This window comes from Phytobacter sp. MRY16-398, from assembly GCF_003925915.1.
Taxonomy (GTDB): domain Bacteria; phylum Pseudomonadota; class Gammaproteobacteria; order Enterobacterales; family Enterobacteriaceae; genus Phytobacter; species Phytobacter diazotrophicus.
The window spans coordinates 1-56,687 of record NZ_AP018756.1 but is presented as its reverse complement, the minus strand read 5'-3'; the positions used below and the strand labels follow the sequence as shown (position 1 = coordinate 56,687).

The 56,687-nt window shown below is 53.9% G+C and carries 54 protein-coding genes, 2 pseudogenes and 1 other annotated feature (1 of these 57 running past the window's edge); of the genes and pseudogenes, 20 read left to right on the top strand and 36 right to left on the bottom strand.

Annotated features, from left to right (window positions below):
* Positions 1 to 373, top strand: partial view of a LysR family transcriptional regulator gene (locus MRY16398_RS00290; RefSeq protein WP_039080073.1) — the end only. The gene continues 527 nt to the left of window position 1, outside the view; only the last 373 of its 900 coding nucleotides appear in the window; its start codon lies off the left edge, out of view; it ends in the stop codon at positions 371 to 373.
* Positions 374 to 447: 74 nt separating this feature from the next.
* Here MRY16398_RS00290 and MRY16398_RS00285 read toward each other — a convergent pair whose 3' ends face one another.
* Complete coding sequence (locus MRY16398_RS00285) at positions 448 to 1,134, bottom strand: B3/B4 domain-containing protein (RefSeq protein ID WP_125123694.1); 687 nt, start codon at positions 1,132 to 1,134, stop codon at positions 448 to 450.
* Positions 1,135 to 1,178: 44 nt separating this feature from the next.
* On the opposite strand from MRY16398_RS00285, the gene MRY16398_RS00280 reads away from it, so the two are divergent.
* The gene (locus MRY16398_RS00280; protein ID WP_125123693.1) at positions 1,179 to 1,781 is read left to right on the top strand and encodes a helix-turn-helix domain-containing protein; all 603 of its coding nucleotides are present in this window, start codon (positions 1,179 to 1,181) and stop codon (positions 1,779 to 1,781) included.
* A gap of 202 nt (positions 1,782 to 1,983) precedes the next feature.
* Positions 1,984 to 2,379 (top strand): (R)-mandelonitrile lyase, encoded by a 396-nt coding sequence (locus MRY16398_RS00275; RefSeq protein ID WP_071195109.1) that lies wholly within the window; start codon positions 1,984 to 1,986, stop codon positions 2,377 to 2,379.
* Here MRY16398_RS00275 and MRY16398_RS00270 read toward each other — a convergent pair.
* The 3 genes from MRY16398_RS00270 to MRY16398_RS00260 all read right to left on the bottom strand — a co-directional run bounded on the left by MRY16398_RS00270 (position 2,336) and on the right by MRY16398_RS00260 (position 5,637).
* Positions 2,336 to 3,256, bottom strand: a complete 921-nt coding sequence (locus MRY16398_RS00270) for a WYL domain-containing protein (RefSeq protein ID WP_071195110.1) — start codon at positions 3,254 to 3,256, stop codon at positions 2,336 to 2,338. The two genes, MRY16398_RS00275 and MRY16398_RS00270, sit on opposite strands and share 44 nt — an antisense overlap.
* Positions 3,257 to 3,474: 218 nt before the next feature.
* Positions 3,475 to 4,428 (bottom strand): aldo/keto reductase, encoded by a 954-nt coding sequence (locus MRY16398_RS00265; RefSeq protein ID WP_039080068.1) that lies wholly within the window; start codon positions 4,426 to 4,428, stop codon positions 3,475 to 3,477.
* A 273-nt stretch (positions 4,429 to 4,701) separates the two neighbouring features.
* Positions 4,702 to 5,637 carry a LysR family transcriptional regulator gene (locus MRY16398_RS00260; protein ID WP_039080067.1) on the bottom strand — a complete coding sequence of 312 codons (936 nt, stop codon included), beginning with the start codon at positions 5,635 to 5,637 and terminating at the stop codon, positions 4,702 to 4,704.
* A gap of 204 nt (positions 5,638 to 5,841) precedes the next feature.
* Between MRY16398_RS00260 and nfsB the strand changes: the two genes are divergently transcribed.
* Positions 5,842 to 6,495 carry an oxygen-insensitive NAD(P)H nitroreductase gene (gene nfsB / locus MRY16398_RS00255; protein WP_125123692.1) on the top strand — a complete coding sequence of 218 codons (654 nt, stop codon included), beginning with the start codon at positions 5,842 to 5,844 and terminating at the stop codon, positions 6,493 to 6,495.
* A gap of 350 nt (positions 6,496 to 6,845) precedes the next feature.
* Here the strand turns inward: nfsB and MRY16398_RS00250 are convergent.
* Positions 6,846 to 7,543 (bottom strand): IS1 family transposase gene (locus MRY16398_RS00250; protein ID WP_227157174.1). Its coding sequence is split into 2 segments (ribosomal slippage): positions 6,846 to 7,294 and positions 7,294 to 7,543, totalling 699 coding nucleotides; the frame shifts between segments, so codons are not numbered across the junction.
* 49 nt (positions 7,544 to 7,592) lie between these two features.
* On the opposite strand from MRY16398_RS00250, the gene MRY16398_RS00245 reads away from it, so the two are divergent.
* The gene (locus MRY16398_RS00245) at positions 7,593 to 8,084 is read left to right on the top strand and encodes an RNA 2'-phosphotransferase (RefSeq protein ID WP_125123691.1); all 492 of its coding nucleotides are present in this window, start codon (positions 7,593 to 7,595) and stop codon (positions 8,082 to 8,084) included.
* 119 nt (positions 8,085 to 8,203) lie between these two features.
* Here the strand turns inward: MRY16398_RS00245 and tnpA are convergent, their stop codons facing one another.
* Positions 8,204 to 8,662 carry an IS200/IS605 family transposase gene (tnpA, locus tag MRY16398_RS00235; protein ID WP_038918153.1) on the bottom strand — a complete coding sequence of 153 codons (459 nt, stop codon included), beginning with the start codon at positions 8,660 to 8,662 and terminating at the stop codon, positions 8,204 to 8,206.
* A 178-nt stretch (positions 8,663 to 8,840) separates the two neighbouring features.
* Positions 8,841 to 9,794, bottom strand: a complete 954-nt coding sequence (locus tag MRY16398_RS00225; protein ID WP_039080064.1) for a LacI family DNA-binding transcriptional regulator — start codon at positions 9,792 to 9,794, stop codon at positions 8,841 to 8,843.
* Between the two features lie 294 nt (positions 9,795 to 10,088).
* On the opposite strand from MRY16398_RS00225, the gene MRY16398_RS00220 reads away from it, so the two are divergent.
* The 6 genes from MRY16398_RS00220 (at position 10,089) to MRY16398_RS00195 (ending at position 16,113) form a co-directional block, all read left to right on the top strand.
* On the top strand, positions 10,089 to 10,403 hold the full coding sequence (locus MRY16398_RS00220) for a PTS sugar transporter subunit IIB (RefSeq protein WP_071195117.1): 315 nt from the start codon (positions 10,089 to 10,091) through the stop codon (positions 10,401 to 10,403).
* A gap of 11 nt (positions 10,404 to 10,414) precedes the next feature.
* Positions 10,415 to 11,743 (top strand): PTS sugar transporter subunit IIC, encoded by a 1,329-nt coding sequence (locus MRY16398_RS00215; RefSeq protein ID WP_039080062.1) that lies wholly within the window; start codon positions 10,415 to 10,417, stop codon positions 11,741 to 11,743.
* 14 nt (positions 11,744 to 11,757) lie between these two features.
* Positions 11,758 to 13,146 carry a glycoside hydrolase family 1 protein gene (locus MRY16398_RS00210; protein WP_125123689.1) on the top strand — a complete coding sequence of 463 codons (1,389 nt, stop codon included), beginning with the start codon at positions 11,758 to 11,760 and terminating at the stop codon, positions 13,144 to 13,146.
* 6 nt (positions 13,147 to 13,152) lie between these two features.
* Positions 13,153 to 13,455 carry a PTS lactose/cellobiose transporter subunit IIA gene (locus tag MRY16398_RS00205; protein WP_039080060.1) on the top strand — a complete coding sequence of 101 codons (303 nt, stop codon included), beginning with the start codon at positions 13,153 to 13,155 and terminating at the stop codon, positions 13,453 to 13,455.
* A gap of 266 nt (positions 13,456 to 13,721) precedes the next feature.
* Complete coding sequence (locus MRY16398_RS00200; RefSeq protein WP_039080059.1) at positions 13,722 to 15,101, top strand: carbohydrate porin; 1,380 nt, start codon at positions 13,722 to 13,724, stop codon at positions 15,099 to 15,101.
* 106 nt (positions 15,102 to 15,207) lie between these two features.
* Entirely contained in the window at positions 15,208 to 16,113 is a 906-nt protein-coding gene (locus tag MRY16398_RS00195; protein WP_039080058.1) for an EamA family transporter, read from the top strand.
* A gap of 76 nt (positions 16,114 to 16,189) precedes the next feature.
* Here the strand turns inward: MRY16398_RS00195 and nepI are convergent, their stop codons facing one another.
* From nepI to rbsK, 5 genes are all read right to left on the bottom strand, one after another.
* Positions 16,190 to 17,371 (bottom strand): purine ribonucleoside efflux pump NepI, encoded by a 1,182-nt coding sequence (gene nepI, locus MRY16398_RS00190; protein WP_107222670.1) that lies wholly within the window; start codon positions 17,369 to 17,371, stop codon positions 16,190 to 16,192.
* A 106-nt stretch (positions 17,372 to 17,477) separates the two neighbouring features.
* Positions 17,478 to 17,930, bottom strand: a complete 453-nt coding sequence (locus tag MRY16398_RS00185; RefSeq protein ID WP_039080057.1) for a DUF1198 domain-containing protein — start codon at positions 17,928 to 17,930, stop codon at positions 17,478 to 17,480.
* 170 nt (positions 17,931 to 18,100) lie between these two features.
* The gene (locus tag MRY16398_RS00180; RefSeq protein WP_125123688.1) at positions 18,101 to 19,114 is read right to left on the bottom strand and encodes an aldose 1-epimerase family protein; all 1,014 of its coding nucleotides are present in this window, start codon (positions 19,112 to 19,114) and stop codon (positions 18,101 to 18,103) included.
* An 11-nt stretch (positions 19,115 to 19,125) separates the two neighbouring features.
* Positions 19,126 to 20,442, bottom strand: a complete 1,317-nt coding sequence (gene fucP, locus MRY16398_RS00175) for an L-fucose:H+ symporter permease (protein WP_071195122.1) — start codon at positions 20,440 to 20,442, stop codon at positions 19,126 to 19,128.
* A 93-nt stretch (positions 20,443 to 20,535) separates the two neighbouring features.
* Positions 20,536 to 21,456: a ribokinase gene (gene rbsK / locus MRY16398_RS00170; RefSeq protein WP_039080054.1), complete on the bottom strand. Its 921-nt coding sequence runs from the start codon at positions 21,454 to 21,456 to the stop codon at positions 20,536 to 20,538.
* A gap of 262 nt (positions 21,457 to 21,718) precedes the next feature.
* Here rbsK and MRY16398_RS00165 point away from each other — a divergent pair, with 262 nt between their 5' ends.
* On the top strand, positions 21,719 to 22,513 hold the full coding sequence (locus tag MRY16398_RS00165) for a DeoR family transcriptional regulator (protein WP_039080053.1): 795 nt from the start codon (positions 21,719 to 21,721) through the stop codon (positions 22,511 to 22,513).
* Between the two features lie 17 nt (positions 22,514 to 22,530).
* On the opposite strand, the gene ilvN is transcribed toward MRY16398_RS00165, so the two are convergent.
* From ilvN to fic, 4 genes are all read right to left on the bottom strand, one after another.
* Positions 22,531 to 22,821 (bottom strand): acetolactate synthase small subunit, encoded by a 291-nt coding sequence (ilvN, locus tag MRY16398_RS00160; protein ID WP_039080052.1) that lies wholly within the window; start codon positions 22,819 to 22,821, stop codon positions 22,531 to 22,533.
* Between the two features lie 3 nt (positions 22,822 to 22,824).
* Complete coding sequence (gene ilvB / locus MRY16398_RS00155) at positions 22,825 to 24,510, bottom strand: acetolactate synthase large subunit (RefSeq protein ID WP_079496863.1); 1,686 nt, start codon at positions 24,508 to 24,510, stop codon at positions 22,825 to 22,827.
* 103 nt (positions 24,511 to 24,613) lie between these two features.
* A complete protein-coding gene (gene ivbL / locus MRY16398_RS00150) occupies positions 24,614 to 24,712 on the bottom strand; it encodes an ilvB operon leader peptide IvbL (protein WP_103281084.1) in 99 nt (32 codons plus the stop codon).
* 107 nt (positions 24,713 to 24,819) lie between these two features.
* Positions 24,820 to 25,899 carry a protein adenylyltransferase Fic gene (fic, locus tag MRY16398_RS00145; protein WP_125125613.1) on the bottom strand — a complete coding sequence of 360 codons (1,080 nt, stop codon included), beginning with the start codon at positions 25,897 to 25,899 and terminating at the stop codon, positions 24,820 to 24,822.
* A gap of 607 nt (positions 25,900 to 26,506) precedes the next feature.
* Here fic and tisB point away from each other — a divergent pair.
* From tisB to emrD, 3 genes are all read left to right on the top strand, one after another.
* Positions 26,507 to 26,596 carry a type I toxin-antitoxin system toxin TisB gene (gene tisB / locus MRY16398_RS00140; protein WP_064572414.1) on the top strand — a complete coding sequence of 30 codons (90 nt, stop codon included), beginning with the start codon at positions 26,507 to 26,509 and terminating at the stop codon, positions 26,594 to 26,596.
* Between the two features lie 143 nt (positions 26,597 to 26,739).
* Positions 26,740 to 27,573: a DMT family transporter gene (locus tag MRY16398_RS00135; protein ID WP_125123687.1), complete on the top strand. Its 834-nt coding sequence runs from the start codon at positions 26,740 to 26,742 to the stop codon at positions 27,571 to 27,573.
* Positions 27,574 to 27,748: 175 nt separating this feature from the next.
* On the top strand, positions 27,749 to 28,990 hold the full coding sequence (emrD, locus tag MRY16398_RS00130; protein ID WP_079496862.1) for a multidrug efflux MFS transporter EmrD: 1,242 nt from the start codon (positions 27,749 to 27,751) through the stop codon (positions 28,988 to 28,990).
* A 166-nt stretch (positions 28,991 to 29,156) separates the two neighbouring features.
* Here emrD and MRY16398_RS00125 read toward each other — a convergent pair.
* Positions 29,157 to 29,822 (bottom strand): annotated as a pseudogene (locus MRY16398_RS00125) (cellulase family glycosylhydrolase); the annotation flags it as partial.
* A gap of 321 nt (positions 29,823 to 30,143) precedes the next feature.
* On the opposite strand from MRY16398_RS00125, the gene dsdA reads away from it, so the two are divergent.
* Positions 30,144 to 31,478 carry a D-serine ammonia-lyase gene (gene dsdA, locus MRY16398_RS00120; protein WP_125123686.1) on the top strand — a complete coding sequence of 445 codons (1,335 nt, stop codon included), beginning with the start codon at positions 30,144 to 30,146 and terminating at the stop codon, positions 31,476 to 31,478.
* A gap of 3 nt (positions 31,479 to 31,481) precedes the next feature.
* On the opposite strand, the gene MRY16398_RS00115 is transcribed toward dsdA, so the two are convergent.
* The 4 genes from MRY16398_RS00115 to MRY16398_RS00100 form a co-directional block, all read right to left on the bottom strand.
* A complete protein-coding gene (locus MRY16398_RS00115; RefSeq protein WP_039080047.1) occupies positions 31,482 to 31,832 on the bottom strand; it encodes a DUF202 domain-containing protein in 351 nt (116 codons plus the stop codon).
* A complete protein-coding gene (locus MRY16398_RS00110; RefSeq protein WP_039080046.1) occupies positions 31,822 to 32,169 on the bottom strand; it encodes a YidH family protein in 348 nt (115 codons plus the stop codon). The genes MRY16398_RS00115 and MRY16398_RS00110 overlap by 11 nt, the downstream gene beginning before the upstream one ends.
* Positions 32,170 to 32,259: 90 nt before the next feature.
* Complete coding sequence (locus MRY16398_RS00105; protein WP_039080045.1) at positions 32,260 to 33,582, bottom strand: 6-phospho-alpha-glucosidase; 1,323 nt, start codon at positions 33,580 to 33,582, stop codon at positions 32,260 to 32,262.
* On the bottom strand, positions 33,579 to 35,201 hold the full coding sequence (locus tag MRY16398_RS00100; RefSeq protein ID WP_125123685.1) for an alpha-glucoside-specific PTS transporter subunit IIBC: 1,623 nt from the start codon (positions 35,199 to 35,201) through the stop codon (positions 33,579 to 33,581). The genes MRY16398_RS00105 and MRY16398_RS00100 overlap by 4 nt, the downstream gene beginning before the upstream one ends.
* Positions 35,202 to 35,423: 222 nt before the next feature.
* Here MRY16398_RS00100 and MRY16398_RS00095 point away from each other — a divergent pair.
* A pseudogene (locus tag MRY16398_RS00095) lies at positions 35,424 to 36,190 on the top strand (GntR family transcriptional regulator).
* Here the strand turns inward: MRY16398_RS00095 and MRY16398_RS00090 are convergent.
* The 3 genes from MRY16398_RS00090 to ibpA all read right to left on the bottom strand — a co-directional run bounded on the left by MRY16398_RS00090 (position 36,137) and on the right by ibpA (position 38,936).
* Positions 36,137 to 37,798, bottom strand: a complete 1,662-nt coding sequence (locus MRY16398_RS00090; RefSeq protein ID WP_039080042.1) for a putative transporter — start codon at positions 37,796 to 37,798, stop codon at positions 36,137 to 36,139. The pseudogene MRY16398_RS00095 and the gene MRY16398_RS00090 sit on opposite strands and share 54 nt — an antisense overlap.
* 208 nt (positions 37,799 to 38,006) lie before the next feature.
* Positions 38,007 to 38,435, bottom strand: a complete 429-nt coding sequence (gene ibpB, locus MRY16398_RS00085; protein ID WP_125123683.1) for a small heat shock chaperone IbpB — start codon at positions 38,433 to 38,435, stop codon at positions 38,007 to 38,009.
* Between the two features lie 87 nt (positions 38,436 to 38,522).
* On the bottom strand, positions 38,523 to 38,936 hold the full coding sequence (ibpA, locus tag MRY16398_RS00080; RefSeq protein WP_039080040.1) for a small heat shock chaperone IbpA: 414 nt from the start codon (positions 38,934 to 38,936) through the stop codon (positions 38,523 to 38,525).
* Positions 38,930 to 39,004: a sequence feature (ROSE (Repression Of Heat Shock gene Expression) occurs in the 5'-region of heat shock genes and acts as an RNA thermometer to modulate expression.), on the bottom strand. It overlaps the preceding gene by 7 nt.
* Before the next feature lie 239 nt (positions 39,005 to 39,243).
* Between ibpA and MRY16398_RS00075 the strand changes: the two genes are divergently transcribed.
* Positions 39,244 to 39,576 (top strand): YceK/YidQ family lipoprotein, encoded by a 333-nt coding sequence (locus MRY16398_RS00075; RefSeq protein ID WP_107222677.1) that lies wholly within the window; start codon positions 39,244 to 39,246, stop codon positions 39,574 to 39,576.
* Here the strand turns inward: MRY16398_RS00075 and MRY16398_RS00070 are convergent, their stop codons facing one another.
* The 6 genes from MRY16398_RS00070 to dgoR form a co-directional block, all read right to left on the bottom strand.
* Positions 39,577 to 40,803, bottom strand: coding sequence for a DUF3748 domain-containing protein (locus MRY16398_RS00070; RefSeq protein ID WP_125123682.1), 1,227 nt, complete (start codon positions 40,801 to 40,803; stop codon positions 39,577 to 39,579).
* A 51-nt stretch (positions 40,804 to 40,854) separates the two neighbouring features.
* Positions 40,855 to 42,192, bottom strand: a complete 1,338-nt coding sequence (locus tag MRY16398_RS00065) for an MFS transporter (protein WP_071845957.1) — start codon at positions 42,190 to 42,192, stop codon at positions 40,855 to 40,857.
* 251 nt (positions 42,193 to 42,443) lie between these two features.
* Positions 42,444 to 43,592 carry a galactonate dehydratase gene (dgoD, locus tag MRY16398_RS00060; RefSeq protein ID WP_107222679.1) on the bottom strand — a complete coding sequence of 383 codons (1,149 nt, stop codon included), beginning with the start codon at positions 43,590 to 43,592 and terminating at the stop codon, positions 42,444 to 42,446.
* Entirely contained in the window at positions 43,589 to 44,206 is a 618-nt protein-coding gene (locus MRY16398_RS00055) for a 2-dehydro-3-deoxy-6-phosphogalactonate aldolase (RefSeq protein ID WP_039080036.1), read from the bottom strand. The genes dgoD and MRY16398_RS00055 overlap by 4 nt, the downstream gene beginning before the upstream one ends.
* Entirely contained in the window at positions 44,190 to 45,065 is an 876-nt protein-coding gene (locus MRY16398_RS00050; protein ID WP_125123681.1) for a 2-dehydro-3-deoxygalactonokinase, read from the bottom strand. The genes MRY16398_RS00055 and MRY16398_RS00050 overlap by 17 nt, the downstream gene beginning before the upstream one ends.
* Positions 45,062 to 45,751 carry a D-galactonate utilization transcriptional regulator DgoR gene (gene dgoR, locus MRY16398_RS00045; RefSeq protein ID WP_039080034.1) on the bottom strand — a complete coding sequence of 230 codons (690 nt, stop codon included), beginning with the start codon at positions 45,749 to 45,751 and terminating at the stop codon, positions 45,062 to 45,064. The genes MRY16398_RS00050 and dgoR overlap by 4 nt, the downstream gene beginning before the upstream one ends.
* Before the next feature lie 241 nt (positions 45,752 to 45,992).
* On the opposite strand from dgoR, the gene MRY16398_RS00040 reads away from it, so the two are divergent.
* A complete protein-coding gene (locus tag MRY16398_RS00040; RefSeq protein ID WP_125123680.1) occupies positions 45,993 to 47,075 on the top strand; it encodes an FAD-binding protein in 1,083 nt (360 codons plus the stop codon).
* 21 nt (positions 47,076 to 47,096) lie between these two features.
* Here MRY16398_RS00040 and yidA read toward each other — a convergent pair whose 3' ends face one another.
* Together yidA and MRY16398_RS00030 are read right to left on the bottom strand one after the other, a co-directional pair.
* A complete protein-coding gene (gene yidA / locus MRY16398_RS00035) occupies positions 47,097 to 47,909 on the bottom strand; it encodes a sugar-phosphatase (protein WP_039080032.1) in 813 nt (270 codons plus the stop codon).
* A 115-nt stretch (positions 47,910 to 48,024) separates the two neighbouring features.
* Positions 48,025 to 49,050, bottom strand: a complete 1,026-nt coding sequence (locus MRY16398_RS00030; RefSeq protein ID WP_071195133.1) for a zinc-dependent alcohol dehydrogenase family protein — start codon at positions 49,048 to 49,050, stop codon at positions 48,025 to 48,027.
* Between the two features lie 110 nt (positions 49,051 to 49,160).
* On the opposite strand from MRY16398_RS00030, the gene MRY16398_RS00025 reads away from it, so the two are divergent.
* On the top strand, positions 49,161 to 50,096 hold the full coding sequence (locus MRY16398_RS00025) for a LysR family transcriptional regulator (RefSeq protein WP_071195134.1): 936 nt from the start codon (positions 49,161 to 49,163) through the stop codon (positions 50,094 to 50,096).
* Positions 50,097 to 50,129: 33 nt separating this feature from the next.
* On the opposite strand, the gene gyrB is transcribed toward MRY16398_RS00025, so the two are convergent.
* The 4 genes from gyrB to dnaA form a co-directional block, all read right to left on the bottom strand.
* Entirely contained in the window at positions 50,130 to 52,544 is a 2,415-nt protein-coding gene (gene gyrB, locus MRY16398_RS00020) for a DNA topoisomerase (ATP-hydrolyzing) subunit B (protein ID WP_039080029.1), read from the bottom strand.
* 28 nt (positions 52,545 to 52,572) lie between these two features.
* Complete coding sequence (recF, locus tag MRY16398_RS00015) at positions 52,573 to 53,646, bottom strand: DNA replication/repair protein RecF (RefSeq protein ID WP_039080028.1); 1,074 nt, start codon at positions 53,644 to 53,646, stop codon at positions 52,573 to 52,575.
* Between the two features lie 138 nt (positions 53,647 to 53,784).
* Positions 53,785 to 54,885: a DNA polymerase III subunit beta gene (gene dnaN, locus MRY16398_RS00010; RefSeq protein ID WP_039080027.1), complete on the bottom strand. Its 1,101-nt coding sequence runs from the start codon at positions 54,883 to 54,885 to the stop codon at positions 53,785 to 53,787.
* 4 nt (positions 54,886 to 54,889) lie between these two features.
* Positions 54,890 to 56,287: a chromosomal replication initiator protein DnaA gene (gene dnaA / locus MRY16398_RS00005; RefSeq protein ID WP_039080026.1), complete on the bottom strand. Its 1,398-nt coding sequence runs from the start codon at positions 56,285 to 56,287 to the stop codon at positions 54,890 to 54,892.
* Between the last annotated feature and the right edge of the window lie 400 nt (positions 56,288 to 56,687).

Here is a 56,687-nt window from a genome sequence, read left to right as displayed (position 1 = left end):
TGCGGGGGAGGATATCGCCACGCTGAATACCCTGCCCACGCTCAGCACTAACGATGGCGACGCCGAAGTGGAATGGCCGCTGGAAAACCGTGATAAACAAAGCATGATGTTTCGTCACGAGCCGATGATGAGTTGTAGTGATTTTGCGGCGGTGCGTACGGCGGCAAGTCAGGGGCTCGGCGTGGCGTTTTTGCCGGAGCACTTTTGCCATCGCGCACTAGAGAAGGGGGAGCTGGTGCAGGTATTCCCGCAGTGGCGCAGCGTGCCGGGGATAGTTCACCTGGTATTCACTACGCGCAAAGGGTTGCCGCCTGCGGTCAGGGCTCTGATTGACAGTCTCGCCGCCTATTTTGCGACGTTGACGAGGTTGTAGTGCTCATCCGGGGCATCCCCGGCGGCGCTGCGCTTGCCGGGGCTACGGGCGCACCGCATCCGGGATATTCCCTTTCACACCGTGAGCAGCGACGAACGGATAATGCTGCCAGGCATCATCTCCTGCAAACCGGCAGCCAGCTCATCGCCTGCGGCGTGCAAGGCATCAATCGGCATCTCCGGCAGGCTTTCCAGGATAAACCACATCTGGCTGTCGGTCGCACTCAGGCGGGTACGCACCCCCTGCCGCCAGTTCCAGCGGCGGCACGTCACTCCGAGATCGTCACGCCACACCACTTCACCGGGCTCCGGCGACTCTTCCGCCAGTTGCCCGTCTTTCATCATGTCAAAACGCTCTGTTCCTTCGGCGATAACCAGCCTCGGTGCGCCCACATACGCGGCAAGATTCTCGCCGCCCACCGGAATCGCATAGCGCAAACTGATGGCGTTATAGAGATCCACCACCGGATCAATCGCCGCCATCGAACCGTCACGCAACACCCGTTTTCGCAGCGCGTCGGCAGAACATGGCGTGCGTTTTGGCTTCGCACCGAAGCGTTTAAACACCTCGCTCCACGCATCCAGATGCGCCTGCGCCCAATCAGGGCCACCCGCCACCACCTCTGCACAAGCACGCGCCAGCGCCGCTTCTCCCACCTGAGGATGCCTTAACGGTGCGGCCTCCACCAGCATGCTAAGCGCACGAAACTGTGGTGCAATACGGGCGATACCGGTGTCGATTGACGGCTGAACAGAAAGCATCGGATAATCCTTTTAGTGACTAATTTATCCCATAGTAGTGACCGATGACCAAAAAAGTCAATATACCGACCGACTCAGGTGCCGACCTCCAGACCGTTAGCCAGGCCGTGGCGGTGCGAATTAAAGCGTTTCGCCAGCAACAAAAACTATCGCTGGACGAATTGTCCCGCCGGGCAGGTGTCAGCAAAGGCATGCTGGTCGAGATCGAAAAATGTCTGGCCAACCCCAGCATCGCGATGCTGTGTAAAATCGCCGCGGCGATGGGCGTTTCCGTGGCGGATATTGTCGATGTGGCCAGTAAACCCGCCGTCCACCTGATTGACGCCGGGGATATCCCGGTACTCTGGCACGGGGATAAAGGCGGTTCGGCCCGCTTACTGGCAGGCACCAGTGGGCCCGACATGCTGGAAATGTGGCGCTGGCATCTGTTTCCCGGCGAACGTTTTAGCTCACCGGGCCATCCGACTGGCACCTTTGAACTGCTGCATGTGGAGCAAGGCACATTGACAGTCACCGTCGATGAAACCGTCCTGGCCGTCACGCATGGCAGCTCCGCCGTGGCCCGGACCGATGCGCCCCATGCCTATGCCAACGACAGTGATGAAGAAGTGTGGTTTACCATGACGGTCAGTGAACGCCATTCATGAGTTAGTCTTTTAACCCCATTTTGCCGCCCGCAATCCGATTCCATCGCTCCGGCTCGCCGTTACTCTGTAGCCGCACAGCCGGGCTCCCCCCTGAGACACACATGAATGCCTCTCATAAGTCCTTTTCGATTTCCCCGACTAATCAATCCCGGCGGCACTGCGTAAACTTAATCCTGTGGTTTTTACCTTTCAGGAGAAGAAAATGAAAATTATCCGTAGTGGTTCTGTCCCTTCCGCACCCGGCCCGGAGGCCTATTTTACCGGCCGCGTGCGCCTTGACGCCCCGTTCCAGACCGATGCCCCGGCGCGCGTTGGCGGCGCGACTGTCACCTTTGAACCGGGTGCGCGCACGGCATGGCATACCCATCCGCTTGGTCAGACATTGATCGTCACCCACGGCAAAGGCTGGATCCAGTGTGAAGGGGAACCCATTGAGGAGATGAACCAGGGCGATATCGTCTGGATCCCGCAGGATGTGAAGCACTGGCATGGCGCAACGCCAGACAATGCGATGACCCATATCGCTATCGCCGAATCACAAAACGGCAGCCCGGTTACCTGGCTGGAACAGGTATCGGATGAACAATATCGTCGCTAGCTTCGGCGTAGCGCCGCTGTAAATCTTGCTTAAACGCGTCGCGCAGGGAAGCGGGCGAATGGATGCTGACATCCGGTAGCCAGTAGCGCAGCCAGCGAAACAGCGTGTGCGGGTCGCGAATGTCACATGAAATCGTCATGCCGCCATCGTCGTGCCGTTCCACCAGGCGTTGAGCAGGAAAAAGCGGGCGTCGGCTGACGAACTTCGCCGCATGAGCCGAAATCCGTAACTGCACCTCTGTCTTTTTACCAAAGCGAATGCCCGAGCCTGCTTCCAGCTCTTCCAGCACCAGTGGATCGGCCGTGAAGCGGTTTGCCCCTGGCGCAAACTGGGAAATCAGCGCCAGTTCGAAGGCCTTGAGCGTGCCCGCATCCACCGCCGCCAGATACCACAAACCATAATGGTTTATCAGGCGATACGGCTGAACGCAGCGGTTTTTCTCACGGTAGCGATACGTGACTTCCTGCCGGGCGGCAATAGCCTGATTGAGCTGGCCTATCAGGTCATCCATGGTGTAATTTTCCCGGCTACTGACGCCATGAAAAGCGATGTTATCCCGGTTTTTCATGCTGTTACGTAGCGACTGTCCGTCCCGACGAGGGAAAAGATGCGCAACGCCCGCGAAATCAGCAAATTCCGCCAGGTGCCCGGTATGGAGTGTCGGCAGCAGATGCGTGCTCAGGCGATAGCGGCCAGGCGAGACCTGATCCAGCAAGTGGGCAAGCCGCGCCAGGTCCCGGTACGCGGTGCGCGCCGTAATACCAAACTTTGTACATAACCATGCTTTATCGATGGTGTTTCCCTGATAAAGGACCGAGAAAATTTCGCACAGTCGCTCAATCAGCACATCGTGTTTCTTTGCGTGACTTTCCTTCATTGTTCCCTGTCCCGAACGACAAGTCAGAAGGTGCTTACGCGGCGGCAATCACCTGCCGGACTTGTACGGTAATACGTGGCGTTCATCAAAAGGGTTAACGGCAGGGGCGACAAAAACTCCAACCGAACGACGGGAAAAATTGTCTCAGGTCATGCAAAACTACAATTTTTAGGTGGGAAAAGCGTACCGGATGGCGCATAACCATCCGGTTTTGTGCCTTACTGACCGGCGTTATTCAGCGCCGCGATATCCTCACTGGAAAGGGCCAGCGACACCGCCGTCACGAAGCTCTCCACATGGGCGATTTTTGTGGCGCTGGCGATAGGCGCAGTCACACCAGGCTGAGCGATAAGCCAGGCTAGCGCTACCTCAGCGGGTTTCACATTATGTTTCGCCGCCACCTTGTCCACCGCATCCAGAATGGCAAAGCCACGTGCATTCAGGTACTTGTTGATGCCCTGCCCGCGCTGACTCTGGCTGAGATCGTTTTCGCTGCGGTATTTGCCCGACAGAAAACCCGACGCCAGGCTGTAGTAGGTCACCACACCGATATTTTCCCGAACCGTTAACTCCTGCAGTTTTCCTTCAAAACTGTCACGGTCATACAGGTTATATTCCGGTTGCAGTACCTGATAGCGCGGCAAGCCGTTGTCATCCGCCACCTTCAGAGAAGCCTGTAACTGTTCCGCATTGAGGTTTGACGCCCCGACCGCACGGATTTTCCCGGCTTTAAGCAGCTTTTGGTATGCTCCCAGGGTTTCGTCATACGGCGTTTCGCTGTCCGGCCAGTGGGAGAAATACAAGTCGATGTAGTCGGTTTGCAGACGGCGCAATGAGTCCTCGACCGCCTGTTCAATCCAGCGTGCGGAAAGGCCTTTTTTGCCAGGTGCGCCCAAATCAGCGCCGACTTTCGTAAAAAGAGTCACTTTTTCACGCACGCCAGGATGGGCGGCAAACCACTTACCAATGATGGTTTCCGATTCGCCGCCTTTGTTACCCGGCGCCCACGCAGAGTAAACGTCCGCGGTGTCGATTGCCGTGAAGCCTCGCTCCAGCAACGCGTCCAGCAAACTAAAACTCTGCTTCTCATCCACGGTCCAGCCAAATACGTTACCGCCAAAAACCAGCCGGGGGATCTGTAAACCCGTGGTACCTAATGAACGTAAAGCCATTCGTACATACCTTTTAGATGACGGACTGAACCCGGCACTCCTCGCGTCGCCAGCCCGGACAACATTAGGCGCTGATATACGCCTTTTCGCCGCATTCCTCACTGAACGCGATCCCTGATTTTTTGTATGGCTTCAACAATAGTCGCCTATCACCACATCAGGGGTTAGCAAAACGTGGCTTTTTGAAAGCTGAATATTGTCTGACGATAGACGCACAGGGCATACCCCACCACGCAGGGCCGACGGAGTGTGTGCAAATGCAGGATGAGCAAATCAGGGCTGTGGGTGAAACGCCGGGTGGGTATGCAGTAACGCAGTAATCGCGCGCAGAGGCTCGCGTAACACGCTGTGCAACTGGCGAATCGCCGGGGAGAATTGCTTGCGGTGCGGGCAAATCAGGTTGAGGGGCGCTGCTTCGCCAGGGTGCTGCGGTAAGAGTACTTCCAGCCTGCCCGCCTGAACATCCGCGCTGATATCAATCCACGATTTGTAGATGATGCCCATCCCTTCCAGCGCCCAGCGGCGGGCAACATCCGCATCGTCGCATAGCATGCGGCTTTTAACGATAAGCTGGCGGCGCATACCGTCTTCGGGAAAGCTCCATTTGTCATAGACGTGGCTGTTCATGGTAAACAGCAGGCAGTGATGATTGACGATGTCGTCCAGGATTTGCGGTCTGCCGTGTTGTTGCAGATAAGCCGGTGAGGCGGCCAGTACGCGGCGGTTATCTTCTGCCAGCGGTAGTGCGACATAGCTACTGTTATCCAGCACGCCATAGCGAATCGCAATGTCCACCGGGTCGCGAAAGACATCGCTTATTTCATCGGAGAGCGACAGACGCAGCGAGATTTTGGGGTACTGCTGGCAAAACCGGGTGATAAGCGGCAAGAGCACGTTGCGGCCAATATCAGACGGCACGGCCACACGCAGTTCGCCCTGAATGTCGTTGTCACTGCTGTGCAGACTTTCCGCCCCCGCATGCACCACGGCCAACATCTCCTGAGCGAAGGGCAGATATTTTTCGCCCTCTGTGGTCAACCGCAGACTGCGGGTCGAGCGCGCAAACAGGCGCTTGTCGAGGTCGCGCTCCAGACGGTGCACGGCGGCGCTGACCTGCCCCGGCAACAGCCCCGCCTCTCGCGCCGCACTGGAGAAACTGCCCAGCGCAGCAGAGCGAACAAATAAGGTGACATCTTCAAGGCGAATCATGCTTTCTCCTGCCGGGCTTACGGTCAGCCCTCTTTTTGCCAGAAAAAACCACAGGCGCAAAGCGCCATGACATTATTTTCACTCCCGGAGGGAAAGTGCTGCACAGCGGAGATGATTTATCTCGTCACTGTTTGTGTTTATTCTCGACCACCAGACGGGGCGGCAAGTCCCGTATTTATTTCATTTTCCTGCCGGAGAAAGACGATGACTTTAGATGATGCTGTGCTTGCCCGCCATACCGTTAAAGCCTTTGAAGGGGGTAAGACGCTGCCACAGGAGCAGATTGAGACGCTGCTTAATGTACTACAAAACAGCCCCTCTTCGGTGAACTCTCAGCCGTGGCATTTTGTGGTGGCATCGACGACCGAAGGCCGCGCCGCGATTGCAAAATCCACCACCGGCGCTTTCATTTACAACGAACCTAAAGTGCTGAATGCCTCGCACGTTATTGCACTTTGCATGCGTACAGATCTGGATGATCAGCATCTGCAAAATGTGCTGGCGCAGGAGAGCGCAGATGGCCGTTTCGTCGCCGAAGGCGCACAGGCAGGCCAGGATAAGGGCCGTCGCTCTTATGTGGATATGCACCGCTATGAATCCCGTGATATTCCGCAGTGGATGGAGAAACAGGTTTATCTGGCGCTGGGCGGCCTGCTGCTGGGCGCGGCGATGTTAGGTATCGACGCAACGCCGATGGAAGGTTTTGATCAACGTGCGCTGGACCTCTCGCTGGGTCTGCGTGAAAAAGGGTTGACCAGCGTGGTGCTGGTGTCGCTCGGTTACCGCAGCGAAAGTGATTTCAACGCCGCATTGCCGAAATCCCGCCTGCCGCGTGAAGAGATTTTTACCTTTATTTGATGGTGAATGCTGTACGCGTGCAGTTTGCGGCATTTCCCCCTCACTCTAACCCTCTCCCGCAAGGGAGAGGGGACCGTACTGCGTGCGCGATGCATACGGGACACTCCCCGGCGGCGCCTGGCATTTTACAGCCAAACATCATAACTGCAGATATTTGAGCCTTATCACATTCCCCACGATTTCTTTCATTCCGAATTTGTTCAAATTACGTTACCAATTCCGGTTTATTTTGTTAACAATTGACCTGTTTTTGCGATTTAATTGATCATAACCATGCTTTATGCATGGGTTTGTTATTCTCACCTCGATTATTCTAATTTTTTATACAATCTTCGGGTAATGACTCCAACTTACTGATAGTGTTTTATGTTCAGATAATGCCCGATAACCTTGTCATGCAGCTCCACCGATTTTGAGAACGACAGTGACTTCCGTCCCAGCCTTGCCAGATGTTGTCTCAGATTCAGGTTATGTCGCTCAATGCGCTGAGTGTAACGCTTGCTGATAACGTGCAGCTTTCCCTTCAGGCGGGGTTCATACAGCGGCCAGCCATCCGTCATCCATACCACGACCTCAAAGGCCGACAGCAGGCTCAGAAGACGCTCCAGTGTGGCCAGAGTGCGTTCACCGAAGACGTGCGCCACAACCGTCCTCCGTATCCTGTCATACGCGTAAAACAGCCAGCGCTGACGTGATTTAGCACCGACGTAGCCCCACTGTTCGTCCATTTCAGCGCAGACAATCACATCACTGCCCGGTTGTATGCGCGAGGTTACCGACTGCGGCCTGAGTTTTTTAAGTGTCGTAAAATCGTGTTGAGGCCAACGCCCATAATGCGTGCACTGGCGCGACATCCGACGCCATTCATGGCCATATCAATGATTTTCTGGTGCGTACCGGGCTGAGAGGCGGTGTAAGTGAACTGTAGTTGCCATGTTTTACGGCAATGAGAGCAGAGATAGCGCTGATGTCCGGCAGTGCTTTTGCCGTTACGCACCACGCCTTCAGTAGCTGAGCAGGAGGGACAACTGATGGAGATGGAAGCCACGGGAGCACCTCAAAAACACCATCATACACTAAATCAGTAAGTTGGCACCATTACCCCTGAAGCCATTGGTCTGGAACTGGATAGCGAAGGGTGGGCGAACATTGATGCACTGATCGCAGGCGCGGCAGGCCAGGGGCAATCACTGGACAAACAACTCATTGAGGCCGTCGTGGACGGCAGTGATAAAAAGCGCTTCGCCCTCTCCGAAGACGGGCTGCGTATTCGTGCCGTTCAGGGGCACTCGACGGCGAAAGTCGATATCGCCTTTACTGAAAAAAAACCACCGGACATCTTGTACCACGGCACCGCCAGCCGTTTTCTTTCCGCCATTCTTGCAGAAGGATTAACCGCACAGTCGCGACAATATGTTCATCTCTCCGCCGATCGGGAGGTGGCCATCCAGGTCGGACAGCGTTACGGTACGCCGGTGGTGCTGGAAATTAACGCATTAGCCATGTTTGAACAGGGTTATCCGTTCTATCAGGCGGAGAATGGCGTCTGGCTGACCCGGCAGGTTGCGGTGGAATTTATCAGCCCGTGATCCCGGCGTAAATAAATATCCTCCGGCATAGCCGGAGGTTTTTCAGATGCGCCTGTAAGGCTCTGTTACCAGCCGCGCCCTAACAGGCGCATACGATCTGACATTTGCATCAAACTTCCTTACTTACGGCCCGTAAACGGGCTGCCCGGATAAGGGATCGACAACTGCTCACCCATTTTATCCTCCTCAAGCTGGTGCTTTATGTATTCCTGTATCTTCGCTGTGTTCTTCCCTACCGTATCCACGTAGTATCCCCGACACCAGAACTCCCTGTTCCTGTATTTGAATTTCAGATCTCCGAACTGCTCATAAAGCATCAGACTGCTTTTCCCTTTCAGATATCCCATAAAGCCGGATACGCTCATTTTGGGCGGGATTTCCACAAGCATATGGATATGATCTGCACAGCATTCAGCTTCCAGGATCCGTACGTTTTTCCACTCACACAGCTTTCTTAAAATGCTGCCTATCGCCAGACGTTTCTCTCCGTAGAACGCCTGTCTTCGGTATTTCGGCGCAAAAACTATGTGATATTTACAGTTCCAGCGGGTGTGCGCTAAGCTCTTTTCGTCCCCCATCGGGACCCCCTTTTGATTTCTTGTTGAACTTTTGCAGTTGCCAGACCGCAAGCTGTTTTAACAAATCAAAAGGGGTTTTAATAACTGGCTTAAAGCTGAAAGCTTTCCGGAACCCCCAGCCTAGCTGGGGGTTTTCTATAGACAAAAAAAGCCTCCGGGCGGAGGCTCTCTTTAAACGTTAACGCTTGATCATCTCAGGAATAATTAAATCCCCGCGCACCACACAAGAGCCCAGCGCGCTTTGGGTTTTTTCGTTGAGCCACGCGACAATCCGCGCCGCCATCGAGTCTATGGAGTACTCAATCGCCGGGATTTTTGGAACCCCCGGCAGATGCAGTGACCCCGCCAGGCTAAAGACCATGATGTCGCCCGGTACGGATTTATTGAACGCCTGCAACTGCGGGATCACCCGCTGTGCTTCCTGCTCATCGGCAACCAAAAGGGCGTTGAAATTCAAGGTAGTAGCATTGTTGAGCAATACCTGCAGCGCCACAGATGACGAGGTGTCATCCATAAAGACCAGATTGCGATTAAACGGCAGGAAGTTGTTTTCCAGCGCATGCTTATAACCGAGCAGTACCTGGTCCGCCGGGCCGCTGGTATCGGGGTGGATGAGGGCAATCTGGCGTCTTCCCTGGCTTATCAGGAAATTACAGGCCGTTTCCGCCGCGAACGCGTGGTCGAACTGAATACTGTTTGGCGTTTCTGACTCCGCACAATCCACCAGAATGACATTCTCGTCGTTGATATTCAGCGGGAAACGGGCGCCGATAATCAACACATCGTCGCACAACCCACAGGTAAGTTCTTCCAGCGCGCTCAGCACCCCCGCTTTGCTGTTGGCAAAGCGCAGCAGCAAATGTTTCTGACTTTGGCTGAGGTGTTTTTCCAACGCGTAAAGATATGCGGTGGTCTGGTTGATATTGTCCTGGGCGCAAATCACACCGATGCAGCCTGTCGACTGGCTGAGTAAGGACTGTGCGATAACATTGGGCCGATAATTCAGCTCATCGACCGCTTTCAGTACTGCAAGGCGGCTGGCTTCCTTAACGCCGCGCGAACCACTCAACACCCGTGAGACTGTGGCTTTGGACACCCCAGCTAAACGTGATACATCGTTGATTGTAGACATCTTTCTCCCCTGACAGACGACTAATTTACGCCTGAAAATACCAAGTACAGCAATGGTTCATAATATAACCATTCGCAGTATATCCTTTTCTTTTTTTCATGGAAACCGATTTTCCATTTGGACTCTATTGCTATCAGAATCCATCCAAATTCCGTGACCTGAATCCAGAAAAAAGCGCTTATATCATTGAGACTTTGATACCCATCACACTTCTTTTGCGACGAGATGGAAACCGGTTTCCGTATGATATCCAATCATCCCCGCAATAACTTTTTACATTCGAGGAAGGTCAAGATGTTCAGGATTATGTTGTGTTGCTCCGCCGGTATGTCTACCAGCCTGTTAGTCAGGAAAATGGTTGAAGAGGCGCAGCAACGGAATTTGCCGGTCGAGATCGATGCGTACGGTGTGGCTGAATTTGATATGCAGTTTCCACGATACCAGGTCGTGCTTCTCGGACCGCAAGTGAAATATATGTTAAATACGCTGTCAGAAAAGGCCGCCGCCGCCGGTATCCCCGTGCAGCCCATCAATCCGATGGACTACGGGATGCAGCGTGGCGATAAAGTACTGGACTATGCACTGTCGCTGATTGAAGCGGCGCACTAAAAGGTGAACCCATGAGTTCGTTATATCAGTCTATGATTGGCGTCATTGAGCAGTCCATTACCCCGCTTGCGGGCAAACTCGGACAGCAGAAATACGTTATCGCTATCCGCGATGGCTTTACCGCCGCGCTGCCGTTCATGATCATCGGCTCGTTTATGCTGGTGTTTATTTTCCCGCCGTTCTCCCCGGAAACGACCAACGGTTTTGCCCGCGCCTGGCTGGATTTTTCTACCGAATATCGCGCACAGCTAATGTTGCCTTTCAACCTGAGCATGGGGGTCATGACCTTCTTCATTTCTGTCGGTATCGGCGCGAGCCTGGGCCGTCAGTTTAATCTTGACCCGGTGATGACCGGCCTGCTGGCGTTTATGGCGTTCCTGCTGGTAGCGGCCCCCTATCATGAAGGACAGATTTCCACTCAGTACCTCTCCGGCCAGGGGATCTTCACCGCACTGCTGACGTCGATTTACTCCGCTCGCGTTTATGCCTGGCTCAAGCAACACAACATCACTATTCGCCTGCCGAAAGAGGTGCCGACTGGTGTTGCCCGCTCGTTTGAAATCCTGATCCCGGTTCTGGTGATTATCGGTACGCTGCATCCGCTGAACCTGTTTATTGAAGCGCAAACCGGCATGATCCTGCCGCAGGCGATTATGCACCTGCTGGAACCGCTGGTCTCCGCATCAGACTCACTGCCGGCCATTCTGCTCTCTGTGCTGCTGTGCCAGATCTTCTGGTTTGCCGGTATCCACGGTTCGCTTATCGTCACCGGCATCATGAACCCCTTCTGGATGGCAAACCTCTCCGCCAACCAGGCTGCTCTGGCCGCAGGCGCTGCATTGCCGCACGTTTACCTGCAAGGTTTCTGGGACCACTACCTGCTGATCGGCGGCGTGGGTTCAACCTTACCGCTGGCCTTTTTGCTGCTGCGTAGCCGCGTTGCGCACCTGCGGACTATCGGCAAAATGGGTGTTGTGCCAAGCTTCTTCAACATCAATGAACCGATTCTGTTCGGCGCGCCGATCATCATGAACCCGATGCTGTTTATCCCGTTCGTCTGTGTCCCTCTGGTAAACGCCATTCTGGCGTATGCGGCAACCCGCATGGGCTTACTGGCGCAGGTCGTCTCACTGACGCCATGGACAACACCGGCACCGATTGGCGCATCCTGGGCTGCCAACTGGGCATTCAGTCCGGTGGTGATGTGCGTGATTTGTATGGTGATGTCCGCACTGATGTACCTGCCGTTCCTGCGCGCTTACGAACGTTCATTGATGAAGACCGAAGAGCAAAAAGCGCAGAACAGCGCACCGATGGCGGAAACCGTCGGCAGTAACTGAACAAGGAGAGAAAAATGAAATATGCATTTCCCGAAAACTTTTGGTGGGGCAGCGCCAGTTCCGCGCAACAAACCGAAGGGGAAAGCTTACAGGGCGGGAAGAGCGCCACAACATGGGATGCCTGGTACGCCAGCCAACCCTGGCGCTTTCATCAGCAGGTGGGCCCGCAGGATACGTCCACCTTTTACCAGCACTGGCGCGAAGACATCGCCCTGTTAAAACAACTGAACCACAACAGTTTTCGTACCTCAATAAGCTGGAGCCGACTGATTCCTGACGGTACCGGTGAGGTGAATACCCAGGCCGTTGCGTTTTACAGCACCATGCTTAACGAACTGGTGGAACAGGGCATCGAACCGTTTATCACTCTGTTCCACTTCGACATGCCAATGGTGATGCAGGAGAAAGGCGGCTGGGAAAATCGCGAAGTGGTTGAGGCATTCACCCGCTACGCGCAGATCTGTTTCGACCTGTTTGGTCATCAGGTGAAGCACTGGTTTACCTTCAACGAACCCATTGTGCCGGTTGAAGGGGGTTATCTGTATGACTTCCATTACCCGAACGTGGTGGATTTCAAACGGGCAGCCACAGTGGCATACAACACGGTACTGGCTCATGCCAGCGCGGTACGGGCGTTTCGCGCCGGGCGTCACCCTGGTGAGATCGGCATTGTGCTCAACCTGACGCCGTCGTATCCGCGTTCACAGCACCCGGCGGATGTAAAAGCTTCGCACCATGCGGATCTGCTGTTTAACCGCAGCTTCCTCGATCCGGTACTGCGGGGTGAATACCCGGCGGACCTGGTGGCTTTGCTGAAAGAGTATGATCAGCTACCTGAGTGCCATCTGGGCGATAAGGAGCTGATTGCCGACGGGAAAATAGACTTACTGGGCATTAACTATTACCAGCCGCGGCGGGTGAAATGCCGGGACAGCGCCGTTAACCCAGAGTCACCGTTTATGCCGGAATGGCTATTTGATTATTACGAGATGCCGGGGCGAAAAATGAACCCTTATCGCGGCTGGGAAATTTATGAGCCGGGTATTTACGATATTTTGGTTAATCTTCGTGATAATTATGGCAACCCACGCTGCTTTATTTCTGAAAATGGAATGGGTGTCGAGAATGAACAGCGCTTTATTGAAAACGGGCAAATAAACGATCAGTACCGGATTGCATTTATTGCCGATCACCTTAAATGGCTGCATAAAGGAATTAGCGAAGGCTGTAATTGCCTTGGTTATCATATGTGGACCTTTATTGATAACTGGTCATGGTGTAACGCGTATAAAAATCGCTACGGTTTTGTTCGGCTCGATTTAGAAACCCAGAAACGTACCGTTAAGAAAAGCGGAGAATGGTTTGCCGCCACCGCGAAGAATAATGGTTTTGATGAAGAGTAAATAAATATGGTCGCATTAGAAGAAGCGGTAATGGAAATTATCGTTAACGCGGGTCAGTCACGCAGTCTGTGCTTTGAAGCATTGCGTGCCGCAAGAGCGGGCAATTTTGAGGAAGCCCAAACACTGCTGCGTGAAGCCGATGGTTATTCACGTCAGGCCCATCAAATGCAAACCAAATTAATTGAACAGGATGCCGGCGAAGCCCGGCAACCCATGACATTAATTATGGTACATGCCCAGGATCATTTAATGACGTCGTTACTGGCGCGTGAATTATCAGAGGAGATTATTCAGCTTTATCAGCGTTAAAAGCTCATTGTTTATGGAAGATATAACTCTGTACCTGAATTATAAAATATAAATCAGCTTGTTTTGATACTGGCATGTTGTTCTGTCAAATCAGGACAGGATGGTTATTGTTTAAAAACAACCAACGAGACCCTAAATAATTCGAGTTTCAGGAATACGGCAGGCGAAAGAATCCCGATGAGCTTACTGATGTAAGTGATTCGGGTGAATGCGCGTAGCTAATGCCCATGCAACTTGAAATATAAAGGGTATAAATTGAGATAACTATGAAATTAAACAATAAACTTCCAGTGGCACTGGCGGTTGCGGCTGCGCTTTGCTCTGGTTCGGTGATAGCACAAGAATTTACGCAAGAACAAATCGACGCCATCGTGGCAAAAGCGGTGGATAAAGCATTAGCCGAGCGGCAGGCAAAAATGGATGCCGCCATTGATAAAAAAGCGGATGTCATTACCGAGCCGCAAAGCACTGCGCAAACGCCTGACTTAGCTATTCCTTATGGCGTGAAATTTAGCGGTTACGCCCGTTATGGCGCCCATTACCAGAGCGGCGATCAGAAATATGTTGGCGTAGACGGTTCATATAACGGCTCGTCTGCGATTGGCCGTCTGGGTAACGAAGGTAACGGTGGCGAGTTCCAGCTTTCCAAAGCGTTTAAGAGTTCGCATGGAGCAATCTGGGACGTCAACGTGATGTTCGATCACTGGGGCGACGAAGTTAACCTGAAAAAAGCCTACGCCGGTGTGACCAACCTGCTGGAATCCAACCCGAACGCCTATTTCTGGGCAGGTCGTGACTTCCACCAGCGTCCACAACAGGGCATCAACGACTACTTCTGGATGAACCACGATGGCCAGGGTGCCGGGGTGAAAAACTTCGATATCGGTGGCGTACAGTTTGACGTGGCCACTGTAGCTGCCGTGCAGTCCTGTAACCCGGAAGTGGAAGACAACGGGGATAACCCGTCACGCATTACCTGTACCGGCGGCTCCGGCACCGGCGACAAAGGCAATTACGCCGTCACCTCAAAAATCCACGGCATGAAAGTCGGCCCGCTGGATTTGGAAGTTTACGCAAACTATGGTTTTGACTCGAAGGCCGTTGAAAGCGACGCCCGCCTGAAAGCCTGGCAGGGTGGCGTGGTGTTAAGCCACACCAATGACAGCGGTGTGAACAAAGTTATCGCCCGTTATTCTGATAACGCAGATAACAGCGTTTATAACAAAACGGATGATTTAAAGACTATTTATGCCAGCTTCGAAGGGCTGCACAAGTTTAGTCGCCAGATGCAGGTGGAATATCTCCTCGCCTTCCACGATTACGACAACAGCGCAGACAAGTCTGACAACCGTAAGAACTACAACGCCATTGTGCGCCCGATGTACTGGTGGAACGACGTTCATTCCACCTGGCTTGAGCTGGGCTGGCAGAAAGTGGCTTACGACAAAGGCGGTGATAACAACGGCTGGAAAGCGACCCTGTCGCAGAATATCTCCATCGATATGGGCCCAGAGTTCCGTCCGATGCTGCGCTTCTACGTGACCGGTGGCGAAGTTGACAACAAGCGTACCGCGCGTGTTAACGGTACGGATGACACCACGCTGGACTCCTTCAACGTCGGTGCAATGTGGGAAGCCTGGTTCTAATGTAAATCCACGGGCGGCAGGGATGCTGCCTCCGGTTATCCATCACGCCTGTGTTATGATGCAAAATTCATCAATAAGAATGCAGCATGGCAGGACTGGGTAGAAAATGGGTTTCACAAAAAAAGGGATGCTTTATGTACTGATTGCCGCCATTTTATGGGGCAGTTCCGGGGTTTGCGCTCAGTACATCATGGAGAAAAGTCACATCGCAGCCCCCTGGTTGACGATGGTTCGCCTGCTGTCCGGCGGCGCGGTGTTATTAATTCTGTCGTTTTTCCATGGCGATAAAATTTTCGCGATCGTGAAAAACCGCAAAGACACGCTGAGCCTGCTGTTCTTTTCGCTGTTTGGCGCGCTTATCGTTCAGCTCACCTTCCTGGTGACCATCGAGAAATCGAATGCCGCCACCGCCACGGTACTGCAATTTCTCTCGCCAACAATCATCGTGACGTGGTTTGCCCTGGCACGAAAAGCGAAGCCGACGCTCGCTGTTACGGCGGCGATTGCAACCTCTCTGATTGGCACCCTCTTGCTGGTGACTCACGGAAATATGACATCGCTGTCGATTTCCACCGAAGCGCTGGTATGGGGCATCGCGTCGGCGTTTTCCGCCGCACTCTATTCCACCTATCCGTCGAAACTTATCGCCCGCTACGGCACGCTGCCGATTGTCGGCTGGAGTATGTTTCTCGCCGGATTAATGCTGACGCCGTTCTATGGCAATAAAGGTGGCGATTTCGTTATCGATGGCAATCTGGTGATGGCGTTTATGTATCTGGTGATGGTGGGTACCGCGCTGACCTTTAGCCTGTATCTGAAAGGGGCGCAGATGATTGGCGGCTCACGCGCCAGTATTCTGAGCTGTGCGGAACCGCTGAGTAGCGCGCTGCTCTCGGTTGCCCTGTTGGGTATCGCTTTTACGCTGCCGGACTGGCTGGGTACGCTGATGATTGTGTCGTCGGTGCTGCTGATTTCGCTGGATTCCCGCAAACGCATGCAGGCTGCAGCCTGACATTCCCCCGGTGGCGCTGACGCTTACCGGGGCTACGGTTAGCGCAGCGATAACCCGGATAAGGGTGAGAGGAAAATCACTTCACCTTCACTTTTCCTGCCACCAGCAGCGCGGTAAGCAGCATCAGCGCCCCGGACAGCACCAGCGGTGAAAGCAGGCCCAGGTTGTCCAGCGCATAGCCGCCAACCGCCGCGCCGCAGGTATTTGCCAGTTGAATAACCGCCACCTGAATCGACCCCGCCTTTTCCGCCTGATCGGCAAGCGAGCGGGTGATCCACGTCGACCAACCCACCGGCACCAGTGCGAACGATAATCCCCAGACGATGGCAATCCCCGCAGCAACCACTTTATTGCTGCCCCACAAAATCAGCACCAGCGCGCTCACCGCAAGGATCAGCGGCGCACAGGCCAACGCCAGTTTTACCGAGCGCTTTAAGATATGTGATGAAAGCGAAGTACCCACAAAGCTGGCAACACCAAAGCTCAATAACACCAGCGTCAGGCCATCAACATCAAAGCCGGCGAGGGTCATAAAGATCGGACGAATATAAGTGAAAAACGAGAACTGCCCGGCGAAGGCCATAAAAATCGCCAGCATCCCGGCCAGGACGCCAGGGCGCTTCAACAAACCAAACATATTCTGATGATGTTCCGTCTGTCCCGGCATCGACGGCAGCGCCATCCACACCCAGCCAATACAGACGAACCCCATCAGCGCTGCACCGTTAAACACATGCCGCCAGCCAATGATCCCGCCGAGAAAACTGCCCAACGGCGCCGCAATCACCAACGCAATGGAGACCGCACCGAAGATGACCGACAGCGCCTTCGGAATGGTGCGGGCAGGCACCAGTCGCATAGTCAGGGAGGCGGACATCGCCCAAAAACCGCCCAGCGCTAACCCAAGGCACGCACGCCCGAGCAACAGCAAGGTAAAATTATTGGCAAACGAGACCAGCAGACACGAGAGCGTCAGCAGCACGGAAAAGGCAATAACCACCAGGCGGCGATCCGTTTTGCCGATGATATGGGTGATAAACAGGCTGGCGAACATGGCGACAAATGCCGTTACCGTCACCGATTGACCGGCAACACCTTCCGACACGCCCAAATCCTGCGCCATGGGCGTCAACAGACTCACCGGCAGAAACTCCACGGTGATCAGGCACGCCACACAGAAGGCGACGGCAAATACCGCCGACCAGTTTGGGCGACTTACGCCGCCTGTTGCAGGCTGCGTCCGCTGCATTTCCATCATTTTTACACCCGGCTTCATGTTTTATTGAGAAAGCCGTGTAGTGTAACAAACAATAGTGTGATTCATTTAACATTTACGCAACTATTTACACCGTCGGACAGTAAGATCAGTGTAACCAGTGCACCCCTTCCTCAGGGACAAACAAAGTGTTGTAGCGCATCTGGAAGGCATTAAGCTCAGCAACATCCGGCTCGAGTTCGCGTAAAAAGCCCAGCGCGAGACGGACTTGCGCATCGGTAATGGGCGCGGCCAGCCGGGCCTTTTGCAGAATGCGATGCCAGGATTGCAGATGCTGTTCACTGCCATCGACAATAAAAACCTGCCAGATAAAGAGCATCTGGGCGGCATTTTGCAGATGTGCTTCATCCGGGCGAGCCAGATACTGAATAAACTCCGCCCCTGCGCTTTTCCCCATCTGATCAATCATGGTTTCCACCGGCACTGGCGTGATTGCCAGCCGCTCACTCAACCGGCGGATCGCGCGACGTGAGTCAGACGTTAATACCCTGAAACCAATAATAAAAACCACAACCAGTGTCGTCAGTGTTAACCAAATCATGAAAGCTCCCGCCACATCTCAGGAGGCACATCATAAAGTCAAAATGCACAAAATGGACAGTCGAAGCGTGAGCTTACTGGTTTTTCGTAGTGCACGGGATCACGCAGATGGCTGATTTTATTGATGAGAATACACAGCGAAGCCCGGCGAACCGGGCTCAGGTAAGGCCATCAGGCAATGCCCGTGGTGACGCTAAAATGGCGGGTTTGCTGTGGCGCAAGGCTGAGTAAACTGCCGCTACGCTTCGCAGCAAGAAACCCCTCGGGGCGACAGGTTGCCGGAAGGGCAAACGCCGCGACCTGCTGATCGCCGTTGTAAAGGATCCAGCGCGTGACGTAATTAAACTGCTCACTGGAAAAACGCGTCACAAAGATGGTGCCATCCGGTGCATGCATACAAAACTCAGGCTTATCCGTGTGGCGGTCAAGCCTGTCGGCAAAGAAGACGATTTCCGGATCGTAGAATTCCGGCTCCGTCAGCGCATTGACCGTCGCTTCGCCCTGCTGTACGCGGCGATTGAATGCCAGCCACTGCTCCGTCGGTTTCACATGCGCCGGGATGGATTCGCGCAGCGTTAACGCTTCATCCGGAATGTTCTGGCTAAATGTCGCCTGCGGAACATAGGCGTAATTCATATGGCACATGTACTGCAGCGGCATCGGCACCGACGCCAGATTGGTGACATCCATGGCGATATCAAACAGCGCGCTCGCTTTATGCAGCGTGACCGACGGTTGTGCCAGGTAGTGATCGCCAAAACCCATCACATACTCATAGCGCCCGCCCAGACGCAGCGCATCGCCGTCAAGCTCCAGCCACGCCTCATCCATCGTGGCGCAGGCCATTTCGCCGTGCAGCGCGTGAGTATCTTCCGCTGATGGACAACCGTTCGCCAGCAGCCCGGAATGAAAAGCAAAACAGCCGTATGTTTCAACAATCACATTCGCCGGTTTGGGCTGGCTGAACATGTTACGCATCGTCAGGTCGTGCCCGTCGAAGGTCGCATCCCAGATCATCTGTCCAAGCCAGGGCAGTACGACCAGGTGCCCACGGGCGTTCTCCAGCCGTACAGCCTCCACGCCGCTCGGGTAGCGGAACGCGGTGACGGTAAAATCGCTGTTTTCCAGTAAGGTGCGCGGCTGTTGGGTGAACAGCTCACGCCACAGGGTCAATCGTGTTGCCATCGTCCTTCTCCTCAGGAGGCGGTCGCTTCGGTCAGTTCGCGACGCACTCGACTTTCGCGCCAGAAATAGACGCCAACGTAGACAAAGCACAGCATGGAAACGAGGAACGACAGTTGCAGCGAATGGAGCATATCTGCCACATAGCCCTGAATCGCCGGGACCACCGCCGCGCCAACAATCGCCATCACAATTACCGCGCCTGCCATCTCCGTATGTTCGTTATCCACGGTATCCAGCGTGCCGGCATAGATGGTCGCCCAGCACGGTCCAAACAGGATGCTGACTGCCACCGCCACGTACACCGCGCTAAAGCTGGGGGCCAGCGCCACGTATGCCAGGAACAGGGCGCCAATCACGGAATAGAGAATCAGCACTTTGGCCGGGTTAAACCGCGTCATCAGAATGTTGGCGACGAACTTGCCAATAAAGAAGCAGGCGAAGCTATAGACCATAAAGTTTGACGCATCGCGTTCGTTGATATCACCCAGTTCCAGTGCCAGACGAATGGTGAACGACCACACCGCCACCTGCATGCCGACATACAAGAATTGCGCGACAATACCACGACGAAAACGGGCATTCTGTGCCAGATAACGCAGTGTTTCCATGGCGGTTGGACGTTTATGGGTCTCCGTTTGCGCCACTTTGCATTTCGGGAAGCGGGTGAACATAAACAGCGCCATGACAACCACCAGCACCATAATCATGTATTTATAGGGCTCAAGCGTGTTTTCGAGCATCAACACTTTAAAATTATGAATCTGCTCGGGCGTCATCCCGGTCATCTGCTTTTGCAGACTCTCACCTTCGGAGAAAACCAGGTACTTACCGAGCAAAATGCCCGCCGCGGCGCCAATCGGGTAGAAGGTCTGGCTGATGTTCAGGCGCAGAGTCGCATGTGATTTTGGCCCCAGCATCGAACTGTACGTATTGGCCGCGGTTTCAAGAAAACTCAGCCCAATGGCGATGGCAAATATCGCCGCCAGGAACATGGTATAGGTCGCCATATGCGAGGCCGGGAAGAACAGTGAACAGCCGACGATATAAAGGGTCAGCCCGATTAATATCGCAATTTTATAGCTACTCTTTTTAATAACCAGAGAAGCCGGGATCGCAATTAAGAAATAGCCGCCATAAAACGCACTCTGCACTAACGCAGAGGCAAAGTTACTTAATGAGAACACGCTTTTAAATTGCGTAATGAGAATATCATTTAACGCAGCGGCGCATCCCCATAACGGGAATAAACAGGATAACAAAATAAACTGGAACAAAGGGGTTTTATTCAAATACCCGTCGGGCATCTGAACGATATTTTTTTCGTTCATAGTGCTACCTTTCAATGTGCAGGGTTTATCACTGTCTTATTCCGAACAGCAGGCGGCAATGATGCGCCCGCTGCAGAATAAACTCAGCGGTTATTATTCATGTAAAGCCAGGTACTCATTAAATTGTTCAATGCTGGGGTAAGACGATTGTGTGCCTTTGCCGGTCACACTAAAAGCAGCGAATAGCGCGGCTTTTTTCATTGCCGCTTCGACATCGCCGCCCTGGACATAGTAGTGGGCAAAACAGCCGATAAAGGCATCGCCAGCGCCACTGGTATCAATGGCGTTGACCTTGTGCGCCGGAACGTGAACTTCGCGCTCGCGGGTCATCCACAGCGCACCCTTTTCACCCATGGTCACGATAATATTATTCAGGCCATTATCAATCAGGCTCCGCGCCGCCGTACGAATATTATCGTAGGTGTCGACCGGCATGCCGGTCAGAATTTCCAGTTCGGTCTCATTGGGAATAAAGAAATCACATTTACAGGCGTAGGTCATATCCAGTTCACGCAGTGCGGGGGCAGGATTTAATAAAACCTTAATACCATGCTTTTTACCAAATTCAATGGCGTGATATACCGTTTCTAATTGTACCTCCAGTTGCAGGACAATTAACTGGCATTTTTTCAAATCTTCGGCAGCACGATCGATATCTTCCGGAGAGAGAAATTTGTTTGCGCCTTTAATAATTAAAATACTGTTGCTGGAGTTGGGATTGACAAAAATCGGCGCGACGCCGCTGCTGGTACAGGGGACTTTTTCCACATAGGTGGTGTTAATTCCCCAGGACTCCAGATTACGGATGGTATTGTCCGCAAAGATATCATCACCCACTTTGGTCAACATCATCACTTTCGAATTCATTTTAGCGGCGGCCACCGCCTGATTCGCGCCTTTTCCACCGCACCCGATTTTGAAGGCAGGGGCTTCAAGGGTTTCTCCCTCTTTCGGCATCTGGTTGGTATAGGTGATGAGATCCACCATATTGGAGCCGATGACTGCGATATCCATTTTGCTACCTCTCAGAAACAATCACATAACAATGATATTTTAGTAACATTAACATGTTATTTTAGTATCATTTGTGACCATGATCGCGATTAGAGAATCACATTTGTTACCCTCTAACACCGCAAAATCCCTGACATACCGCGCCACATCACTTTTATTTGCCGGGTAACAGGATTATAGTGTTGATATCATTACGTGTTCCTGATTGATAGAAAATGTTACTTTAGAAACACAGCAGAGCAAAGCAGAGCGGAGAAAGAGAGTGGAAACGAAGCAAAAAGAACGTATCCGACGTCTGGTGGAGTTACTGAAAAAGACCGACCGGATCCACTTAAAAGATGCCGCGCGTATGCTGGAAGTGTCTGTCATGACCATTCGCAGGGACTTTAGTCAGGACGACGAACCGCTGCCGTTAGCGCTGTTGGGTGGCTATATCGTGATGGTGAACAAACCATCCGCCCCCATCGCCGCACCCCAACCTACCCTACGCCCCCACCATCGTGATGATTTACCTGTCGCCATCCTTGCCGCCGGACTGGTGAGCGAGAACGATTTGGTCTTTTTTGATAATGGGCCGGAAATGCCGCTGGTTATCAGCATGATCCCGGATGACATTACCTTTACGGGCATCTGCTATTCCCATCAGGTATTTGTCGCGCTTACCGCCAAGCCTAACGCAACGGCTATGCTCTGCGGTGGCACCTGGCGCGCCAAAAGCGATGCCTTTTACGATCCGAATAATCCCTCGCTGTTAGATTCTTTAAACCCGCGAAAAGTGTTTATTTCCGCCAGCGGCGTGCACGAACACCACGGCGTAACCTGGTTTAACCTGGATGATTTGCCCATGAAGCGAAAGGCGATGGAGCACGGCATGCGCAAAATTCTGCTGGCACGCCATGCCCTGTTTGATGAGGTCGCACCGGCGAGCATTGCGCCGCTGTCCGGGTTTGATGTGTTAATTAGCGACCGTCCATTACCGGCGGATTACCCGACCCATTGCCGTAACGGATTTGTGAAAGTGATTACACCAGACTCAGAAAACGATCAGGCCCGCTAAGCGAGCCTGATGTCGCCTTACTCGAAGAACACGGCCAGTTTGTTGAACATCCCTGGTGAAGACTGGTTACGCACGACCTGCACTACGTCTTCCAGCTTCTCAATCTGGCTAATCATCTGCTCCAGACGCTGATCGTCATTCACCAGTAGCCAGATGCGACTCTGCTCGCTCTCTTTGATTGGCAAACAGAGAATGCCTTCCACGTTAAACGCGCGGCGGGCAAACAGGCCGCAGACGTGGGTCATCACACCCGGATGGTTACGCACGGTGAGTTCGAGAATTACGTTGTCAGAAACTGTCTGTTGCATGGCTTATTCCCCCACCATCTCAGTATTTGCCGCACCTGGCGGCACCATCGGATACACTTTTTCTTCGGCGTCGATGCGCACGTGGATGAGCGCCGGACCAGGGCGAGCTATGATCTCCTGCAGCGCGGCATGCGGGTCAGCCTCGTTGTTGAGATCACAGGTTTGCAGGCCAAAACCGGCGGCAATCTGCATAAAATTAATCATTCCCGGATACGTCGCCGCGAACACGCCCTGCTTGTAAAACAGGCTCTGCTGCTGATGCACCAGACCTAACGCTTCGTTGTTCATCAGAATGATTTTCACATCCAGATTATTTTCTGCGGCGGTGGCCATCTCCTGAATGTTCATCATCAGGCTACCGTCTCCGGAGAAGCAGATCACTTTGCGTTGCGGGTTCGCCAGCGCAGCACCTACCGCCGCTGGCAGGCCGAAGCCCATAGTGCCCAGCCCGCCGGAGGTCAGCCACTGACGTGGTCGATTGAGCGGATAGGCCTGTGCGGTCCACATCTGATGCTGGCCCACGTCGGTGGAGATGATCGCCTCGTCATCGACGCAGGCGGCAACGGCATTGATCAGACCGTAATGGGTCAGCGGGTCACCGCCCTGCGGAATGGCAGACGGGAATTCCTGCTGTAATTGCGCCACCAGACCACGCCACTCCTCACGCGGCTGCGCGTCAATTTGCGGCAGCAATTGTGCCAGCACTTCACCCACATCGCCCTGAATGGCAACGTGTGGCTGTTTGATTTTACCCAGTTCGGCGCGGTCGATATCCACATGAATGATTTTCGCATTCGGACAGAACTGCTCGGTTTTACCAATCGCCCGGTCATCAAAACGCGCACCAAGAACAACCAGCAAATCAGACTCTTGCAGAATAAAGTTGGTACTACGCGCGCCGTGCATACCCAACATCCCCAGCGACAGCGGATGCGCTTTTGGCAACATGCCCAGCGCCATCAAGGTCATGGTGGTCGGCAGATTCGCTTTTTCCGCCAGGGCGCGCACCTGTTCCGGCGCGTTAATCACCCCGCCGCCCAGGTACAGCACCGGACGCTGTGCGGCATTAATCATCGCCGCCGCTTCCTGCACGCTTTTCGCGTCAAACGCCGGGGCTGGCGCTCTGCCGCCCGGCTCCGGCAACTCACTCAGTTCGATGGTCGCGGTCTGAACATCTTTAGGAATATCTATCCACACCGGGCCGGGACGGCCGGATTGCGCAATGCGAAACGCGTCGCTCATCACCTGCGGAAGTTCGGCGATATCCCGAACCAGGTAATTGTGCTTAGTGATGGGGATAGAGATGCCGTAAGTGTCGACTTCCTGGAACGCATCGGTGCCGATCATGGAGGCAGGCACCTGGCCGGTGATACATACTAGCGGAATGGAATCGAGACGCGCATCGGCGATGGCGGTCACCAGGTTGGTGGCGCCTGGCCCGCTACAGGCCATACAGACGGCGGGTTTGCCTTCGGTACGGGCCATGCCCTGGGCGATAAACCCGGCGCCTTGCTCGTGGCGCGCCAGGACGTGGCGAATTTGCGTGCTCTGACTTAATGCGTCATACAGTGGGAGAACGGTCCCGCCAGGAATACCCGCTACCGTGGTAATGCCCTGACGTTCCAGTAAGTGAACGATCAATTGTGCGCCGGTAAAGCGTGTCGTTTGTGTTGTGCCCGAACTTGCCATGCTCCAGTCCTTTTCTTCTGGGCCGACTTTCCGGGAGGCTTTGAACGAAAAACCCCGCCGGTTTGCGCCGGCGGGGTTTTGGAATCGTGTGTTGTTCCAGTCCCTACGGCGCATTGCCGACGACCACCACCACACGCACGACGACCACCGCGGCGTTATGCGCGGTTTTTAGTAGGTTCATCGTCATAGTGGAAGCGTTCATTGGGGACTCGTGTTTGAATAATTAACAGGATTTATACAAACACAGCTCGCGAAATGAAACAATGGAAAATTATTCATCAGCGCAAAAATGAGCCGAAGATCACGTTTCTATTGGCTGTTCAGTTCCTGCAAAAGGCGTGTATTGAGGTACAGTTTTTCACGCCCGGCAATTTTTTCTTCCAGCACACCTATATCAACAAGTGACTTAAGGTAAATTGAGGCCGTCTGCCGCTTTGCAATTCCATTATCGACCAGGTTTTCAATGCGACAATAGGGCTGAGAAAATAGCGTTTGGTTAAGTTCCCAGGTATAGATTTTTGGCAGCTTTTCACGGATCCATGCTGCTGTTTCTTCTATTAATTTCCGCAGAGCAGCAATTTTTTCAGTCGTCCATTTTGCCGTGTCTTCCACGGCTTCCAGCATAAAGAGAACCCAGGACTCCCAATCATTCTTAGCCGTAACGTTACGAAGCAAGGTGTAGTAATCGCTCCGCCTTTCCAGGATAAAGCGAGACAGATAGAGAATCGGTTGCGACAACACACCACAGTCCATTAAATAGAGGATATTCAGGATGCGGCCCGTACGACCATCTCCGTCGGAGAAGGGGTGAATGCATTCAAACTGATAATGGGCTACGGCCATTTTTATCAAAGGATCTAAATCAATATCTGAATGGATGAAGTGTTCCCAATTAGATAACAGGTCACGAATTAACGTTTCGCCATCAGGTGGGGTGTATACCACGTTCTTATTTTGATCGCGAAGCACTGTGCCTGGCGTTTTTCTCACGTCAGTTTCAATGGCTCTCAGCGTTGTGCAGATTTCCATAGCTGTGCCAGAACACAGCGGGTAGTCCTGTAAAAGATTAACGCCTTTATACAGTGCAGTCCGATAACGTAACGCTTCTTTTGTTGCAGGGTCAGTACCTTCCATACGATCGGCGTATTGGAAAAGCTGATCGCTGGTTGTGACAATATTTTCAATGCGAGAGGAGTCTTTCGCTTCCAGCATTGGCAGCAAGTTTATCAATAGCCTTTGATCGGGCAGCAGTTCGCCAGATGTATTCAGTTCAGCTAAAGCAGCTCGTGCCTTAATGCAAGCTTTCAGTACCTTACGCGTCTCGACGAGCGCTGTATCAGGTGGGAGTGGCGGAAGCTGGTTATATGAGCGTTCGGGCATCCATGACATGTTTAAAAAATCCCATTTTATCGACATATATTCATAATATGTCGATAGCAACGACATGTCACGACCATATGTTTAAAAAAACGAATTTTATAAGCATATAAACGACCTGTTAAATAACAGAGAAAGGCATGTGCTGATATGAAAAAGGAGCTATCGGAATCGTGTGGAGGAAGGTGCATGGCACAAAATAAAAACGGACAGCAGAGAATGCCGTCCGTTATTCCCCGCCGGAGCGAGGTTTTTAGCAGGTTTTTGCGGTTGGTAGCCGCAAGCACACTGTGTTACGTCAACAGTGAAACTATACGATCAATTAATCCTGCGCGCAAATTATGCACACACTACGAGCAGTTTGAGTATGAAACAGGATGCAAATTTCGTCCAGAAATCACTGTATATATTTACAGTATGAATTTATAATGATCTTGCCGACCACGGTGTATGAGGGGACCGCTATGATACGGGCGCACATAAAGTCCTGGCTGAAACGGGTGGTGCCGTCAGTGCCTTAACCCCTTGAGAGCACACTGTGTTACGCCAACAAAACGGCTGGTTACAGGCAGCGGAAAGGTACGCCAGCCGGTCGTGCTCCTTGCCAAAGGAGAAACGTATGGGCGAAATGGATATGGTTATCCTTATCCTGAAACTCATAGTTGCCTTGCTGCAACTGCTTGAAGCTGTCCTGAAATTACTGCGGTAATTCAGGTTCAAGTCGTACCTAAGAGGGGCGGGCAACCGCCCCTCTTTAATAAACGCAGGCTGTCTTCGTCACCGCACAGAATAGTCGCTCCGATCAATGCTTTCATGGTACGTTTTTACGCCGCCCACTGACACTGCATACTCATGACTGTTACTGTTTTTTGTATTCTGCTGTTTGCCGCACTTCTACATGCGAGCTGGAACGCGATTGTTAAAGCGGGCAGCGACAAACTCTATTCCGCCATCTGCGTCAGCGGCTCTGCGGCTTTAATCGCCCTGGTCATGCTGCCCTTCTCACCGCAGCCGTCGCTTGCCAGCGTGCCTTATCTCGCCGTTTCCTGCCTGCTACAGGTTGTCTATACGGTGCTGGTCGCTAAAACGTATCAAGTTTCCGATATGAGTCAGACCTACCCGTTGATGCGCGGTACCGCGCCACTTCTGGTGGCCTTGATCAGCGTACTGTTCCTCGGGGATACATTATCCACCTTTGCCTGGCTCGGTATCGCGGTCATTTGTCTGTCCATTCTTGGCATGGCTTGTAACGGGCGACACAGCTCAACGCGTGGGATCTGGCTTGCGCTGCTGAACTCCTGTTTTATCGCCGGGTACACGCTGGTGGACGGTACAGGTGTACGCCTTGCGGGTAGCGCGTTCGGTTACACCCTCTGGACCTTTTTCATGAACGGTTTTTGCCTGTTGGCCTGGGCGATGATCGCTCGCCGCCGTGAAGTCTCTCACTATCTGGTGAATAACTGGAAAAAAGGGCTGCCTGGCGGCATTGGTACCATGGGCTCGTACGGCCTGGCGCTATGGGCGATGACGCAGGCACCGCTGGCGGTGGTCGCCGCACTGCGTGAAACCTCCATTCTCTTTGGCGCGCTGCTCGCCTTTTTAATGCTCAAAGAAAAGGTTGCCGGATTACGCATCGTTGCCGCCTGTGGCATCGCTGCGGGGGCTGTTTTGCTGCGCCTGTCCTGATCACGCTGGCAACAAATGTTGCCGATGGTTGTTTACAAATCCTGCCTGGCGGCGGTCGATCTTTCTGACCCCGCATCTTGTTGTGTCACATTACTGTGGTAGATTCCTCTCGCATTTTACGGTTATGGCAGCACCATATTCTTTATTTATCTATTTTTAAAACGTATTCAGCGAAATGAAAAGACAGCGTAATGTCAGTTTACTCTTGATGCTGGTCCTGTTGGTGGCCGTGGGGCAGATGGCGCAAACCATTTATATTCCCGCGATTGCCGGTATGGCGCAGGATCTCAGTGCCCGTGAAGGGGCGGTGCAGAATGTCATGGCCGCCTATCTGCTCACCTATGGCGTATCACAACTCTTTTACGGCCCGTTAGCCGACCGTTTTGGCCGCCGTCCGGCGATCCTCTGCGGCTTAACAGTGTTTATGCTGGCAACACTGGTCGCTGTCACGACCCACAGCCTGACCGTGCTGATAGTCGCCAGCGCCTTTCAGGGCATGGGGACCGGCGTCGGCGGCGTCATGGCACGTACCCTGCCGCGCGATCTCTATTCCGGCACCGAATTACGCCACGCTAACAGTTTGCTGAATATGGGCATTCTGGTAAGCCCGCTGCTTGCGCCGTTGATTGGCGGCTTGCTGACTACCCTCTGGGGCTGGCGCGCCTGTTTTGCTTTCCTGCTGGTGCTCTGTGCTGGCGTCACGTACAGCATGGCGCGCTGGATGCCGGAAACGCGCCCGACTGGTACCGTAAAAATGGGCCTGATTGCCCGTTATAAAACCCTGTTGGGTAACGGCATGTTTAACTGCTATTTGCTGATGCTAATTGGCGGGCTGGCGGGTATCGCGGTGTTTGAGGCCTGCTCAGGCGTGCTGATGGGCGCTACGCTTGGGCTTTCGAGTATGGCGGTCAGTATCCTGTTTATTCTGCCCATTCCGGCCGCCTTTTTCGGTGCCTGGTTCGCCGGGCGGCAAAACGCGCGCTTCTCCACACTGATGTGGCAGGCGGTCGCCAGTTGTCTGCTGGCAGGCGTAATGATGTGGATCCCCGGCTGGTTTGGCGTGATGACGGTCTGGACGCTGCTGGTTCCCGCCGCACTGTTCTTCTTCGGGGCGGGCATGCTCTTTCCACTGGCGACCAGTGGCGCAATGGAGCCGTTCCCCTTTCTGGCGGGCACGGCGGGGGCGCTGGTGGGCGGCATGCAGAATATGGGTTCAGGCGCCCTTGCGTGGTTTTCCGCTCAACTTCCCCAGACCAGCCAGTTTAGCCTTGGGATGCTGATGACGCTGGCAGGGCTTTTGATTGTGCTGAGCTGGCTGCCGCTGGCGCTGCGCCAGAAGCGCCATGAACATGAACAGGCGGCTTCCCTTCCCGGCGATCCGGCTTCGCATCAGCCTTCTCACAGTCCGGTGAAATAATTGCTTTCAGCAACGGTTCGGTTGTCGGACGCCACGCCCCCTCTTCGCCATCATAAAATTGCGTGTCCGCATTGAGGGCGAAGGGGATCTGCGCCTTATTCAGTTCGCAGGCCATAAACGCGGCGAACGCCAGTTGCGACTCACCTGGCGGGCTTTTAATGGTTTCCCCCACCGACCAGCCGCCAACCCAGGTTGCGTGACCGGTTTTTTGCTGCCAGTGGACCGCGGTGTTAATGCGTGCTCTGATTGCCGCTTTCTCAGCCGCCGTACCCGATGTCCACGGGTACTTGCCATTATTTTTCAATGGCCCCCACGGGAAGATATGCCACTCTGCCAGCAGGTAGTTCTGGCTACGCCCTGGCAATTTCAACGACATTAAATCCTCAGGCGCGGCCCGTAGACGCGGCGCAATAAAGATCATGCGCTGCGGATCGATGTCGTGGATGGTCTTGATGATATTTTCATACGCACGGTTAAGCGCAGAGAGATCGTGATTGAGCTTATCCGAAGGCTCATAAATCAGGTCGAAACCCAGCATTGGATGTTCGGTGCCAAAGTAGTTCGCCATCGTTGACCACCAGGCGACCAGTTGGGCTTCGTTTTTTGCGACCGGCTCAGCCTTAAAGGTATCTGCCTGGTAGGAGATTATCGGGATCACACCGTATTTTTCGCAGGCCTCCACCAGCTTACGCAGGTGAATGAGGCGGGCTTCGGTTAACGGATCGGCCACCCGGATACGTACGTGACGAATCCCCTCCGCATAGAAATCACGGACGATAAGCGGATCGAACTCGCGGATACCGCGCTCGGTTCGCGCCCAGTCGACATCCATCCCCACGCCCAGTTCCTGAGCGTAGCGTGTCGCCGTAAGCGGCGTATCAGCAGCAAACGCAGGCATGCCCGCCAGAAGAAGAGCAATCGCTAACAGTGGTTTTAACACAATTGACCTTGCCAAAATCGGTGGTGATTACATGTATTTAGCATGATTTATCGCCGAATACGTAGCGTATAAACGTAATAAATTCGCAGTTATGCGACAGAATATGAAGATTATGCCCGGATATACCGTCGTAAACGTTGTCGATGCTGGCGCTTATAAAAAAAATCGACCACTGTAGAGCATACACCTTTCGTTTATTGTGCAGAAATTAACATGAATCCTGACCAAATACAGACACTCATCGCGACGTTCCCACAGTTACAAGCCTTGATAGATTTGCAGGAAACGACCTGGTTTAACCCGGCCACGACCTCTCTTGAGCAGGGGCTGCCTTATGTCGGCCTCACGCAGGCGGACGTTGAGGACGCCCATGCACGTCTCAGCCGTTTCGCGCCCTATCTGGCAAAGGCCTTCCCTGAAACGGCAGCTTCTGGCGGCATCATTGAATCTGAACTGGTTGCCATTCCGGCGATGCAAAAGCGGCTGGAAAAAGTATATGGACAGCGTATCAGTGGTGAAATGCTGCTGAAAAAAGACAGCCATCTGCCGGTCTCGGGCTCCATCAAAGCCCGTGGCGGCATTTATGAAGTGCTGGCTCACGCGGAAAAACTGGCGCTGGAAGCCGGTTTGCTGAGCATCGACGATGACTACAGCGTGCTGCTCTCCCCTGAATTCAAACAGTTCTTTAGCCAATACAGCATTGCCGTCGGCTCGACCGGTAACCTGGGGCTATCGATAGGCATTATGAGCGCCCGTATCGGCTTTAAGGTCACGGTACATATGTCTGCCGACGCCCGAGCCTGGAAAAAAGCCAAACTACGCAGCCACGGCGTAATTGTCGTCGAATATGAGGAAGATTACGGCGTGGCGGTGGAGCAGGGGCGCAAGGCAGCACAGTCCGACCCAAACTGTTTCTTTATTGATGATGAAAACTCGCGCACGCTTTTTCTGGGCTATGCAGTTGCCGGGCAGCGTCTGAAAACGCAGCTTAAAGAGCAAGGCCGGGTGGTGGATGCCGAAAACCCGCTGTTTGTCTATCTGCCGTGCGGTGTGGGCGGCGGTCCTGGCGGTGTGGCCTTCGGCCTGAAACTGGCGTTCGGTGATAACGTGCACTGCTTTTTTGCTGAGCCGACCCATTCCCCCTGCATGCTGCTGGGGGTGTATACCGGGCTGCACGATGCTATTTCCGTTCAGGATTTAGGTATTGATAATGTCACTGCGGCAGACGGCCTGGCGGTAGGCAGAGCGTCCGGGTTTGTTGGCCGCGCCATGCAACGACTGCTGGATGGCTTTTATACGCTCGACGATCAAACGATGTATGACCTGCTCGGTATGCTGGCGCAGGAAGAAAATATCCGCCTTGAGCCCTCCGCACTGGCAGGAATGGCGGGGCCACAGCGCGTTTGCGCGAGCACGGAATATCACAGTTTACAGGGGTTTACGGCGCAACAGCCAGACAACGCCACCCACATCGTCTGGGCGACCGGAGGGGGAATGGTGCCAGAAGAAGAGATGACGCAGTATCTGGCAAAAGCCCGGCAGCTCTGACGCTTACAGAGAACTCAGGATATGGCGGATATGCGTTAGCCCGAACAGCAGCGAAAGAGAGAGCACAGCCAGCGCAATCAGCAACTTATCGCGGATCGCGCCAGGCTTTGCGAAATCGCTGCTTTCTACATCCATCAGGGTGCGTTTGCGCGTATAACGCCACAGCATACCGCCGACCAACAGCAGCACCACAAGCGAGATCCAGAAGGTGATCCCCGAGTGCTGCCAGTTGTGCTTCACCGCAAAGGCAAGCAGGGCAATATAGCCAAAAAAGGTACGCAGCCAGGCAAGCGAAGTGCGCTCCGGCTGTAGCCCTGGATCTGCCGCGCGGCGCGCCTTGCGGTTATCCGCCATACAGCACCAGTCCCATCACCACGGTAGCCACCGTCAACAGAACGGCGCTTATCACCAGCAGGCTTCGCGTATAGGGCAGGTCTTCTTTCAGGCGCATCGCTTTTTCATTGCGTAGCCAGCGCATATAGCCGTAAACCGCCAGCGCGCCAGCAAACAGACAGAGCAGCAGCGCCAGCACCTGACGAATCAGCGGCGTGGCAAACTCCGGCGCCAGTTGATCAAGCCCGACCCCTGCAGCCAGAAAGCCCAGCGCGGTGCGTATCCACGCCAGGAAAGTGCGCTCATTGGCCAGTGAGAAGCGGTAATCCGGCGCTTCACCGAGGTGGGAAATTTTCATGAAGGCTCCTTGTCATGCTCAGGCTGGCATCAGCATAGCGTAAATCGACAAGGACAAAAAACCGGCATCGGGTGATGCCGGTCGGGAAGATTAGTGTAGTTCTGGCCAATACTCTTTATTGGCTTCAATCAGGTCATCCAGAATCGCTTTCGCAACCGAAGCGCTCGGTACGGTTTTGGACAGCGTGATCGCCTGCCATAATTTCTGATACGAGCGCTGTTCCCAGGCATCCACCACCAGTTTTTCCACCGCCACTTGCTGACTCATCAACCCTTTCTGGAAGTGTGGAATATCCCCCACGGTGAGTGGCTCTGGGCCGTTATGACCGACCAGGCAGGGGATTTCCACCATCGCGTCAGCATCAAAGTTATGAATTGCGCCGTTATTCGGCACAATCAACAACATGCGCTCCTGGGTATTGAATGCAATCGCGGTCGCCAGATCGACGATATACGACGCATGCTCATCGATTTCCAGCTCCCCGGCGGAGGATTTACCGGCTTCAATAATCGCCCGGCAAGCGCTGAAAACATGCTTCTCACGATGATCCATTACTTCATTGGCACGGGTGCGTTCTGGATTGGAGTGCGCCACCACGTAATCCGGAAAGAGATAATATTTCAGGTAGGTGTTTGGCATGGTATCAGGATCGAGCGCCTGCACGTCTTTTGCTTTAGCAAAGGTATCATTCCAACTGGCTTCTGTATGGGCGTTGTCAGATGGCGGCACATAACCGTTTTTCGCCACATATTCCCGCAACTTTGGCATCAAATCATTACCGTTTAGATCTTCAATCGAGGTCCACCAGCCAAAGTGATTCAGACCGTAATAACGCACACGCATCTCTTTGCGGTTTTTCAGTCCGACAATCTGAGCCATACGTCCTTCAATGCCGATCGGCATATCGCAAATGTTGAGAATTTTGGCGTTCGGGCGCAGACGGCGAGTCGCTTCCGCGACAATAGCCGCCGGGTTGGAGTAGTTCAGCATCCAGGCATTTGGAGAATACTGCTCCATATAGTCCACCAGTTCCAGCACTCCGCCGATAGAGCGCATACCGTAGGAAATTCCACCCGGTCCGCAGGTTTCCTGGCCCAGCACGCCATGGCGCAGCGGGATTTTCTCGTCTTTTTCGCGCATCGGGTATTTACCCACGCGGATATGCGCCATCACAAAATCGACATCGGTAAAGGCCGCTTTCGGATCGGTGGTGTAACTAAAGGCAATCTCAGGCGCCTGTTCTTTGAGGATGATTTTGCACGCCTCCGCGATGGTCTCCTGACGTGCGCCATCGTTGTCATAGAATTTCAGAGCGCGCAGCGGGAAGCGATCACGGTTAGCTAATAACATCAGGACAATACCGGGAGTAAAAGTACTACCGCCGCCTGCAATGACAACTGAGAATTTTTTCATGATACAGCCTCCGTCATGGTGGTTTGTTCGTTCGTTAAAGGGGTTTTCATCAGCGATTCAAGCTGGTCGCGCACCTGGGGAACATGCAGACCGACAATCACCTGAATGCCGTTGCCGCGTCGCACCACACCGTGTGCGCGCAGGGCTTTAAAGACTTCATCGCTTTGGGTTTGCGCCATATCAACCAGCGCGATGCGTAAGCGGGTGGCGCAGTTGTTGATGCTTTCGATGTTTGCCGCGCCGCCAAGAGCCTGTAAGAATCCGGCGGCTTGACCGATCTGTTGGCTGGCTGCGGCCGGTGCGGTGGTTTGCCCGCGTGCCGCTTTATAATCAGCCTTGCTGTAGAGTTTGATTTCGCTCTCTTCCCGACCAGGGGTTTTGAGGTTCAGTCGTTCAATCAGCGTTTTGAAAACCACGAAATAGAGACCGGTAAAGCAGACGCCAATACCAATCTGGGTGAAGACCATCGAGGCGTGGTTGTGGAACATCGGAATCCAGTTCTGGGGCAGGAACTGATCAAGCAGTCCGCCGCCCATATTGCCCACAACGCCAAAAACATACATCGTTGTCGCCATTGATGCCGCCAGCACGGCATGAATGGCAAACAGCAGCGGCGAGATAAACAGGAAAGTGAATTCAAGTGGTTCAGTAATGCCCACCAGCACGGCGGTAAGCGTGGCCGGAATCAGCAGGCCCGCGACCTTAACGCGGTTTTCCGCTGACGCCGTATACCAGATTGCCAGCGCAATCCCGACTGAGCCGAACACTTTGGAGTTGCCGTGCAGCGCAAATCCGCCTTCCGGGAACAGCGTTTTCAGCGGCAAGGTGCTCTGGCTGAATTCTTGCAGGTGCTGCGCCCAGTAGACCTGGATACCGCCTTCTACCGCCGCCGGGCCAAAGATGAACGGACCGTAGACAAAGTGGTGTAATCCGGTGGGGATCAAAATACGTTCCAGGAAGGTGTAAACCCACACGCCCAACGCGCCAGCGGAGCGTAAGAAAGCCTGCAGGGATTCGATGCCCATCTGTACTTTTGGCCAGCCCATCAGGGTGAGCCAGGCGCAGGGGATCATCACGAAAAACGCGAGGATAACGACAAACGAGGTGCCCTGGAAAATCCCCAGGAAAACCGGAAGCGGCTTATCGAAAAAGCGGTTGTGAATAGCGGTAACGATGCCTGAAATGATAATAGCCCCGATGATGCTGGTATCGAGCGTTTTGATACCCGCGATCATCGCCAGCCCGCTTCCGGCTACGGGTTCTGCTGAGAAGTTAACGCCAAAGAAATGCCCCCAGGTCGTCCCCATCGCGTTGATGAAGTAATTCCAGGTCAGGAAACTAATCAACACTGCGAGACAGGCTCTGCCCTGCGCCTGTTTCGCCAGGCCAATCGGTAAACCGACGGCAAAAATCAGCGGCATATTGCGAAATACTGCCCAGCCGCCCTCTTCAATGATGTGAACAATTTGAGCGAACAGATTATCCGGGGCGGTTAAGGCCTCGCCGACAAACAGCGGGTTGCTAAGCATGATAGCGATTCCCACCACGATCCCGGCAAACGGAAACAGTAATACCGGGGTAAACATGGCACCGCCAAAACGTTGTATTTGACTGAGCATTTTTAAATCCTCACGTAACAACCTGTAGGGAGTAGAGGCCTTTATGGTTTTTTGCTGGCCTGGAGTGAGCATAAGAATTTACTCATACGCGAACATGGCGTGCCGCTGCGATTCGTGATCACATTCATGGTTTTAATTTGACCTCTCAGGTCTACTTTTGCTTGTAAATATGGACGTGTCATAACCGCATCCCCGGCCTGATAAGGGCAGAGAGGTCTACTGGTGATCTATAAATCCATCGCCGACAGGTTACGGCTGCGGCTGAACTCGTCGGACTACAATATCGGCAGCCCGCTTCCGGGAGAAAAAGCGCTGGCGCAAGAGTTTGGCGTGGCGCGAATGACAATTCGCAAGGCGTTAGATCTGCTGGTGGGCTGGGGGCTGGTTGAACGCCGCCATGGCAGCGGGACATTTGTTGCACGCAAGGATGTGCACCATGAAACCACCAATCTGACCGGGCTGGTGGAGGTACTGCGCCAGCAGGGTAAAGAAGTACAGAGTAAGGTTCTGCAGTTCGAGGTGATGCCCGCGCCACCAGCCATTGCCAGCCTGCTGCGGATTCAGGTGGATGAGCGGATCTACTTTTCACGCCGGATGCGTTACGTGGAAGGGAAACCCCTGATGCTGGAGGATAGCTTTATGCCCGTGAAGCTGTTTCGCAATCTGTCACTGGCGCATCTCGAGGGGTCGAAATTTGATTACATTGAGAAGGAGTGTGGGATAACCATCAGCGGTAATTATGAGAGTCTGACTCCCGTGCTGGCAGATAAATCGTTGGGAGGATATCTGAATGTTCCGGAACAGACGCCGCTGCTGAGAATCACTTCCCTTTCCTACAGTGACAGCGGCGAGTTCCTGAATTATTCCGTTATGTTCCGTAATACTCGTGATTACCAGGTGGACTACCATCTGCGGCGTATCCACCCGGAAAAGTACTAACTGACACCCCAGAACAGTACGGCCAGCAATTGCGGCGTGATGATACGTAAGAACATCACCAGTGGATAAACCGTGGCATACGAGAGCGCGGCGGCGCCGCTGGTGGCATGCAGGCCGTTGGCAAAAGCCAGCGCCGGGGGATCGGTCATCGAACCGGCCAGCATGCCGCACAGGGTCAGATAGTTCATCTTCGCAAACAACCGCGCCAGAATCCCGACGGTCAGCAAAGGAATAGCGGTAATAAAAATCCCGTAGCACATCCAGTTAAACCCATCGCCGTGGGTCAGCGTCGCGATAAAATCACCACCGGATTTCAGTCCAACCACCGCGAGAAACAGCACGATACCCAGCTCACGCAGAGCAAGGTTGGCGCTGGGCGGCATGAACCAGTAGAGCTTACCCACGCTGCCGATACGCCCAAGGATCAGCGCCATGATAAGCGGCCCGCCCGCGAGCCCCAGTTTTAATGCCACCGGGAAGCCGGGAACAAAGACGGGAATCGACCCCAACAACACCCCCAATCCAATACCGATAAAGACAGGCAGCATCTGGACTTGCTGGAGTTTGTGCTGCGCGTTCCCCACCTCAGAAGCCACCGCATCAATTGCCGCCTGACGCCCGACAAGGTTGAGAATGTCACCGAATTGCAGGCTGGAATCACTGCTGGCTACCAGTTCGACCCCGGCGCGGTTAAGACGGGAAATCACCACGTCATAGCGCTCTTTGAAATGCAGATCGCGAATGCGTTTCCCAAGGACTTTTTCGTTGGTGACGACCACACGCTCAACGCGCAGGTCGGTCCCCCGCGTTGAGAGCGAGGTGTCCACCTCCTGGCCCATCACAAGTTGCGCGCTATGCAGGTCTTTCGGCAGACCAACCAGGTGCAACAGGTCGCCAACCTGAATAATGGTGCCCGGCGAAGGTACCATCAGCAATTCATCGCGTTTCAGGCGCGAACAGATGATTTTATCGCTGTTCAGCATCGGCACATCCTGAATCGCCATATTGTTCAGGTTCGGGTTTTCCACGCGAATATTGATGGTCTTGATCAACGAGTTACCCGAGCTAACGCCCGCATCATGCAGTTGCGCTTCCTGCTCAACGTTGATGCGAAAACCGACGCGAATCAGCCACATGGTCAGTAAAATGCCGCAGATGCCAAACGGGTAGGCCATCGCATAGCTCATCCCCATCTGATCGAGAACGTTAGACGGTGTTCCCAGGTCATGCAGGATCTGCTGCCCGGCCCCAAGAGCCGGGGTGTTGGTGACCGCACCAGAGAAAATCCCCAGAATGACTGGCAGCGGAATATTGAAAAGTTTGTGCAAAATAGCGGTGACCAGGCCGCCAAGTATCACAATCAGAATGGCAAACAGGTTCAGGCGTAGCCCGGAAACGCGCAGCGAGGCAAAAAAGCCCGGCCCGACCTGAATACCGATGGTATAGACGAAGAGGATAAGGCCGAACTCCTGCACGAAATGCAGCATCGGGCTGCTCAGGGTAATCCCAGCCTGATCAACAAAATGGCCAACGATAATACCGCCGAAAAGCACGCCACCAATTCCAAAACCCACGCCGCGTATTTTTACATTGCCGATCCACAAACCGACGACCGCGACCAGCGCCAGCATGCTTACAGTTAACGCTATATCACTCATGATGGCTCCCTGTGAATAACATTGTAATTATCAAGGATTCTCTCAGAGCTATAGCAGGATGTATGGGCTTTGGCGCACAAAAAAGCCCCGCCGAAACGGCAGCAAAGTAAACGCAAAACGGCCACCCTGAGGTGACCGTTTTGGTGTTTGCGCCCTCTCGATGTGAAAGAGCGCAGGCGCCCGGTTTGGGCACCTGCCATAACAGGTATTAGCTGTTTAGCGCAGGACGTTCGCTAATGGTGATCCGTTGTGGCGCAATGGCTTCCGGCACGTTACGGGTCAGATCAATATGGAGTAAGCCGTTAGCGAAGGTCGCGCCAGAGACTTCCATATTTTCTGCCAGTGTAAAGCTCAGGGTAAAAGGTTGGATAACCAGCCCCTGGTGCAACCATTTAGGCTCATTGGCCGGTTTTTCCGGCGAACCTTTGATCACTAACCGGGTACCTTCCAGTTGAATATCCAGCTCTTGCTGGTTGAATCCGGCCAGAGCCAGCGTAATGCGGTAATGGTTGTCATCGCCCTTTTCAATGTTATAGGGCGGGAATGTCTGTTGCTCAGTGGTGCTTTGCAGCGCGTTAGCCAGTTTGTCAAAACCGATCCACTGACGCAGCAGCGGGGATAAATCGTAGTTACGCATGATATTTCTCCTTCTAAGAAGCGAGTAAGTTCCTGCAAGCCGATGGCTCGCATATGCTCCCTGACGGCAAGCATTCAGTTCAGGTAATTAGTTAATCTCAATGCGACGCGGTTTCTTTGCTTCCGGAATCACGCGTTCAAGATCAACGTACAGCAGGCCATTCACCAGATTTGCGCCTTTAACATAAATGTTTTCGGCAAGCTGGAATTTGCGCTCGAAGTTACGTTCGGCGATGCCCTGGTAGAGGTAGGTACGTTCTTTCTGTTCGGTCGCGTGCGCGCCTTTCACGATAAGCAGGTTGTCCTGCGCGGTGATGTCCAGTTCGCTTTCCGCGAACCCCGCTACCGCGATCGCGATGCGATAATGGTTTTCGTCAACTAATTCAACGTTGTACGGAGGGTAGCCGCCGTTGCTTTGGTTTTGATTGTTTTCCAGCAGGTTGAACAGACGGTCGAAACCAATAGCTGAACGATAAAGCGGAGAAAGATCGAAGTTACGCATAAATAAAGCTCCTGAAATCAGCGAGATTGTCGTTTGCCTTCCACAATGGACAGGCTGCGGTAGCCCAACACCCTTCCGGCGTGTCTTCCGGCTACATTCTTAAAATAGGGGTGACGCTTATGTTTTCAAGGGTCTTTTTCTGACTTTTTTTTGCAGTTTCTCGCGCTTTGCATAGACTGGGATCACAGCACAAAAGGTAAAAGTGCGAATGTCGCCACAGAGCGCAGCATGGAGGCTGTTTATTTCGGCGCAGGACAGATATAACGCCAGCAGCAGTCTTCATACTGCCTATAACGATGATTAATGAATGATGAAAAATACTCTGTTTATTTCGACGCTGCTTAGTGGAATGGTGTTACTCAGTGGTTGCTCCAGCGTGATGTCGCATACCGGGGGCAAGGAAGGCCTGTATCCGGGTATGAAAGCAAGCTCCACGATGTTATCCGATGATGACACCAATATCGGTATGAAATCCCTGGTGGTTCTGGATATGCCTTTTACCGCGGTCATGGACACGATACTGTTGCCGTGGGATATGTTCCGCACCGACAGCTCCGTTAAATCTCGCGTTGAGAAAAGCGAAAAGGCCACCATGGCGACGGACAACGCGATTCCACCCGCCCCCATGGCTAAGCAGTAATTACATACCCGTTTCCGTCATCCAGATCTGGCGGAAACCCGCAATCTCTTCCATCCAGGCGATAGACCGACCGTCCGGCGAGAACACGACGGCGTCGGCAGACGGCGGATTGCCGTGATCGGTTGTCAAAAAGGTGATGTTGCCGCAAGCGGCATCGCACAGCGCGATACGATTATCCAGCACAAAGCCCAACGCCGCCCCCGAAGGATGCCAGTTAAAGGCAGACTGAATGCCCGTTTCCGCGTGGGTTAACTGCTGCGATTCGCCCCCCTGTGGCGAGATCAGCCAAAGCTGGACAATACCCGCATCATCACGCATCAAAAACGCAATCTCAGTGCCCTGCGGGTTACTGCGCACCCAATGGCGCGGTACGTTAACCAGCCCAGGAAAGGCACGTTGATGGGTAAAGGTCAGGCGCCGTTGCAAAACCCCGGCGGGTGGAGCAGGCAGGCTTGTCGGCGTACCCTGCAGCGGCGTATCGCCTGGTTGTTTCCACCCCTGCGCCGCTTTCGGCAGATCAACGATAAACAGCTCCGGCACTTTCTCGCCTGTTAATGACAGCGTATCGCCAATAAAGGCCAGCTTATCGTTACCCACCCAACCTTCTTCATACGCACGGTTGATCTCATCGCTGCCGGGAGCAGGCGCTGGGGTGGTACGGCTTACCAACACGCTCCAGTGGCTTCCCGCATACTCGCGTGAATGTGTGAGTGGGGGGTGTACCGGGCCAAAAGGTACGGCGACACCGACGTTACGCAAATCCTGCGCCGGGTCCAGCTCATGCATAACATGATCGTTATAGGTAAAACTGACGTTCTCACCGTTGGGGCTAAAGACATGCACATGGCTACCGCCGCGCAGCGCGCCCGGCGTAAAGGGGGCGGTGATGTCCATCGCGTCCAGATTGGCGGTTTTTCCGTCGGCGTGGATGACGCCGCGACGATGGTGAAAATCATAATGCCAGTCAGCATCCGGGTTTTCTGGGCCGTGGATAAAAACGTATTTCTCTTCATGAGGATGAACGGTCACTACGCCAACGTGTGCCCCCTCTTTCGCCTGATAGATAACCTCAACGGCGCCCGTATGGATATTGACGCGTTCAATGGTTTCACCGGTAAAAGACGCGCCGGAGGGGCGTACATCAAACACCAGCCACTGACTGTCCGGTGTCCAGGTGTGAATATTGGTGAGTTGATGGTTGCGCGGCGCGCGAGTGATTTGCTTCATGCGGATACCCTGATGCCCTATTTGGCATCAGGGTAGCGCAAGGCGGGGAGATTAACCTACCCGTTTTACGTCGCCGACCAGCAGGATGTAGGAGAGTGCGCCAATCAGCGCCACCACAGAGATATACACCAGCGCTGGGGCAAAACCGTAGCTCTGTGCCAGATAACCAATCACCAGCGGCACGGTGATACCACCCAGACCGCCGACAAAGTTAAAGACACCACCCGTCAGCCCGATAAGACGCATCGGCGCAAGGGAGGAGACCAGCGACCAGGTGATAGAGGCGAAGCCGTTGCCAAAGAACGCGATGGCCATCAGCGTCATGATCCACACCGGGTCATTGGTGTAGTTCGCGCCCATAATGCAGGTGGAGATCAGCAGGCCGCAGATGATGGGCGTTTTACGTGCCGCGCCAAGGGAGAAGCCTTTGCGCACAAGCCTGTCCGCCAGCCAGCCAGAGAGCAGCACGCCAAAGAACGCGGCGAGGAACGGTACCGTGGTCATAAACCCGGCTTTCAGCGCGGTGATACCTTTTTCCTGGGTCAAATAGTTCGGAAACCAGGTCAGGAAGAACCACAGCGTAGAGGTGACGGCGAACTGTCCCAGGTAAACACCGACCAGTTTACGGTGGAACACCAGTTTCCAGTCGGCTTTGGTGAGAGGCTGGCGCGCCTCTTTGGTCACAGGCGCATCGCCATCTACCAGACCACCGCCTTCACGAATGTATTCCAGCTCTTCATGGGTGACGCTTTTAGTCAGACGCGGCGGCTGATAGACCTTAAACCAGATTAGCGACCAGATGATGCCAATCCCGCCGGTAACGATAAATACCCAGTGCCAGCTCAACAGTTCCTGAATCCAGATAAGCAGCGGGGTAAGAAATGCCAGGCCGACAAACTGACCGGAGGTATAAAAGCCCACGGCGGAAGCGCGTTCGTGTTCCGGGAACCAGCTTGTCACCATGCGGTTGTTGGTCGGAAAGGCGGGCGCTTCAAAAATCCCGGTGATGGCGCGCAGACCAATCAGCGACATTAATCCTGTCGCAAAGCCCTGGAACAGGGTCGCCACCGACCAGCCAAAGATGGCGATAAAATAAGTAAGGCGAGAGCCGACCCGGTCGAGGAACCAACCGCCGGGGATCTGACACAAGGTATAAAGCCAGGCAAAGGCAGAAAAGACATAGCCCATTTCCGCTTTGGTAATACCGAACTCTTGCTGAATATGCGCGGAGGCCACCGCGAGGTTGGCCCTGTCGACATAACAAATAACAACCGTAATAAAGATCATCACCAGCGTCAGATAACGCCGACGACCGACTTTTGCAGCAGTAACTGAAATATCCATCGCAATCTGTCTCCAGATTTTGGGCATAGCGAGGCCGCTCACCATGCCCGGTAATTTACAGAGGGTGTTTGAATTTATTTATTAATTAAAATGCTACACGTAATGCGCTAAATAATTCGTGCTGGGGGACAAAAACGCATTAGCGTTTTTGAACAGCGCTTGCGCTGGCCCCAAAGGGGCGAGGCGACAAGCCGAGTAACGCGGCAAGTTTTCGCATCCCCGGGAGCATAAAAAAGTATGTGACCGGGGTAAGAAAACGCAGCCAACGCGCCACCAGTGCGAAGTATGAAGCGCATTTACCATTCGGCGACGGTGCCGTCTTCATTCCGCCAAACCGGATTACGCCAGTCCGGCGCATTCTGACTTAACGCAATGACTTTCTCTTCATCAATATCCACACCCAGCCCTGGTTTCATTAATGGTTTAAAGAAACCACCTTCCATATTGAAATCTTCTTTATTTTTCACGAAGTCGAGCAATTCAGCGCCTTTATTGTAGTGAATGCCCATACTCTGCTCCTGGAATACCGCATTGTGGGAAACGAAATCCACGTGCAGACAGGCCGCCAGCGCCACCGGGCCGAGCGGGCAGTGCGGTGCCAGAGCCACATCATAGGCTTCGGCCATTCCGGCAATTTTATAGCACTCGGTAATCCCGCCAGCGTGGGATAAATCCGGCTGCAATATAGAAATACCACCGCCCTCCAGCACGCGTTTAAATTCAAAACGCGAGAACATACGTTCGCCTGCGGCAATCGGAATATGCGTTTGCGCCGCCAGTCGCGGATAATATTCCGCCTGCTCCGCCAGCACCGGCTCTTCAATAAATAACGGGCGATACTGCTCGAGTTCTTTAATTAATACTTTTGCCATTGGCGCACTGACACGGCCATGGAAATCGAGACCGAATTCAATCTCATTACCAAAGGCTTCACGAATTTGCGCCACGGTATTCACGGCGGCATCTACCGCGCGGGAATTATCAATCACGCCCATCTCTTCGCAACCGTTCAGCTTAAAGGTATCGAAGCCGATATTGCGCAGGGTTTTAATGCCGTCGATCACTTCCGCCGGACGGTCACCGCCAACCCAGCTATACGCTTTGATTTTGTCACGCACCAGGCCGCCCATCAGTTGCCAGACCGGCGCGTTATGGACTTTGCCTTTGATATCCCACAGCGCCTGGTCAATACCGGCAATCGCGCTCATCAGAATCGGACCGCCGCGGTAAAAACCGGCGCGGTACATCACCTGCCATAAGTCATTGATGCGCGCCGGGTCCTGGCCAATCAGATAATCACTCAGTTCATGAACTGCCGCTTCTACCGTGCGGGCACGACCTTCTATGACCGGCTCTCCCCAGCCAACCACCCCTTCGTCGGTCTCGATTTTCAGGAACATCCAGCGCGGGGGTAAACGGTAAGTGGTGAGTTTCGTTATTTTCATTTCACTGCCTCTCGATACGCGTTAACAAATGCGGTTGCCTGCTGCACGGTGCGTTCCACGGGCTGCCCGGCACGATACAAATCGCTGCCCAGCCCTGCCCCCACGCAGCCAGCTTTAATCCATTGCGCCAGGTTGTCTGGCGTCACCCCACCCACGGCAAAGACCGGTACGTCCGATGGCAAGACCGCTTTCAAGGCTTTGATATAGTCCGGGCCAAAGGCCGAAGAGGGGAAAATTTTCAGCGCCTGCGCACCCGCATCAAGCGCGGTAAAAGCTTCGCTGGCAGTCGCACAGCCCGGGCAGACCGTCATGCCGTAGCTCACCGCGCGGCGAATAACTTCGGGCTGAATATTGGGAGTGACAATCAGTTTGCAGCCCATCTCAGCCAGTTGGTCAACCTGCTCCGGCTTAAGGACGGTACCCGCGCCGATCAGCGCCTTGTCGCCATACGCCGCGACGATGGCCGGAATGCTTTTTTCCCATTGCGGCGAGTTGAGCGGGATCTCTACCGCATCGAATCCCGCGTCAATGACCGCGCCGACATGCGCCAGCGCTTCATCGGGGGTAACGCCACGTAATATTGCGATGAGCGGAAGGTTAGTTTGCCACTGCATGAGCGATGCTCCTTATTCCTGTCTGAAATGCGGTGTCGCCAGAAATGACCACAGCTTTGCGGCCAATCGCCTCCAGCGCCTGTTGATAGCGGCCGGACAGTGCCTTTCCCGCAACGATGGTGACCTGATGATCGATAACGTACTCAGCCATGCTGGCGACTTCGGCGCCAATCAGCAGGCCCGATAAAAACTCGCTAACCTGTTCGCGCGGCAGATTGCCCAGCACGTGAGCAGCACGGACCTCGAACAGTTGCGGCAGAATGGCGGGGGTAGCGAGGCCGCGTTCAAGCCCGGATGTAAAAGCCGCCGATGACGGTTCTTGCTCGGGCAAGCCCGCCCCCACCAGCGAATGGCGCAGCAATAGATGGTGCAATTCACCGGTCATCACGGTGCGAAAATCATGGATTTGCTGTGCATCTGCGCGCACCCATTTGCAGTGGGTGCCCGGCATGACATAAACAGAAGAAGGAGAAAGTTCGCGAGCGCCCAGCAGTTGCGTCTCTTCGCCACGCATCACGTTGTGGTTATCGTCACGAGAAACGCACAGGCCGGGAATAATCCAGACATTGTCGCCAACGGCAGTCAACTGCTCGCCAATGGCGGAGAAAAAGGCGGGAACGGGTAAGTATGGCGCCACTTTCCAGCCGACATTGCTGCCCACCATGCCTGCCATCACGACGGGCGTTTTTTCATCGCGCCAGCCGTGGGTAATATCTGCTAACACCGCTTGTGGGGATTTGCCATTCAGGCGCGTAACACCGGCTTCTGATTGCCTGCTCTCCAGGCATTCCGCCCCCTGATAAAGCCAGGCGCGTAAGTTGGTCGACCCCCAGTCAATTGCGATGTAGCGAGATGTCATGTGATTTCCTTAAGCCTTCGGGTAGAGCTGGCGATCATGGTGAGCGCCGCCTGCTCTGCTGCATCGCCGTCCTGATGCCGTATCGCATCGAACAGCGCCTTATGTTCCTGGAGCGTTTTTGGCATGTTGGCTTCATCGCCCATCCAGGTTCGTTCAAATACCGCTCTTTGAAGCGAGCTGATCGCCACGGTCAGTTGCTGTAACACCGGGTTATGTACCGACTCCAGCACCGCTTCGTGATAACGAATATCCGCCTCATTGAAGGCATCGCGATTCTGGTTGTTCGCAATCATGTCGTTGAGCGCCGCCTCTATTTGCGCCAGATCGCTTGAGGTAGCGCGCTCCGCCGCCCAGCGGGCAATGGCAGGCTCTACCAGATTTCGCACCTCGCTCATCGCGCTGATGAGCCGCGGGTCATAGTCATTTTCCAGTACCCACTGCAGTACTTCGGTATCGAGGTAATTCCACTGATTACGCGGTGCTACAAACGCACCGCGATAGCGTTTTATCTCGATGAGCCTCTTCGCCATTAAGGAGCGAAAGACTTCGCGAATGATATTGCGCGAGGTTTCAAACTCCTCGCAGAGTTCTGCTTCTGACGGAAGCGCTGAGCCGGGGACATATTTCCCGCTCACAATCTGGTGCCCTAACGTGATGACGATACGGTCGGTTTTGGTGAGAGTCATGGCATGCCCTTATTCACTGTGTATGCATACCTACTTTACCTCGACCGGCGATTTTCACCTCATCCTTGCAGTACAAACAGAGCGTACTTTTCTTTTGCTGGAGCTGAATGTAGTACAATAATTTATTCTTGTACTACAATTTAGATCGCAAAATGAACGACAGATCACAAAATTAACCCCCTTCACTTCACCGTAACTTCACCCGAGCCGCTTATCGTCCTTATCAACATGAGGAGGGGATATGCAGCATTTTGATGTGGCGATTATTGGTCTGGGGCCTGCGGGAGCAGCGCTGGCGCGGCAGTTAGCAGGCGGGATGAGCGTGCTGGCGTTAGATAAAAAACAGCAGCAGGGTACGGGCGGATTTATGAAGCCGTGTGGCGGATTGCTAGCCCCGGACGCGCAACGTTCGTTTATCCGTGCCGGGATTACGCTGCCGGTGCAGGTGATGGCCGATCCGCAAATTTTCAGCGTACAAACGCTGGATATGCAAACGGGGATAACGCGTAACTATCAACGCAGTTACGTTAATATCGACCGACACGCCTTTGATTTATGGATGAAATCATTAATCCCCGCTTCGGTCACCGTTCACCACGACGCCTTGTGCAAGAAGGTCTGCCGACAGGATAACCGCTGGCATTTGACGTATGCGGTTGACGGTAAAACCCATGAAGCAACGGCAGATTACCTGGTGGGCGGCGATGGTGCGAACTCGATGGTGCGGCGATTGCTATATCCCGATCATGAGATCCGCAAGTACGTCTCGCTGCAGCAGTGGTTCAAAGACCGTCACCCATCGCCGTTTTATTCCTGTGTGTTTGATAATGAGACAACCGATTGTTATTCATGGAGTATCTGCAAAGACGGTTATTTCATTTTCGGTGGGGCTTTTTCCATGAAGGATGGCAGGGAGAATTTTAGCCGCCTCAAGCAGCGCCTTGAACCGTTCGATTTCCGCTTTGGCGACGCGGTGAAAACAGAGAAATGCACAGTGCTGTGCCCGTCCCGCTGGGCGGATTTTGTCTGCGGAAAAGAGAATGCGTTTCTGATTGGCGAAGCGGCGGGGTTTATCAGCGCCAGTTCGCTGGAAGGCATAAGCTATGCACTGGATAGCGCGGAAATCCTGGCAGGGGTGTTGCGCGGAGAAACAAAAAACCTCAACGCGGCATACTGGAAGAAAACGCGTCGATTACGCATGAAGTTGCTGGGAAAAATCATCAAAAACCGCTGCCTGACGACGCCCTGGATACGCAGTCTGATCATGAAAAGTGGGATTGGTCATATCCCGGTGCAGCAGACGCCTACGCAGGCAAGGGCATAATCGCCCCTGCCTGGCGGCAGATTAATTCAGTACAAACTTCTCAATGGCATACGCTACGCCATCTTCAAGGTTGGATTTGGTGACAAAGTTGGCCACTTCTTTCACCGACGGAATGGCGTTCCCCATTGCCACACCTACACCCGCATACTCGATCATGGCGATGTCGTTTTCCTGATCGCCAAGGGTCATGATCTCTTCGGGTTTGATGCCCAGAACGTCGGCCAGGGATTTCACCCCAGTCCCTTTATTGACGCGCTTATCGAGCATTTCGAGGAAGTACGGCGCGCTTTTCAGCACGGTGTATTTCTCTTTCACTTCTGCCGGGATACGGGCAATGGCTTTATCGAGGATTTCCGGCTCATCAATCATCATCACCTTGAGGAACTGGGTGTTCGGATCCATGTTTTCCGGCTCGCAGAAGACCAGCGGAATAGTGGCGACATAGGATTCGTGAACCGTGTAGTAGCTGATATCGCGGTTGGCGGTGTAGAGCGTATTGCGGTCAAGCGCATGAAAATGCGAACCAACGTCACGAGACAGTTTTTCCAGATAGCGGTAATCGTCATAGCTCAGCGCCGTTTGCGTCACCGTGCTGCCGTCATGGGCGTTTTGCACCAGCGCGCCGTTATAAGTGATGCAGTAATCACCTTCCCGTTCCATGTGCAGCTCTTTGACGTAGGCATGAACACCGGCGTAAGGGCGGCCTGTCGTCAGCACCACTTTCACTCCACGTTCGCGTGCAGCCGCAATGGCATTTTTAACCGCTGGCGAGATGGTGTGGTCCGGCAACAAAAGCGTTCCGTCCATGTCGATTGCAATAAGTTTGATAGCCATGAGTTCCCCGGGATAAATGAGTGCTGCCTCATGCTAACGCGATTTAGCCCACAAAAATAGAGCTACATTGCGCAACAAAAGCACCCCTTTTACACCTACCCCAGGGAGCAACGGCTTACTCGCGGGTGAGAACTATTTTGCCAAACGCACCACGGTCAAGGTGTTCAAGCGCCCTTTCAAGCTCGTTAAAGTGGTAACGGTGCTCAATAACAGGTTTCAGTCCGTTGACATCAACAGCGCGCACAAGATCTTCCAGCGCACGACGGTGACCGACACCAATCCCCTGAACCACCGGCGATTTCAGCAACAGCTCGCTGGCAGAGAGCGATATTTCATTTCCGGCCAGCACACCAATGACCGAGATTCGCCCATGAACCGCCACGGCTCGCAGGGAATGCTTCAGATTTTCCCCGCCCACGGTTTCAATAATATGGTCAATACCGCGATCGTCGGTCAGCGTAAGAATCGCCTCTGCCCAGTCACCTTTTAGCCGGTTAACCCCCTGATAAGCCCCCAGCTTTTTGGCCTGCGCCAGTTTTTCATCACTGCCGGACGTGACAAACACGTGCGCACCATGCGCTTTAGCGATTTGCAGCGCGAATATCGCCACACCGCCCGTCCCCTGCACCAACACCGACTGACCGGCCCGTAAATTTCCCCGCTCCACCAGCGCGAACCAGGCCGTTAACCCCGCACAAGGCAAGGTGCTGGCCTCTGCGTCATCCAGAGTTTCCGGGGCGGCAACCAGCCAGTTTTCGTTCATAATCACGTACTCAGCCAGCATGCCCTGGAAATAACCGCCAAGGGTTCGGTAGGGCAAATGGCGTGCGTCCGCTTTTGGCTTGCCGTCGATCCACTCCGGGAAGAAGCTGGAGATGACGCGTGCCCCGGATTTGAAACGTGTGACACCCTCGCCCGTACTGTCCACGACGCCCGCCATGTCAGAAGCCGGCGTAAAGGGGAAGGAGCGCGAAATTGGCATGTTGCCTTCAATGACCATTTTATCGCGATAGTTGAGCGCAACGGCATTCACCCGTACACGGACTTCACCGGGGCCAGGTTGCGGAAGAGGTACCTCGGTAAGTCTGAGGTTTTCGCGCCCGAGGGCGTCCATTGACCAGCGTTGTATCGTCTCTGTCATCGTATTTCTCCTGCCATCAAATGAGTTTCAGTATCGACAGTCTATCGTTGACTCGGTGTCGCCAGTGGCGATAAGTTTTCTCTTTATTGACGCCATAATGGATACAATTGATGAGCGATACGCTAAAGGACATTCCGGTTTTCGTGGCGGCCGTTGAAGCGGGCAGTTTTGCTCAGGCCGCTGTCCGTCTGCATTTATCGCGCTCGGCAGTGGGAAAAAGTATCGCCCGGCTTGAACAACGGCTGGGGGTGCGTCTGTTTCAGCGCACCACCCGCAGCCAGCGGCTGACCGATAACGGCGCGCTTTTTTATGAGCGTTGCCTGCGCGCACTGGAGGAGATCCGTAGTGCAGAATCGCTACTGGAAACAGGGAAGCAACAGGTGAGTGGCCGCCTGCGCGTAGCGATGCCGGTGCTCTTTGGTCGTCAGTGCGTCGCTCCGCTGCTGATCACGCTGGCGCAAGAGCATCCGGGGCTTGAGCTAGAAATGTCATTCAGCGACAGGGTGGTGGATCTCGTGGAGGAAGGATTCGATATGGCAGTGCGTAACGGCACACTGGCAGACAGCACCGTGCTGGCCGCCAGAAAGCTGGGAGAGCACCAAATGGTTCTGTGCGCCGCGCCGGATTATCTGAGGGAAAAAGGCCATCCTGAAACCGTTGCCGATTTACGTCAGCATACGGCCATTAACTATCTGCAGGCAGGCAGAATTTTACCCTGGCAGCTTGCGGACAACGAAGGAAAACCGCAAACCCTTGTTCTGCGATCATCACTCAATATGGATGATTTACAGGCGATCTGCGACGCAGCAATTGCCGGACACGGTATTGCATGGTTGCCCTGCTGGATGGCAAGCAAAGAGATTCAAAATGGAAAACTCGCCCTGCTTTTCAGGCAGGCGCCGAATGTGCGCTTTGACGTTCATGCAGTCTGGCAGAAGACGCCGCACCTGCCGCTGAGGGTGAGAATTGCCATAGACACACTGGTGAACCGCTTACCGGCGGCGATGTCGCTGGATTTTCCGGATCCTATAAAAAAGCCGCGCTAATAGCGCGGCTCAGATATAGCTGTATAACGATAATTAGATATCAATATTCGCCGCTTTCAGGGCGTTCTCTTCGATAAAGGCACGGCGCGGTTCAACGGCATCACCCATCAGGGTGGTGAACAACTGGTCAGCGGCAATCGCATCTTTAACGGTCACGCGCAGCATGCGGCGGCTTTCCGGATCCATGGTGGTTTCCCACAGCTGATCCGGGTTCATCTCGCCCAGACCTTTATAACGCTGGATAGCAAGACCACGACGGGACTCTTTAACCAGCCAGTCCAGCGCCTGCTCAAAGCTGGCGATCGGCTGCTTACGCTCACCGCGTTCGATAAACGCATCGTCTTCGATCAGACCACGCAGTTTTTCACCGAGCGTGCAGAGACGGCGATATTCGCCCCCGGCGATAAATTCATTATCCAGCGGATAATCCGTATCGACACCGTGGGTACGCACGCGAATAATCGGCTCGAAATGGTTCAGTTCCGCATTTTCGCGAATATCGAACTTCCAGGTGCTACCGTGCTGCTCTTTCTCGTTCAGCTCGGTGACCAGCGCATTTACCCAGCGGGTGACGGCCTGCTCGTTGCCCAGATCGGCTTCGGCCAGCGTCGGCTGATACACCAACTCTTTCAGCAGTGCGCGCGGGAAGCGACGTTCCATACGGCCAATCATCTTCTGCGCGGCATTGTATTCAGAGACCAGTTTTTCCAGCGCTTCACCGGCCAGAGCGGGTGCGCCTTCGGTCGTGTGCAGAGTTGCACCGTCCAGAGCGATAGCGATTTGATACTGATCCATCGCCTCATCGTCTTTAATGTACTGTTCCTGTTTGCCTTTTTTCACTTTGTACAGCGGTGGCTGGGCAATATAGACATGGCCACGCTCAATGATTTCCGGCATCTGACGATAGAAGAAGGTCAACAGCAGCGTACGGATGTGCGAGCCGTCGACGTCCGCATCGGTCATGATAATGATGCTGTGATAACGCAATTTGTCCGGGTTGTACTCGTCGCGACCGATACCGCAGCCGAGCGCGGTGATGAGCGTCGCCACTTCCTGAGAAGAGAGCATCTTGTCGAAGCGTGCCTTCTCAACGTTAAGGATTTTACCTTTCAGCGGCAGAATCGCCTGGTTCTTACGGTTACGCCCCTGCTTCGCAGAGCCGCCCGCGGAGTCCCCTTCCACCAGGTACAGTTCAGACAGCGCCGGGTCGCGTTCCTGACAGTCCGCCAGTTTGCCCGGCAGGCCCGCTAAGTCGAGTGCGCCTTTACGACGGGTCATTTCACGGGCTTTACGCGCCGCTTCACGGGCACGCGCCGCATCAATAATTTTGCCGACCACGATTTTCGCATCGGACGGATTTTCCAGCAGGTATTCAGCCAGCAGTTCGTTCATCTGCTGTTCAACCGCCGATTTCACCTCAGAGGAGACCAGTTTGTCTTTGGTCTGAGAGGAGAATTTCGGGTCCGGCACCTTCACGGAAACGACCGCAATCAGGCCTTCACGGGCATCGTCACCGGTGGCGCTGACTTTCGCTTTTTTGCTGTAGCCTTCTTTATCCATGTAGGCGTTCAGGGTACGGGTCATCGCCGCACGGAAGCCTGCAAGGTGGGTACCGCCATCGCGCTGCGGAATGTTGTTGGTAAAGCAGTAGATGTTTTCCTGGAAACCATCGTTCCACTGCAGCGCTACTTCGACGCCGATACCGTCTTTTTCGGTGGAGAAATAGAAGACATTCGGGTGGATCGGCGTTTTGTTCTTGTTCAGATACTCAACAAATGCCTTGATACCGCCTTCATAGTGGAAATGGTCTTCTTTGCCGTCGCGCTTGTCTTTCAGGCGGATGGATACGCCAGAGTTCAGGAAGGACAGCTCGCGCAGACGTTTCGCCAGAATTTCATACTCAAATTCGGTGACGTTGGTGAAGGTTTCATAGCTCGGCCAGAAACGCACCATGGTACCGGTTTTTTCTGTATCACCGGTCACGGCCAGCGGCGCCTGCGGCACACCGTGTTCATAGATCTGACGGTGAACTTTATTATCACGCTGGATAACCAGCTCCAGTTTCTGCGACAGGGCGTTTACAACCGAAACGCCTACGCCGTGCAGACCACCGGACACTTTATAGGAGTTATCATCGAACTTACCGCCCGCGTGCAGCACGGTCATGATGACTTCGGCTGCTGAGACACCCTCTTCCGGGTGAATACCGGTTGGGATCCCACGACCGTCATCCTGTACGGAGACGGAGTTATCGCTGTGGATCGTGACAACGATGTCTTTACAGTAACCTGCGAGCGCTTCGTCGATAGCGTTATCTACCACCTCGAATACCATGTGGTGCAGACCGGTGCCGTCATCCGTATCGCCGATATACATACCCGGGCGCTTACGCACCGCATCCAGCCCTTTCAGGACTTTGATACTGGAGGAGTCATAAGAATTCGACATCAACGTTTCTCGCTCATTTTGTCTTGGGTTAATCCGTTATTTTACCCTTTTCCACGGTGAACATCTTCGAATTTTTGTCCGACATGTCCAGTACGTGTTCAGCGCTGATGGCGCTGACGAAAACTTGTGATTGCGTGGCTTTTAAGCGGCTGGCAAGCAGTCCGCGACGCGCATCATCCAGCTCCGAGGCAAAATCATCTATCAGGTACAAACAGCGGCGACCGCTCTCGCGGGTTAAAAACTCCCCCTGCGCCAGACGTAGCGCACACATCAGGAGTTTTAGCTGCCCACGGGAAAGCGTATCTTCCACCGGCGCGCCGTCGGCACGTATACGGAAATCCGCTTTGTGCGGGCCGTGTGCGGTGTAAGTCAGCAGGCGATCGCGTTCGAAGTTCTTCTCCAGCACCTCGGCATAATCCGTCTCTTTCTCCCAGCCGCGCTGGAAAGAAAAGGTCAGAGAGAACTCCGGTAAAAATTGTTTGCAGGTGTCGGCCATATCTTCGGCGATACCGGCACTGTATTCGGCACGCCACAGGCTGATTTGTTCCGCCAGCGGAATCAGTTCTTTATCCCACGGGCGCAACTGGCCGTAGTGGCTTACCTGCCGTAGCGCGGCATTACGCTGTTTGAGCAGCCGCTTAAGGTTGCTCCAGGCGGTAAAGAAACCGGCTTCGTTGTGGAAGCATCCCCAATCAAGGAACGCTCTTCTGTATTTGGGGCCGCCGTTGAGTAATGTAAACCCCTCAGGCGTAATCAACTGCATTGGCATCAGCAGCGCCAGTTCCGCCACCTTGTGGCCATCCGTTCCGTCGATACGCACGGTGCTGTCGCCTTGTTTGTCTTTCGTCAGACCAATGGCGATTTCCCGCTCCGCCTCCTGCAAACGCCCGTGCAGAATAAATGACTCCTGCTCATGGCGAATGACGCGGCCAATTTGCAAACTGCGAAACGCCCGGCCATGACCAAGCGTATAGATAGCTTCCAGCACGCTGGTTTTGCCGCTGCCGTTCGCGCCAACCAGGAAGTTAAAGCCGGGAGATAAGGCGAGATCCGCATTTTCAATATTGCGGAAGTCTTTGATTAGGAGTCGGGATAGCGACATATCAGCTCATAACCAGGGCGTTATCGGCGCAGTTAGTCTGGTTACGGCCAGCGCGCAGCAACCGGAGCGTACTAAGGTACGTGAAGATTGCGAGCACTGCCCGGAGCCAGAATAACAAGCAAGATAGCCCGATATTTTCTACAGCCTCATGGGCATGACGACGTAAGCTGCGGATTGCGAAGCCGCATCCTCAATCTGCACGCTCGAAACGGAATCCGTCAGCATAATACGCACATTTTCGCACTTCAGCGCATTAAGTACGTCCAGCACATAACTAACGTTAAAACCAATCTCCATTTCGCTACCGGAGTAGGTCACATCCAGTATCTCTTCCGCTTCTTCCTGTTCCGGGTTGTTAGCGGTGATTTTCAACTGGTTTTCGCTGACATACAGACGCACGCCGCGGAATTTCTCGTTCGAGAGAATGGCGGCACGGGCAAAAGCCTGCTTAAGAATGTCGCATCCCGCATCCAGATGTTTGTCCGGGTTTTTCGGTAATACGCGGCGATAATCCGGGAAACGACCGTCAACCAGCTTCGATGTGAAGATAAAATCACCAACATGCGCACGGATGTTGTTGCTGCCGATCTGCACGGTCAGCGGGTTGTCCCCGCCGTCGAGCATACGCATCAACTCAATCACCCCTTTACGCGGCACGATCACCGAATGGTTTGGCAAACTCACACCGACAGGCATAGAGCAGACCGCCAGGCGGTGGCCGTCCGTTGCCACGGTACGCAGCTCTTCACCTTCGGTCTCAAACAGCATGCCGTTTAAGTAGTAACGCACATCCTGATGCGCCATCGAGAACTGGGTGGCTTCAATCAGACGTTTCATCGTGGCCTGCGGCAGAGTGAACTCCACCTCGCTTTGCCAGTCATCCAGATTCGGGAAATCGGCGGCAGGCAGCGTGGAAAGGGAGAAGCGGCTGCGACCAGAACGCACCAGCATACGCTCGCCTTCGAGCTGGACGGCGATTTCCGCGCCTTCCGGCAAACCACGGCAGATATCAAAGAATTTCCGCGCCGGGACGGTAGTGGCGCCGGGCTCATGCGGCTGGACGAGCGCAACACGGGCCACCATTTCCATTTCAAGATCGGTACCGGTCAGCGAAAGCGTACCGTCTGCAACCTGAAGCAGCAGATTACCGAGAATGGGCAACGTCGGGCGACCGCCCAGCGGGCCGCTAACTTGTTGCAGCGGCTTTAAAAGGTGTTCACGTTCAACGGTAAATTTCATAGCGTCACGACGATAATGTTCTGATTAAATTGGAAAAATCTTCTTTGATATCGTGGCTCTCTTCACGCAACTGCTCAATCTTGCGGCAGGCGTGTAGCACGGTAGTATGGTCACGGCCACCAAACGCATCGCCAATTTCCGGCAGACTGTGGTTGGTGAGCTCTTTCGCCAGCGCCATCGCCATCTGGCGCGGACGCGCGACTGAACGAGAGCGACGCTTCGACAGCAGGTCCGCGACCTTAATCTTGTAATACTCTGCCACCGTCTTCTGAATATTGTCGATGGTGACCAGTTTTTCCTGCAGCGCCAGCAAATCACGCAGCGCTTCACGCACGAAATCGATAGTAATCGCCCGGCCCGTAAAGTTGGCATTGGCAATAACGCGGTTCAGTGCCCCTTCCAGTTCACGCACGTTAGAGCGTAAACGCTTGGCAATAAAGAAGGCCACTTCACCCGGTAGACGAATGTCATTCTCGTCGGCCTTTTTCATCAAGATCGCAACGCGGGTTTCCAGTTCAGGCGGCTCGATCGCGACCGTAAGCCCCCAACCGAAGCGGGATTTAAGACGATCTTCAACGCCATTGATCTCTTTAGGATAACGATCCGACGTCAGGATGATCTGTTGATTCCCTTCCAGCAGCGCGTTAAACGTGTGGAAAAACTCTTCCTGCGATCGTTCTTTATTGGCAAAGAACTGGATGTCATCGATAAGCAATGCGTCAACGGATCGGTAGTAGCGTTTAAACTCTTCGATCGCATTGTTTTGCAGGGCTTTTACCATGTCCTGGACAAAACGCTCGGAGTGCATATACACCACTTTGGCGTTGGGTTTACGCGCCATGATGCCATTACCCACCGCGTGCAACAGGTGAGTTTTACCCAAACCCGTTCCACCATAAAGGAATAGTGGATTGTAGGCACCGCCTGGGTTATCCGCCACCTGGCGCGCCGCCGCGCGCGCCAACTGGTTCGACTTACCTTCGACGAAGTTATCAAAGGTGTGTTTAAGGTTAACGTTGGAGCGGTAGGTCGGTTCCGCAGGTGCGGGAACGTTGTCCCAGCCAGGGCGCACTGCCGGCGCAGCGCGCTGCGGCTGAACGTGAGTCGTCTGTACTGGCGCGGCGATATGAGCAGGTTCTCTGTGGACCTGCGTGACGGGCTTCGTACCGACCTCAAAGCGCAGTTGCGGGGCGTCCGCACCGCAGAAATCGTTCAGCAGCCCATTGATATTATTGAGATACTTGTCTCTTACCCAATCGAGCACAAAACGGTTTGGCGCATACAAAGCCAGCGTGTTATCGCTCAGTTCCGCCTGCAACGGGCGGATCCACATGCTGAATTCTGTGGCTGGTAACTCATCCTGCAATCGGGCAAGACACTGCTGCCAAAGCGAAAGTGACACGGCGGACTCCACTCGAACAAAAATCGATAAATAAAAGGCAGAAACATTAATGATTGTTGACACACGTCGATCAGACCCAACGAGGGTGACGTGCGAACCGCTATCTGCGGTTTTACACGCTTCCTTCTGGCTGCATCATTGCACCGTTGAGGAAAGTGTACTTTGCCCTGTTCACGATCCACGGATCGCGATCGGGACCGCGGATCATAGCCTAAACTGCGTCAGAGATCTTCTGTTTATCACAGATTCTTCACGATTTATCCACAGGGGGATTCGGAATCGGGTAAGTGTAATCGATCCCAGGTGCAGTGCGGGACGATTTAGGCCGCATATTGGAAAATTTAATGAGTAATGCCAATTTCCTGCTTAATCGATCTAATGAAGATCCAGGCGGATCCTT

Bases quoted from the DNA above. Each gene is read 5' to 3' on its own strand.
- MRY16398_RS00285 (WP_125123694.1), bottom strand. From the start codon at position 1,134: ATGCTTTCTGTTCAGCCGTCAATCGACACCGGTATCGCCCGTATTGCA.
- MRY16398_RS00280 (WP_125123693.1), top strand. From the start codon at position 1,179: ATGACCAAAAAAGTCAATATACCGACCGACTCAGGTGCCGACCTCCAG.
- MRY16398_RS00275 (WP_071195109.1), top strand. From the start codon at position 1,984: ATGAAAATTATCCGTAGTGGTTCTGTCCCTTCCGCACCCGGCCCGGAG.
- MRY16398_RS00270 (WP_071195110.1), bottom strand. From the start codon at position 3,256: ATGAAGGAAAGTCACGCAAAGAAACACGATGTGCTGATTGAGCGACTG.
- MRY16398_RS00265 (WP_039080068.1), bottom strand. From the start codon at position 4,428: ATGGCTTTACGTTCATTAGGTACCACGGGTTTACAGATCCCCCGGCTG.
- MRY16398_RS00260 (WP_039080067.1), bottom strand. From the start codon at position 5,637: ATGATTCGCCTTGAAGATGTCACCTTATTTGTTCGCTCTGCTGCGCTG.
- nfsB (WP_125123692.1), top strand. From the start codon at position 5,842: ATGACTTTAGATGATGCTGTGCTTGCCCGCCATACCGTTAAAGCCTTT.
- tnpA (WP_038918153.1), bottom strand. From the start codon at position 8,662: ATGGGGGACGAAAAGAGCTTAGCGCACACCCGCTGGAACTGTAAATAT.
- MRY16398_RS00225 (WP_039080064.1), bottom strand. From the start codon at position 9,794: ATGTCTACAATCAACGATGTATCACGTTTAGCTGGGGTGTCCAAAGCC.
- MRY16398_RS00220 (WP_071195117.1), top strand. From the start codon at position 10,089: ATGTTCAGGATTATGTTGTGTTGCTCCGCCGGTATGTCTACCAGCCTG.
- MRY16398_RS00215 (WP_039080062.1), top strand. From the start codon at position 10,415: ATGAGTTCGTTATATCAGTCTATGATTGGCGTCATTGAGCAGTCCATT.
- MRY16398_RS00210 (WP_125123689.1), top strand. From the start codon at position 11,758: ATGAAATATGCATTTCCCGAAAACTTTTGGTGGGGCAGCGCCAGTTCC.
- MRY16398_RS00205 (WP_039080060.1), top strand. From the start codon at position 13,153: ATGGTCGCATTAGAAGAAGCGGTAATGGAAATTATCGTTAACGCGGGT.
- MRY16398_RS00200 (WP_039080059.1), top strand. From the start codon at position 13,722: ATGAAATTAAACAATAAACTTCCAGTGGCACTGGCGGTTGCGGCTGCG.
- MRY16398_RS00195 (WP_039080058.1), top strand. From the start codon at position 15,208: ATGGGTTTCACAAAAAAAGGGATGCTTTATGTACTGATTGCCGCCATT.
- nepI (WP_107222670.1), bottom strand. From the start codon at position 17,371: ATGATGGAAATGCAGCGGACGCAGCCTGCAACAGGCGGCGTAAGTCGC.
- MRY16398_RS00185 (WP_039080057.1), bottom strand. From the start codon at position 17,930: ATGATTTGGTTAACACTGACGACACTGGTTGTGGTTTTTATTATTGGT.
- MRY16398_RS00180 (WP_125123688.1), bottom strand. From the start codon at position 19,114: ATGGCAACACGATTGACCCTGTGGCGTGAGCTGTTCACCCAACAGCCG.
- fucP (WP_071195122.1), bottom strand. From the start codon at position 20,442: ATGAACGAAAAAAATATCGTTCAGATGCCCGACGGGTATTTGAATAAA.
- rbsK (WP_039080054.1), bottom strand. From the start codon at position 21,456: ATGGATATCGCAGTCATCGGCTCCAATATGGTGGATCTCATCACCTAT.
- ilvN (WP_039080052.1), bottom strand. From the start codon at position 22,821: ATGCAACAGACAGTTTCTGACAACGTAATTCTCGAACTCACCGTGCGT.
- ilvB (WP_079496863.1), bottom strand. From the start codon at position 24,510: ATGGCAAGTTCGGGCACAACACAAACGACACGCTTTACCGGCGCACAA.
- ivbL (WP_103281084.1), bottom strand. From the start codon at position 24,712: ATGAACGCTTCCACTATGACGATGAACCTACTAAAAACCGCGCATAAC.
- fic (WP_125125613.1), bottom strand. From the start codon at position 25,899: ATGTCATGGATGCCCGAACGCTCATATAACCAGCTTCCGCCACTCCCA.
- tisB (WP_064572414.1), top strand. From the start codon at position 26,507: ATGGGCGAAATGGATATGGTTATCCTTATCCTGAAACTCATAGTTGCC.
- MRY16398_RS00135 (WP_125123687.1), top strand. From the start codon at position 26,740: ATGACTGTTACTGTTTTTTGTATTCTGCTGTTTGCCGCACTTCTACAT.
- emrD (WP_079496862.1), top strand. From the start codon at position 27,749: ATGAAAAGACAGCGTAATGTCAGTTTACTCTTGATGCTGGTCCTGTTG.
- dsdA (WP_125123686.1), top strand. From the start codon at position 30,144: ATGAATCCTGACCAAATACAGACACTCATCGCGACGTTCCCACAGTTA.
- MRY16398_RS00115 (WP_039080047.1), bottom strand. From the start codon at position 31,832: ATGGCGGATAACCGCAAGGCGCGCCGCGCGGCAGATCCAGGGCTACAG.
- MRY16398_RS00110 (WP_039080046.1), bottom strand. From the start codon at position 32,169: ATGAAAATTTCCCACCTCGGTGAAGCGCCGGATTACCGCTTCTCACTG.
- MRY16398_RS00105 (WP_039080045.1), bottom strand. From the start codon at position 33,582: ATGAAAAAATTCTCAGTTGTCATTGCAGGCGGCGGTAGTACTTTTACT.
- MRY16398_RS00100 (WP_125123685.1), bottom strand. From the start codon at position 35,201: ATGCTCAGTCAAATACAACGTTTTGGCGGTGCCATGTTTACCCCGGTA.
- MRY16398_RS00090 (WP_039080042.1), bottom strand. From the start codon at position 37,798: ATGAGTGATATAGCGTTAACTGTAAGCATGCTGGCGCTGGTCGCGGTC.
- ibpB (WP_125123683.1), bottom strand. From the start codon at position 38,435: ATGCGTAACTACGATTTATCCCCGCTGCTGCGTCAGTGGATCGGTTTT.
- ibpA (WP_039080040.1), bottom strand. From the start codon at position 38,936: ATGCGTAACTTCGATCTTTCTCCGCTTTATCGTTCAGCTATTGGTTTC.
- MRY16398_RS00075 (WP_107222677.1), top strand. From the start codon at position 39,244: ATGATGAAAAATACTCTGTTTATTTCGACGCTGCTTAGTGGAATGGTG.
- MRY16398_RS00070 (WP_125123682.1), bottom strand. From the start codon at position 40,803: ATGAAGCAAATCACTCGCGCGCCGCGCAACCATCAACTCACCAATATT.
- MRY16398_RS00065 (WP_071845957.1), bottom strand. From the start codon at position 42,192: ATGGTGAGCGGCCTCGCTATGCCCAAAATCTGGAGACAGATTGCGATG.
- dgoD (WP_107222679.1), bottom strand. From the start codon at position 43,592: ATGAAAATAACGAAACTCACCACTTACCGTTTACCCCCGCGCTGGATG.
- MRY16398_RS00055 (WP_039080036.1), bottom strand. From the start codon at position 44,206: ATGCAGTGGCAAACTAACCTTCCGCTCATCGCAATATTACGTGGCGTT.
- MRY16398_RS00050 (WP_125123681.1), bottom strand. From the start codon at position 45,065: ATGACATCTCGCTACATCGCAATTGACTGGGGGTCGACCAACTTACGC.
- dgoR (WP_039080034.1), bottom strand. From the start codon at position 45,751: ATGACTCTCACCAAAACCGACCGTATCGTCATCACGTTAGGGCACCAG.
- MRY16398_RS00040 (WP_125123680.1), top strand. From the start codon at position 45,993: ATGCAGCATTTTGATGTGGCGATTATTGGTCTGGGGCCTGCGGGAGCA.
- yidA (WP_039080032.1), bottom strand. From the start codon at position 47,909: ATGGCTATCAAACTTATTGCAATCGACATGGACGGAACGCTTTTGTTG.
- MRY16398_RS00030 (WP_071195133.1), bottom strand. From the start codon at position 49,050: ATGACAGAGACGATACAACGCTGGTCAATGGACGCCCTCGGGCGCGAA.
- MRY16398_RS00025 (WP_071195134.1), top strand. From the start codon at position 49,161: ATGAGCGATACGCTAAAGGACATTCCGGTTTTCGTGGCGGCCGTTGAA.
- gyrB (WP_039080029.1), bottom strand. From the start codon at position 52,544: ATGTCGAATTCTTATGACTCCTCCAGTATCAAAGTCCTGAAAGGGCTG.
- recF (WP_039080028.1), bottom strand. From the start codon at position 53,646: ATGTCGCTATCCCGACTCCTAATCAAAGACTTCCGCAATATTGAAAAT.
- dnaN (WP_039080027.1), bottom strand. From the start codon at position 54,885: ATGAAATTTACCGTTGAACGTGAACACCTTTTAAAGCCGCTGCAACAA.